The following is a 55,899-nucleotide window of genomic DNA, read 5'->3' on the forward strand; positions in this document are numbered from 1 at the left end:
GCACACCATCACACCACGACATACACCGAACTGGCACGCATAAAGCTCCTCGACCCCGCCCACTAACTTAGCGGTATTGCCCGTCCGGCGAGGACAGTCTTTTCGCTCCGGCAGACCCCACACCGAAACTTTTCGCTCCGGCAGACCCCACACCGAAAGCCACAATGACCCACCACCACAAAGGCCCGGTAAGACGAGCGTCCACCAAGTTGGGCCACCTGTCCCAACCCTCAGCCCACCTGCCCCGCCGCCCCCACGTTTGGCCGCCGAGGCGAGCGGGAATCTCCCGCACCGGAAAGGCGGTGAGACCGATCGCCGAGATCCGAATAGGCACCTCCGGCTGGCGCTACCCCCCATGGCGCGGCGTCTTCTACCCACCCGGCCTGGCCCAGCGGCGCGAACTCGAGTACCTCTCCCGCCGGATGAACGCCGTCGAAATCAACGGCTCCTTCTACTCCCTCCAGCGCCCCGAACGCTTCCGAGCCTGGTTCGACGAAACCCCCGCAGGCTTCCTCTTCGCCGTCAAGGGCGGCCGTTTCATCACCCACATGAAGCAGCTCCGTGACGTCGAGACCGCCCTCGCCAACTTCTACGCCTCCGGTGTCCTGGCCCTGGGCGCAAAGCTCGGCCCCTTCCTCTGGCAACTCCCCCCGAGACTCGCTTTCGACCCCGACCGGCTCGAGAACTTCTTCGCCCTCCTCCCCCGGACCACCACCGAAGCCGCCCGCCTCGCGGCGAAGCACGACGACAAGCTGAAAGGCACACCGCACCTGGAAGCCGGTGGGAGGAGACCGCTCCAGCACGCCCTGGAAGTCCGGCACCCCAGCTTCGCCGAGCCCGCCGCCAAGAAGCTCCTCGAAGAACACGACATCGCCCTGGTCGTCGCCGACACCGCCGGCAAGTGGCCGTTCCTCGAAGACCAGACCGCCGGCTTCACCTACGTCCGGCTGCACGGCGACGAGGAGCTCTACGTCAGCGGCTACTCCGACCGCGCCCTGCGCGCCTGGGCCGAGAAGATCCGGGCCTGGCACGACGGCGGGCGGCGGGACGTGCACGTCTACTTCGACAACGACGTCAAAGTCGAGGCTCCCCGGAACGCCGAATGCCTCGCCGACCTGCTCGGGGTCACCCCGAGCACGAGACAGTGAGTGGACAGTGAGCGCCGTCGGTTTGACTGCACCTGCGGGCCGGACCGGCTTGCGTGCTGCCGCTGGGGGTCGGCACGTGAGCCGTCCGGTTCCGAGGGCCCGGGATGCTCAGGCCCCCACCACGACCAGCGCCGCCAGCTTGGCGCGGACGTCGTCCGCGTCCGGGTGTCCCAGCTCCGTCAGCAGGCGCACCGAGCGGAGCCAGCACTCGCGGGCCTGTGCGGCGTCGCCGTGGCGGAGGTGGATCGTGCCCAGCTGGGCCAGGACGTCCGCCGCCTCGTACTGCTCGCCCATCGCGAAGAACATCTCCACCGAGTCGCGGATGCACGCGATGCCTTCGTCGAACCGGCCGAGGCCGATGAGCGCCAGCCCGCGCGTGTGCTGGGTGAACCGCGTGTCCACCGGACGCCCGTCCGCGCCGAGGATCGCCAGCGCCTCGTCGGCCAGGCGCAGGGCCTGCTGGTGATCGCCCATCGACGTGCAGATGTCACCCAGCGCCCGCAGCACGCTCGCCTCGAAGTGCCCCAGCCCCAGCTCGCGGACGATCTCGAGCGCCTGGATGCCGTGTTCGTACGCCCAGGCGCAGTCTTCGAGGTTGTGCGCCGCCATCGCGAGGTTGTACTGCGCCCGTGCCTCGCCCTCACGCGCCCCGAGCTCGCGCTGGATCGCGAGCACCTGCTCCAGGTACCGCCGGGACTCGGCGTACTGCCGGGCGACGCCGTTGACGACGCCGAGCCCGCTCAGGATCCCCGCCTCCCCGGGCCGGTGGCCGCTCGCCCGCGCGGCTTCGAGCGCCACCGCGAACACCGAGCGCCAGTCGTCGAGCCGCGAGCGCGTCACGAAGTAGCTCTGCAGCAGCCAGGCGAGCTTCCAGCAGACGTCGTCGCGGCCCCGGCGCCGCGCCAGGTGCACCGCGGCGATGAGGTTGCCGTTCTCCTCGCCGAACCAGGCCAGCGCCTCGTGGTACGAACCGAACTCGAGCCCGCCGCCGAGGTCGTCGAGCTCCAGCAGCCGGTAGTAGCGCTCCGGCCGCATCCGCCGTGACGCGTTCAGCGCCGACGCCAGGTACCAGCCCAGTAGCCGGTCCGAAGCGGCGTCGCGCTGCGAAGGCGAATCCACCTGCGAAGCCGCTTCGCCCGCGTACGCCCGGATGAGGTCGTGGAACTGGTAGCGACCCGGCCGCGGCTCCGCGAGCAGGTGCGCGGCGGCCAGGGTGTCGAGCATCGGCCGGGTCTCGGCGACGCCCAGCCCGGCGACCGCGGCCGCCGCCGGTGCGGTGAAGTCGGCGCCGGTGTGCAGCCCGAGCAGCCGCAGCAGCCGGGCCGTCGCGGGCTGCAGTGCCTGGTAGGAGTAGGAGAACACCGACCGGATGTTGGTGCCTTCGCCGTCGGCGAGGTCGAACGAACCGAGCAGGTCGCTGTCGAGGGAATCGACGAACTCGTCGAGCGGCAGGTCGGGGAACTGCGCCGCGCGCACGGCGAGGATGCGGATCGCCAGCGGCAGCCCGCCGCAGTGGCGCACGAACCGCTCGGCCGCCGCCGGGTCGCGGGCGACCCGGTCGAAACCGATCGTGGCGGCCAGCAGCGCGACGGCGTCTTCGTCGCCGAGTTCCTCCAGCGCGATCCGGCGCGCGCCGTGCGTCGCGACCAGCGCGCGCAGCTGCCAGCGGCTGGTGACCACGACCAGGCAGCCGGGTCCGGGCAGCAGCGGGCTCACCTGCTCGGTGCGGTTGGCGTTGTCGAGCAGGACCAGCAGCCGCCGCCCGGCCGTGTGCGTCCGCCAGCTCGCCGCCCGGCCGTCGAGGTCGCCGGGGATCGCCTCGCACGGCACGCCGAGCGCGGTGAGCACGGCCTCCAGCGCCGCCGACGGCTCGATCGGCTCGCCGGGGCCGTAGCCGCGCAGGTTGAGGTACACCTCCCCGCCGGGGAACCGGTCCGCGATCTCGTGCGCGAAGTGCACCGCCAGCGCCGTCTTGCCGATGCCGCCCATGCCTTCGACGGACGCGATCGGCGTCGACGTGCCGTCGTCGACCGCCTCCGGCAGCAGGGCGTGCAGCGCCTTGAGGTCGCACTCGCGCCCGGAGAAGGTCCGCAGGTCGGCGGGCAGCTGGTGCGGCACCTGCGGCTCGACGCCGAGCCGGTAGCGCGCGGCGCCGCCGTCGGCGCCGGTGAGGATCGCCTGGTGCGTGCGCTGCAGCGACGGCCCGGGGTCGAGCCCGAGCTCGTCGGCCAGCACGCCGCTGATCCGGCGGTACACCGCCAGCGCATCGGCCTGGCGACCCGACCGGTACAGCGCGGTCATCAGCTGCTCGTGCAGCCGCTCCCGCAGCGGGTTTTCCCTGGTCAGCCGGGTTAGCTCGGGCACGACGGTGCCGTACTCGCCGACTTCGAGCAGCGCGTCCGCCCACTGTTCGCGCACGCGCAGCCGTTCCTCGGCCAGCTGGCCGGCCTCGTCGCGGTGCAGCGCGTCGGATTCGACGTTCAGCAGCGCCGGGCCGCGCCACTGCGCGAGCGCGTCGGCGAAGTGCGCGGCCGCCCGGCGGTTCTCGCCGCGGTCCATCGCCGCCTTGCCGCGGGCGGCCAGCGCGCGGAAGCGGGTCAGGTCGAGCAGGTCGTCGTCGAGCTCGATCAGGTAGCCGCCGCTTTCGGTGCGGATCGCGACCTGGTCGCCGAGCGCGCGGCGCAGGCGCAGCACGTACGTCTGGAGCGCGCCCTTCGAGCGGCGCCGGTCGTCGTTCCAGAGCCAGCGGCCGAGCTCGTCGACCGGCACGACCCGGTTCGCGCGCAGCAGAAGCCCGGCCAGCACGATCAGCGGCCGGCTGCCCCCGAGCGGTACCGGGCGGCCGTCGGCCGTGACCTCGGCCGGACCCAGCACGCGGAAATCGAGGACCACGGGAGTCATTCTTGCCGGAAACGCGCAGTTCGGCACCTGTTTGTGAAACGCGGGACGGTGGCATGATCGGCCTCGATGAAGGTCTACGCGATTCCCCTGCGCACCCGGTTCCGCGGCATCACCGTCCGTGAGGGCGTGCTGCTGCACGGCCCGGCGGGCTGGGGCGAGTTCTGCCCGTTCGCCGACTACTCCGACACCGAGAGCGTGCCGTGGCTGCGGGCGGCGCTCGAGGCGGCCGAAGCCGGCTGGCCCGCGCCGGTCCGCGACCGCGTCGAGGTGAACACGACGGTGCCGGTGGTCGAGCCGGCGAAAGCGCACGAGCTGGTCCGCGCCTCCGGCTGCCGCACGGCGAAGGTGAAGGTCGCCGACCCGCGCGTCTCCCTGGCCGACGACTGCGCGCGGGTCGAGGCGGTCCGCGACGCGCTGGGCCCCGGCGGCGCGATCCGCGTCGACGCGAACACGGCGTGGGACGTCGACACGGCGGTGCGCGCGATCGAGGACCTCGACAAGGCGGCGGGCGGGCTGGAGTACGTGGAGCAGCCGTGCCCGTCGATCGAGGAGCTGGCCGCGGTCCGGCGCCGGGTGGACGTCCGGATCGCCGCCGACGAGTCGATCCGCCGCGCGGAGGACCCGCTGAAGGTGGCGGTCGCCGGAGCGGCGGACATCGCGGTGCTGAAGGTGGCCCCCCTCGGCGGCGTCCGGCGGGCGCTGGAGGTCGCCGAGGCGTGCGGGCTGCCGTGCGTGGTGTCGTCGGCGGTGGAGACGAGCGTGGGCCTGGCGGCGGGGCTGGCCTTGGCCGGCGCCCTGCCGTCGTTGGAATTCGCTTGTGGACTCGGGACGCTTTCGTTGCTGGAAGGCGACGTCTGCGCTTCGTCACTGTCCCCTGTGGACGGATATCTGCCGGTCCTGCCCGCCGCCCCGGAACCCGGTCCGGCGTACCTGGCGTCGCCCGAAGTCGCGGCTGCTTGGGAAGACCGGCTGAACCGGGTGCGCGCGCTGTCCTGACCCCGAGAGCAAGTTCAGGGTCGGGGTCCGGGCCGTTCCCGATGTGGGCGACCCGCCGCCCGAGACACCATTGAGCCATGACGAACAGCGTGTACACCCCGGAAACCAAGAAGCTCCGCCGCAGCCGGAGCGACAAGATGCTCACCGGTGTCTGCGGTGGGTGGGCCACCTACCTCGGCATCGATGCCAACGTCCTGCGGATCGGCATGGTCGCCGCCGTCTTCCTCTCCGTGGGGATTGCCATCCCCGTCTACGTCGCCGCCGCCATTCTGACGCCCGAAGAGGACTCCTGACGCCGGGCGGGCCCCGCTCGCAGGGGGAGCCGGGGCCCGCCGGAAGCCGGGGGTGCGCTGAAGAACGCTCGCGCCGGGGGCGCGGGTCGAGGGGGCTGCCGCCGTCGGGGGACGCGGCTGATCACCAGGGGAACGGCCCGGACGCCAGGGGACGTCCGGGCCGTTCGGCCGCCGGCGTTGGGCCGGGTGGCCCAAAATCGCGACGCGGATCCCGTTCGAGGGGTTAGGGTTCGCGCTCGTGGATCACGGAAACACCGCACCCAAGGTCGTCATCGGGATCTTGGGCGGGCTGTACCTGATCGCCGGGCTGGGGCTGACCGCCTTCGCCGCCTACGCCGTGCTGTCCTCGGGGGACACCGGTGGTGTCACCGCCGGCAGGACCGTGCTCTACACCGCCGCGGGGCTGGCGATCTGGGTCATGCTCACCGGCATCGGGGCCATCGTCGTCGGGATGGAAGCCGACCGGAAGAGCACCGCCTGGCTCGGGGGCCTCGGCGTGCTCGCCCTCGGCGTCGTCATCGTCGGCGCCTACGCCGTCTGGTTCTTCACGAAGCCGGCATGAGAAAAGCCCGGCCCGCCGAAGCGGACCGGGCTTTCCCGGCAAGAACCGGACTCAGAAGTCCATGCCACCCATGCCACCGGACGGGTCGGCGGGAGCGGCCGAAGCCTTCTCCGGCTTGTCCGCCACGACGGCCTCGGTGGTCAGGAACAGCGCCGCGATGGACGCGGCGTTCTGCAGCGCGGAGCGGGTGACCTTCGTCGGGTCCGGCACGCCGGCGGCGAGCAGGTCCTCGTAGACACCCGTGGCGGCGTTGAGGCCGTGGCCCTGCGGCAGGCCCTTGACCTTCTCCACCACGACGCCGCCCTCGAGGCCGGCGTTGATCGCGATCTGCTTGAGCGGGGCCTCGACGGCCACCTTGACGATGTTGGCACCAGTGGCCTCGTCGCCCTCGAGCTTCAGGCCCGCGAACGCGGCCTCGGCGGCCTGGATCAGGGCCACGCCACCACCGGCGACGATGCCCTCTTCCACGGCGGCCTTCGCGTTGCGCACCGCGTCCTCGATGCGGTGCTTGCGCTCCTTGAGCTCGACCTCGGTCGCGGCGCCGGCCTTGATGACGGCCACGCCGCCGGCCAGCTTCGCGAGCCGCTCCTGCAGCTTCTCGCGGTCGTAGTCCGAGTCCGAGTTCTCGATCTCGGCGCGGATCTGGTTGACGCGACCCTGGATCTGGTCGGCGTCGCCCGCACCCTCGACGATGGTCGTCTCGTCCTTGGTGATGACGGCCTTGCGGGCCTTGCCCAGCAGGGACAGGTCCGCGTTCTCCAGCTTGAGGCCGACGTCCTCGGAGATGACCTGGCCACCGGTCAGGATCGCGATGTCCTGCAGGATCGCCTTGCGGCGGTCACCGAAGCCCGGGGCCTTGACGGCGACGGACTTGAAGGTGCCGCGCATCTTGTTGACGATCAGGGTGGCCAGCGCCTCGCCCTCGACGTCCTCGGCGATGATCAGCAGCGGCTTGCCGGACTGGATGACCTTCTCCAGCAGCGGCAGCACGTCCTTGACGGTGGAGATCTTGGAGCCGAAGAGGAGGATGTACGGGTCCTCGAGCTCGGCTTCCTGACGCTCCGGGTCGGTCACGAAGTAACCGGAGATGTAGCCCTTGTCGAAGCGCATGCCCTCGGTGAGCTCGAGCTCGAGGCCGAAGGTGTTGCTCTCCTCGACGGTGACGACGCCTTCCTTGCCGACCTTGTCCAGCGCCTCGGCGATCAGCTCGCCGATGGTGCGGTCCGCGGCCGAGATCGAGGCGGTAGCAGCGATCTGCTCCTTGGTCTCGATCTGCACGGCGGCCTTGTGCAGCTGCTCGGTGACGGCCTCGACGGCCGCCTCGATGCCACGCTTGAGGGAGATGGGGTCGGCGCCGGCGGCGACGTTGCGCAGCCCCTCGCGGACGAGGGCCTGGGCGAGCACGGTGGCGGTGGTGGTGCCGTCACCCGCGACGTCGTCGGTCTTCTTGGCGACCTCCTTGACGAGCTCGGCCCCGATCTTCTCCCACGGGTCCTCGAGCTCGATCTCCTTGGCGATGGAGACACCGTCGTTGGTGATGGTCGGCGCGCCCCACTTCTTTTCGAGCACGACGTTCCGGCCCCGCGGGCCGAGGGTCACCTTGACGGCTTCGGCGAGGGTGTTCAAGCCGCGCTCGAGACCGCGGCGGGCGTCCTCGTCGAACGCGATCAGTTTGGCCATTGCGGTGTGGTCCTCCGGTATTGGGCGCCACCGCCACGTGTCCACAGCGGCGGCGGCAGGACTCTTTCCTCGGCCAGGCTCGGTGCCCGCGACGGACGACTGCACCCGGGTGGGGGTCAGCCTCACCGTCCCGACCTTTGGCACTCGACGGCGTCGAGTGCCAAGACCGTGTTTAGCACTCTCGGGGGGAGAGTGCAAGAATCCCAGCTCAGCGTCGCTCGATCAGGAGCTCGGCTTGATGCTGATCGACGTCGGGGGCGCGTTCAGCGACGACGTCGGCTTGCTCTGCGAGTCACCCGGACCCACCGGGATGTTCGGCGCGGGCGTCTGGCCGCCACCCCCGCTGCCGCTGTCACTGAAGAGGAAGATCGCGCCGACGACCAAGCCGGCCACCACGACCAGCCCCAGCACGACGAAGATCCACTTCTTGCCGCCGCCGCTCTTCGGCTGCTCGAACGCGCCGGCGCCGCCCGCGGGCATCGGCGGGCGCAGCCGCATCGGGTCCTGGCCGTAGCCCGGCGGGGGCATGCCCGGCTGCTGCGGGTAGCCGTACCCCGGCGGCGGGCCCTGCGGCGGCATGCCCTGCGGCATCCCCGGCGGGCCCTGCGGAGCGCCCTGCTGCGGGTAGCCGTAACCGGGCGGCGGGCCCTGCGGCGGCATCCCCGGCGGCGGCCCCTGCGGGCCACCCGGACCCTGCGGACCACCTGGCCCCTGCGGTCCGGGCCCCTGGCCGAAGCCGGGCTGCTGCTGTCCTCCGTACGGGTGCACGGGGGCCCCCTCTCCCTGCGGTGCGCTGTTCTGGTGCGGCCCCTGTTGTACCTGACCAGGACGCTGCGGCGCGGGGATTCCGCCCGAATGGGACCCGGGCGGGCCGGGTGGGGTGTCCGACGTCGCCAGCGGGCCGAGCGCGCGGCGCGCGGCCGCGACCATCTCGACGCAGCTGGGGTAGCGGTCGGCCGGGTTCTTCGCCATGCCGCGCCGGATCACCTCGTCGATCGACGGCGGCAGCGCGACGACGCGGGAGATCGACGGCGGCTCGCCGTTGAGGTGTCCCTTGATCACCGTCGGGACGTCGCCCTTGAACGGCGGGCTGCCGGTGAGGCAGGCGTAGAGGACGCAGGTCAGCGCGTACTGGTCGGTGCGCCCGTCCAGCGGCTCCCCGCGCAGGTGCTCGGGGGCCGCGTACGTGGGCGAGCCGAGGAAGTCGCCGCCGCGCGTCCGGTGGCCGGTCGCGCCGCGCCGGGTCAGCCCGAAGTCGGCGACGTACACGTGCTCGCGCGAGGTCTCCTTCTTCGTCACCAGCACGTTCGCCGGCTTGACGTCGAGGTGGACCAGACCGCGGTTGTGCAGGGTGTCGAGCGCGTCCGCGACCTGGTCGAGCATCGTCAGGGCGCGCGCGGGCGCGATCGGGCCCCCCGAGATCAACCCGGCGAGATCGCCGCCGTCGACCATCCGCATGGCGATGTAGAGCATGCCGTCGAGCTCGCCGAAGTCGTACAGCGGCACGACGTTGGCGTGGTCGATGGCGGACGTGTTGCGCGCCTCGTCGACGAACCGTTCGCGGAACTCGGCGTCGGCCCCGAGGTGGTCACCGATGACCTTCAGGGCCACCTTGCGGCCGAGCCGCACGTCCGTGGCCTTGTAGGTCACGCTCATGCCGCCTTTGCCGAGCACCCCGTCGATGCGGTAGTTGCCCAGCCGGCGACCGGTGAGGTCCCCCGACACATCGCCTGTCACGCCCGCAGCCTAACGCCCCTGGTTCGGCGCCTGCCGGGGGTTCACCGATCAGCGGAGGAGCGTGTTACGAAACCTTTCGAACGTCGGCTGCCTGGCTTCGGCCGTCCCGACCGGACTGCACTTCGAACTCGACGCGGTCGCCTTCGTCCAGAGTGCGGAATCCTTCGGACTGGATGGCCGAATAGTGGACGAACACGTCCGGCCCCTCCGTGGATTCGATGAACCCGTAGCCCTTTTCCGAGTTGAACCATTTGACGGTGCCGACAGCCACGGCGCCCTCCCTCAGCACAAAGGATCCGCTGGCCCGAGCGGAGGCCAGCGGCGGAAGTGCCAATCACGCTACCGGAATTATTCCCCTCGGCAATGGGCAATTCGTCCGAAGATCACGAACCCGAAAGGCGTCGGTTCCGCGCGTGCACGAGCACGGTCCCCGGACCCGCGAAGTCGAGGGCGAGCCCTTCGCCGGTGCGCAGTGACTGCGGGCCGCCCGGATCGAGGGCCCGCAACCGGCACTGGACGGTGTCGGGGTAGGCCAGCAGGTAGTCGGGCCGGACCGTGACCAGCTCGCCCTGGCCGAGCTCGAACGCGTCCACCGGCCCCGGCGCGGCCAGCACGAGCGGCCCGGTACCGCTGTAGTGCTCGAGAAAACCAGAATCGGCGCCGAAGAGCTGCTGCAGCGGCACCCAGCCGGTGTCGTGCCGGACCGACGAAGGTCGCACCAGCACCGCGTCGCGGTGCACCGACCAGCCCGTGCCGCCGCCCACGTCGAGCGGGTAGACGTCGCCGGGGCGCAGCGGCGCGAAGTCGATCCAGCCGCCGTCGGACGGCGCGGTGTAGACCGCGATCGTGGTCTTGCCGGTCCGGACACCGCCGCGGGTCGCCGGCGCCTCGGTCACGCCGAACCGGCTGGCGAGCAGGGTTTCCGGCGCGGCGCGGACGGCCTCGTTCGGGTCCAGCAGGACGCGGGCGACGCCGAAGGCGGGCGTGTGCCGGGTCTGGACGCGCATCAGCGTGACGGGACGTGGGAGACGATCCAGCTGATCAGCGCGGACGGGTTGCGCGTCTGCGTCATGATCTGGCCGGGGCCGACGAAGTCGAAGACGAGCCCTTCACCGCTCTTCATCGACTGGATGATGCCCTGCGCGACCTTCCGGATCTGGTACTGCACGGTGTCGGCGTACGCGACGACGTGCCCGGTGTCGATGGTCACCATCTCGCCCTGCTGCAGCGTGATGGTCTCGACCGCGCCGTAGCAGGAGACGAGCAGCTGGCCCTGTCCGGTGGCGTGGGTCAGGAAGCCGCCCTCGCCGCCCATCAGGTTCTTCATCCCGCCCCACTTGGTCTCGGTCTGCACCCCGTGCGACGACGCGAGCCAGCAGCCGCGGGTGACGGCCCAGCCGGTGCGGCCGTCGAGGGTGATCACCTGGATGTCGCCGGGCAGGTTGGCGGCGACGTCGACCCAGCCGCCGTTCGGCGGCGCGGTGAAGGTGGAGATGAAGAAGGACTCGCCCGAGAGGAACGCGCGGCCAAGGCCCTTCATGATCCCGCCCTGCGCCTGCGACTGCACCTGCACGCCGTAGCTGGTGGCCATCATCGCGCCGGACTCGACCTGGCACGGCTCGCCGGGCGCCAGCATCAGCCGGGCGACGGCGAACGAAGGCTGTTGACGGATTCCGACCTGCATTGCGTGCTCCCCTGTGGCGTGCGCTTGACGGGGCAGAGTCTTGCACGAGCCCGCGAGGCGGGGAGGATGGTCCGGTGATCTCCGTCGACGACTACCGCGACCGCGTCGCCGCGCTCCTCGGCACGGCCCCCGCGACCACGCTGCCCCTCGCCGCCGCGGCCGGCCTCGTCCTGGCCGAAGACGTGCGCGCCGGCGTCTCGCTGCCGCCCTTCGACAACTCCGCGATGGACGGCTACGCGGTCCGCGCGGCCGACGTCGCCACGGCCCCGGTGCCCCTGCCGGTCGCCGACGACATCCCGGCGGGCCGGGTCGACGTCCGGCCCCTCGAGCCGGGCACCGCGCACCGGATCATGACCGGCGCGCCGCTGCCACCGGGCGCGGACGCCGTGGTGATGGTCGAGGACACCGACGGCGGCACGGAAACGGTGACGATCTCGGCGCCCGCCCGCGAAGGCGCGCACATCCGGCGCAGCGGCGAGGACGTCGTCGAAGGCGACGTCGCCCTGCACGCCGGCACCGTGCTCGGCCACTCCCAGCTCGGCCTGGCGGCCGCGGTCGGGCTCGCCGAGGTGCGCGTGCACCGGCCGCTGCGGGTGCTGGTGGCCTCGACCGGCACCGAGCTGATCGACGCACCCGCCCCGCTGCGCCACGGCCAGATCTACGAGTCCAACAGCGTGATGCTCGCCGCGGCGATCCGCGACCTCGGCTGCGAGGTCGACGTCGTCCGCAGCGTCGTCGACGACGTCGAGGAGTTCCGGAAGGTCATCGAGCCGAAGCTGGCCGGCGCCGACCTGCTGGTCACCTCCGGCGGCGTCAGCGCGGGCGCGTACGAAGTGGTGAAGGACGCGTTGACCGGCCAGGGCGTCGAGTTCGCGAAGATCGCGATGCAGCCGGGCGGGCCGCAGGGCAGCGGGCGCTGGCAGGGCGTGCCCGTGGTGGCGCTGCCCGGCAACCCGGTCAGCGTGCTGGTGTCGTTCGAGGCGTTCCTGCGTCCGGCGCTCCTGGCGGCACTGGGCCACGCCGACGTCTCGCGGCGCCGGGTGCGGGCCCGGCTGACCGAGGCGATGAGCTCGCCCGCCGGGCGCCGCCAGTACCGCCGGGGCGTCTTCACGCCGTCGGACCGGGAGGTCACCGGGATCGTCGGACCGCGCGGCGGGCCCGGCTCCCACCTGCTGGCCGCGTTCACCCAGGCCAACTGCCTGATCGTGCTCCCGGAGGACGTCACATCGGCTGCGGTTGGGCAAGAGGTGGACGTCCTGCTGCTCTGACCGGGAAGGCCCGCAGCTTCCGGTAGGGCGCCAGCAACGGCAGCGCGAGGATCGAAATCCCCGCGGCCATCCAGAGCGTCTCGCGGATGCCGATCGTCTCGCCCAGCACGCCGCCGAGGATCCCGGCCAGCGGGATCGACCCGTAGTTGACGATCGACATGCTCGAGTTGACCCGGCTGAACAGCTCGGGCGGGCAGTACTGCTGCCGGAACGTCGTGACCAGCACGTTGCCGGCGACGACTCCGGCGCACACGCCGAACAGCGCGAGCCCGTACGGCACCAGTCCCCAGCCGGGCCCGCTCAGCGGACCGAGCAGCAGCATCGGTGCCGCGAAGGCCTCGCACAGCAGCCACGCGCGCACGGCGCCGAGGCGCGCGGCGAGCCGGCCGGCCACGGCCGCGCCGAGCACCCCGCCGGACGCACCCAGCGCCAGCACCAGCCCCACCAGCCCGGGCGCGGCGCCGAGCGTCCGGGACAGGAACACGACCTGGATGGCGCTGTAGCCGGTGAGCGCGAGGTTCGAGACGGCGCCGAAGGTGATCAGCGACCGCAGGTACCGGTCGCCGACGACGAACCGGAGTCCCTCGGCGATCTGGCTGCCCAGCGGCGAGCGCTCGGCGGGGACGACGGTCTCGCGCGCCCGGATGGCCCGCACGCAGAGCACCGAGACGCCGAAGCTGACCGCGTCCGCGAGGATGCCGCTGACCGGCCCGAACGCCTGGGCCAGCAGCCCGGCCAGGCCCGGGCCGGCGACCTGGGTCGCCGACTCGCTGCCCTGCAGCTTCGCGTTGCCTTCGAGCAGTTCGCCGTCACTGACGAGCACCGGCAGGTAAGCGCGGTAGGCGAGGGTGAAGAACACCTTGGCCACCCCGCCGAGCAGGGCGGCGGCCAGCAGGTAGGGCATGGTCAGCAGGCCGGAGGCGGCGATGAGCGGGACGCTGCCGAACACGGCCATCGACCCGGTGTTGCAGACCAGCATCACCGGCCGCTTCGGCAGCCGGTCGACCCAGGCCCCGGCCGGCAGGCCGATCACCAGCCACGGCAGCCAGGCGACCGCGGTGAGCAACGCCACCTCGAAGGTGCTCGCCCGCAGCGTGAGCACCGCGACCAGCGGCAACGCCGTGGTCGCCACCATGCTGCCGAGCATGCTCGTGGTCTCGCCGGTCCAGAGCAGCCGGAAGTCCCTGTTCCCCCAGAGCCCCTTCACGGCTTGCCCAGCGACGCTCGCGCGGCGAAGAAGACCGGCCGGCGCTCGACGCCGTCGCCGGGTTCGGTGCGGTTCTCGAACTCGCTGATCAGCAGGAAGATCCGCTCGTTGAGCTCGTCGAGCTCATCCGTGGACAGCCGGACCCAGGTGTCGATGCTGAACGGCGCCCCGCGCCACTCCTCGGGATAGGTCTCGCGGCTGGCGATCCACTCGCGGGCGACCGCTGTCTGGTGGTCCAGGACGAGTACCTCGGCGGCTTCGGCGACCGGGTCGCCGGGGAAGTCGGCCGAGGCCCACCGCAGCGTTCTCGCACTGCGCTTCCACCAGCGTTCCCGCTGGTCGCGGGCCAGTTCAGGGGCCTCCTCGACGAGCTTCGCCGCGGCCAGCACCTTCATGTGGTGGCTGACGTTGCCGACCGCCTGATCGGTCTTCGCGGCCAGCACCGACGCCGTCGCCGGGCCGTCGAGGTGGAGCAGTTCCAGTAGCCGGCGGCGCAGCTGGTGCGACATGGCGGCCAGCACCTTCGAATCCCGGATTTCCCGGATGTCGTCGCTCATGCGCACAAGAGTAGTTGTACAAGAGTTCTTGTGCAATGACCCTTGTACAACCGCTCACGTAAGCTTTCGCCATGGGTTTCGTCGCATGGGTGATCTTCGGCGCGATCGTCGGCTGGGTCGCGAACCTGGTCGTCGGCGGCCGGGCGCGGCAGCGGCTCGGTTGCCTGGTCAGCGTGCTCGTCGGGGTCGTCGGCGCGGCGTTGGGCGGGCTGCTCTACCGGCTCGCGACCGGCCAGGCGAGGACGTTCGACTTCGACTTCCCCAGCTTCGGCGTGGCCATCCTCGGCGCGGTCGTGCTGCTGGCGATCCTGCGGCTCGCGAACGGCCTGACCCGGCGTTCGCATGACCGTTGGTAACTTTCGCCGAACGAACGGTGATCAACGGGCCGCCGGCCGCTAAACTGCTTCCTCACGCGCATCTCCCGGTGGCCGGGTGCGTGCGCCGTCGGGGGGCGGATGCACCCGGCCCCTCTTTTTCGCCTTCATGGCTTCGATGACGACGTCCACCGCGCGCACAGGGTCGACGAGCGACGGCGCGGGCACCTCGTCGATCTCCTGACGCCACGCACCCAGGAGCTCGCGAAGCCGGGCTTCGGCGGGATCGCGGCGGTCGGTCATCGGTCCTCACAGGTCAGGCGGGGCAGCGCGGGGCAGCGCCCCGAACGGCGGCAACTACTCAGTGTCATCGGTGAAATCGACCTTGCGTTACGACGAGGCGATCATTCCCACCCACCGCGGTGACCCCCTCCTGGAGGAGCCCGGCAGGGGCGCTCGGACACGCTCACCTGGGGCAGCGGTACCGTGGGCCCGCCGTACGCGGCCGCCGGACGCCGGCGCCCACCCGTTCTTCCGACACGAAACCAGGGGACCCGACCATGAGCGGCACCCGGCCGGAGCCCGCCGGCAACCCAGTCGCGCACGCCCTCCGGCTCGCCCGCGAAACCGTGCCCCCGATGCACCCCGCCGGCCGCCCGTTCGTCGCCGGCGGCGTCGCCGTGACGTTGCTCGCGCGAAAGTTCTCCAAGCGACTCGGGCTCGCCGGTGCGCTGGCGACCGTCGCGACGGCGGCGTTCTTCCGCGAGCCGAAGCGGGTCCCGCCGCCGCGTGACGGCGTCGCGCTCGCCTCGGCCGACGGTCTCGTCTCACTGATCGAGGAAGCCGTGCCGCCCGCCGAGCTGGGCCTGCCCGCCGAGCCGCGGATGCGCGTGTCGGTGTTCCTCTCGGTGTTCGACGTGCACGTCCAGCGCGTGCCGGCGAACGGCGTGATCGAGCGGGTCGCCTACCGGCCGGGCAAGTTCCTGTCCGCGGACCTGGACAAGGCGAGCGACGACAACGAACGCAACTCCGTGCTGATGCGCACCGAAGACGGCCACGAGCTCGTCGTCGTGCAGATCGCCGGCCTGGTCGCGCGCCGCATCCTCTGCGAGATCCGCGAGGGCGACAAGGTCGAGGCCGCTTCGACGTACGGCATCATCCGGTTCGGCTCGCGGGTCGACCTCTACCTCCCGCCGGGTTCGCGCGTGCTCGTGGCCAAGGGCCAGCGCACGGTCGGCGGCGAGACCGTGATCGCCGAACTCCCCGCGCTCCCGAAGGGCTGATCGATGGTCCGCGTGACCACCCCGGGCGTCCGGCTGCTGCCGAACGCCATCACCGTGCTGGCGCTGTGCGCGGGCCTGTCGGCCGTGCAGTTCGCGCTGACCAAGAACTACGCGATGGCGATCGCTTCGATCGGCATCGCGGCGGTGCTCGACAGCCTGGACGGCCGGATCGCGCGGCTCCTGGACGCGACGTCGAAGATGGGCGCGGAGCTGGACTCGCTGTCCGACGGCATCTCGTTCGGCGTCGCGCCGGCGCTGGTGATCTACGTCTGGCAGACCGGCGCGGACCGGATCGGCTGGGTGGCGTCGCTGATCTTCGCCGTCTGCATGATCCTGCGGCTGGCCCGGTTCAACACGTTGCTCGACGACACCGAGCAGCCGCCGTACGCGAGCGAGTTCTTCGTCGGCGTCCCGGCGCCCGCGGGCGGCCTGCTGGGGATGCTGCCGCTGGTGGCGTACCTGCAGTGGGGCGAGGGCTGGTGGTCTTCGCAGTACGTCGTGTGGGCGTGGACGGTCGCCATCGCGGCGCTGCTGATCAGCCGCATCCCGACGCTGTCGCTGAAGACGGTCAAGGCGCCGGCCAAGGCGATCGCGCCCCTGCTGCTGGGGGTGGCGTTGCTGGCCGCGGCGATCATCCAGTTCCCGCTGGTCGCGCTGCTCGCGGCGATGGTGCTGTACCTGGCGCACATCCCGTACTCGATCCACCGCCACCGCTGGCTGGCGGCGCACCCGGAGGCCTGGACGGTCCCGCCGCGCGAGCGCCGCGCGATCCGCCGCGCCCGCTCCACCCGCCGCCTCGGCCTGCGTCCCCCGCTGCGCCGCCGGGTCGCCGGCGCGGCGATGCGCGCGGTCCGCCTCCCCCGCGAAACGGTCCGCACCCCCCGCACCACCTCGGAGAACGGCCAGCGCCGCCGCTCCTGGCGCCAGATCGGCCTCCGCCGCAAGTAGTGTCGCCCCGCCAATCACGCATGATGCCCCGCCAATCACGCGAGATCGCTCCCCAATCACGCGAGTTCCGCCTCCATACACGCGAGATCCGGCCCGGCTCACGCCAGATCGGGCCCGGCTCACGCGAGATCCGGGCCCAGCTCACGCCGACCGACCCTCCAGGTACACGAGCCGACCGGCTGGGTACGCGAGTTCGCCGGTCCGGTACGGCGATCACCCGTGATCCGATGGGCATCTCGCGTGATCCGGGAGGCATCACTCGTGATTGGAGGGGCATCTCGCGTGATTGGGGGGACGACACGGGGCTCTCCGGGGCCGGTGGATCGCTAGGGTGAACGGCGTGAGCCACCCCCAGATCACGCTGACCGTCCGGCACACGCCGTCGGCGCTGGACACGCGCCGCGGCGTCGTCCGGCTGCATCCCGAAGTCCTCGACGCTCTGGGCCTGCGGGCCTGGGACGCCGTCCACCTCACCGGGGCGCGGGTCAGTGCCGCGCTCGCCGCGCCCGCCGACGAGGCCGGGGTGCCCGGGGTGGTGCTCACCGACGACGTCACCATGTCGAACCTGGGCGTCACCGAAGGCGCCGAGGTCGTCGTCGCGCCGGCCGACGTCGCGGCCGCCAAGACGGTGACCGTCGCCGGGTCGCGGCTGGCCAGCGTCTCGGTCAGCCCGCACATGCTGCGGCTCGCCCTGATCGGCAAGGTGCTCACCGTCGGTGACGCCGTTTCGCTGCTGCCGCAGGACCTCGCGCCGTCGCCCGGCTCGGACCCGGCCGGGTTGCGCGGCCAGCTGTCGCGGGCGATCGGCGCGACCTGGACGAACGAGCTGCTCACCGTCACCGCCACCGAGCCGGCCGGCACCGTGGCCGTCGGACCGTCCACAGTGGTCACCTGGCGCGACGGCGCCCGGCCGGGAGCCGCCGAACCGGCCGCGCCCCGGACGGCGACCGCGCTGGTCCGCTCCTCCGCCGTCACCGCGGCCGAGGAGTGGATCGAAGCCGAGATCGTCGAGGACGAGGTCGTGGCCGAAGAGGAGCCCGCCGTCCCGCTGGCCGACCTGGTCGGCGCCGAGGCCGCCGCGCGCAAGCTCGCTGAGTGGTTCGACCTCGCCTTCCACCGGCCCGAGCTGCTGGCCCGCCTCGGCGCGCCCGCCCACCTGGGCGTCCTGCTGTCCGGCCCGGAAGGCGTCGGCAAGGCGACGCTCGTGCGGTCGGTGGCCCACGACGCCGGCATCAAGGTCGTCCCGCTGGCCGCGCCGAACCTCGCGGTGCTCGACCCGAACGTCGCCGTCGCGCGCCTGCGCGAGGCCATCCGCACCACCGATGGCCCGTCGGTCCTCCTGCTCTCCGACGTCGACGCGCTGCTGCCCGCGACGACGCCGCCGCCGGTGGCCACGGTCGTGCTGGAGGAGCTGAGGACCGCCCTCAAACGCGAGCGCTTCGCCGTCGTCGCGACGACGGCCCGTGCCGAGTCCGCCGACCCGCGGCTGCGCGCCGCCGACCTGCTGGACCGCGAGCTCGGCCTGGCCCTCCCGGACGCGAAGACCCGCCGCGAGCTGCTGAACGTCCTGCTCCGCGACGTCCCGCTCGACGCCGGCATCGACTGCGGTGTCCTCGCCGAGCGGACGCCGGGATTCGTCGCGGCCGACCTGATCGCGCTGCGCCGGGACGCCGCGCTGCGGGCGGCGCTGCGCCAGCGCGACACCGACGAGCCCCGCGTCTCGCAGCAGGACCTGCTGGACGCGCTGGCCACCGTCCGGCCGGTCTCGCTGTCCACTTCGGACAACCTGGCCACCGGCGGGCTGACCCTGGACGACGTCGGCAACATGGTCGACGTCAAGCAGTCCCTCACCGAGACCGTGCTCTGGCCGTTGCGGTACCCGGACTCGTTCGCCCGGCTCGGCGTCGAACCGCCGCGCGGGGTGCTGCTGTACGGGCCGCCCGGCGGCGGCAAGACTTTCCTCGTGCGGGCGCTGGCCGGCACCGGCGCGCTGAACGTCTTCGCGGTCAAGGGCGCCGAGCTGATGGACAAGTGGGTCGGCGAATCCGAACGCGCGGTGCGGGAGCTGTTCCGCCGGGCCGCGGAGGCCGCGCCCGCGCTGATCTTCCTGGACGAGATCGACGCGCTGGCCCCGCGCCGCGGCCAGTCGTCCGACTCCGGGGTCGCCGATCGCGTGGTCGCCGCCCTGCTCACCGAGCTCGACGGCGTCGAGCCGATGCGCGAAGTCGTCGTGCTGGGTGCGACGAACCGGCCGGAGCTGGTCGACCCGGCGTTGCTGCGGCCCGGACGGCTCGAGCGCCGCGTCTACGTGCCGCCGCCGGACGCCGAAGCCCGCGCGGCCATCCTGGCGGCCAGCTCGAAGAACACGCCGCTGGCCGAGGACGTCGACCTCGAAGCGGTGGCGTCCACTCTGGACGGTTACTCGGCCGCCGACTGCGCGGCGCTGATCCGCGAAGCGGCGTTGACGGCGATGCGCGAGTCACTGGAGGCCCGCGAAGTCACCGCGGCGCACCTGGAGACGGCGAGGAAGACGGTCCGGCCGAGTCTCGACCCGGCCCAGCTGGCCGCTCTGGAGGCGTACGCGAAGACCCAGTCCGGTGATTAGAGGGGCATCACGCGTGATTGAAGAGGCATGACACGTGATTGGGCGGGCATCAGCGCGATGCCCGCCCAATCACGCGTGTCGGCGTTCGGATCACGCGAGTTGCGGCTCAGCTGCCCTTGTGACCCGACTCGTATTCCTTCGTCACGATGACGATCACCCCGGGGGTCGCGGCCTGGATGCCTTCGAAGCGCGGCTCGGCCTTGATGCCGAACTCCTGCGCGAGCTGCTTGGCCGCGGCTTCCTCGTCGGTGCCCGGACGGTAGTACGCCGTCGTCGTCGGGATGATGCCCTGCGAGTAGTTGCCGACCTCGTTGACGTTCCAGCCGCTGCCGCGGAAGTCCTCCGCCGCCCGGTCCGCCAGGCCCTTGATCGTCGAGTTGTTCAGCACCCGGACGGTCACCCACTTGTTGGACGCCTGCTGGTCGCCACCCGGCCGGCCGGGCTGCCCGGGGCCGGCCGACGTCGGCTGGCCGGCCGCCGGCGAGCTCGTCGACGGCGGCGTGGGTGACGACGGACTCGCCGAGGACGAAGACGCCGACGAAGGAGACGCCGATGACGAGGTCGACGGCGGCACCGAGGACGAGCCCGGCGACGTCGGCGTGCCGCTCGGCCCGGCCTCGTTCGACCCCTCACCCCCGCCCAGGGCGGTGACTCCGCCGATGACGGCGGCGATGATGGCCACGCCGATCAACGCGACGCCCGCGGCCTTCATCGGCCGGGACATTCCGGAAAACACACTCATTTCAGCTCGATCCCCAGTCGCCGGGCGCCTCGCTTGCGCTGGCGGGCGGCGCGGGTCTTGCGCAGCCGCTTCACCAGCATCGGGTCGGCTTCGATCGCCTCCGGCTTCTCCAGCAGCTTGTTGAGCAGCTGGTAGTAGCGCGTGGCAGACAAGTCGAAGCGTTCGCGGATGGCGTTCTCCTTCGCCCCGGCGTGTCGCCACCACTGGCGCTCGAAGGCGAGGATCTCGACCTCGCGTTCGGTCAGGCCGGGCACGGGCTTCGGCGGCGACGGCTGCGGCTCAGCCATCGACTCCGCGGCGTCCATCCGAGTCCCTCTCAATCGGGCGTCATGGCGAATCAGACCTAGCTCTTCCGCGGGCGCCATTCAACCACGGAAGCCGCCGCCGACGTGGGCATCGACGTCGGCGCGTCACGGTCTGATGCAGGTCTACCAGAGGGGTCCGACTAAACTGCGTGGTCGTGACCATCCACCGCATCGTTATCGCCGGCGAACCCGTGCTGCACCAGCCGACTCGGGAGATCACCGAGTTCGACGAGAAGCTGCGCACGCTCGTGGACGACATGTTCGAGACGATGTACGCCGCCGAGGGCGTCGGCCTCGCGGCCAACCAGATCGGCCTCGACCAGCGGGTGTTCGTGTACGACTGCCCGGACGACGAAGGCGTGCGGCACAAGGGCGTCGTCGTCAACCCGAAGCTCGAGACGTCGGAGATCCCGGAGACCATGCCGGACCCGGACGACGACTGGGAGGGCTGCCTCTCGGCGCCCGGCGAGTCGTACCCGACGGGCCGCGCGAAGTGGGCGAAGGTGACCGGCGCCGACCTGGACGGCAACCCGATCGAGGTCGAGGGCACCGGCTACTTCGCGCGCTGCCTGCAGCACGAGACCGATCACCTGGACGGGTACATCTACCTGGACCGCCTGGTCGGACGGCACGCGCGCGCGGCGAAAAAGATGCTGAAGCACAACAAGTGGGGCGTCCCCGGCAACTCGTGGCTGCCGCCCAGGACCCCCGAGGACGACGGCGCCGTCATCTGAAACCCACGAAGGGCCCCTCGCGCACGAGGGGCCCTTCGGCGTTTCAGCAGCCGAGGAAGTGGCAGCGGACGACGCGAGGCGTCTCCAGCACCGAACCGGCCTTGACGTCCCAGGCGAGCCGGACGTACTGGGCGTGCGTCCAGGCCAGCGGGGTCGCCGACGTCGTCGGCGTGCCGGCCGGGAAGCCGGTCTGCCCGGACGGCGGGTTCTCGTCCCACACCTGCTCCGGCATGGTCTCCGCCGAGCTGCTCACCCGGCCGAGGTCACGCAGCCGCCGCGCGGCCGACGACGGGTCGCCGAGCGCCAGTTCGTACTCGCCGCGTTCGCCGGCGAGCAGCGGCCAGAGCCTGCCGAACGTGGTGCGGCTCTCCGCCGGGAACGTGTAGTCCCACGGCGAGCCGTCGGCCTGCTCGCCGTAGCCGTCCTTCGTGTAGCGGTGCCAGAACTGCCCGGTCGGCGTGGTGAAGGCGATGTCGGAGTCGGTCACCCGGACGCTGTTGCGGATCACCGGGTCGTCGGCGCGGTAGACGCCGAGCCGGACCAGGTCGAGGAAGCCCGCGTCGGTGACCGCGCGCTGGTCCATCGTCACGCTCGAGTTGCCGAGGTTGTACGTCGTCCCGTTGTTCGCGTTGGCGTCCTTCGTGAGCCGGACGAAGTACGGGTCCTTCGACAGCGGCCCGTTCGTGGTGATCGTCTGCTTCGGCAGGTCGGCCTTCATCTTGTCGGCCGCGGCGAGGTACCGGGCGGCGTCGGCAGCGGCGCCGTTGTGCGACGCGATGTCCGCGGCGCAGACGAGCCCGGCGATCACCGAGGCGATGGTCGACGGGGACCAGCCGTCCTGCTCCTCCCAGCGTTCCTGCTGCGTGTACGGCGACTCCTGCCCGTTGGGACCGCGGTAGCCCAGGATGAAGTCGGCGGCCTTGCGGACGCCGGGCCACAGGTCGGTCCGGCCGAGCTGCTGGGCGAGCACGATCGGGAACGCGGTCTCGTCGAGCTGGATCGACGTCCAGTACGGCACGCCGTCGACCCGGCTGTTCTGCGGCAGGTGCCCGTCGGGCTGCTGCTGCGTGCCGAACATGTAGGTCACCGCCCGGTTCGCCGCGGCCGTGTCGCCGCCGGCGGCCAGCCCGGTCGCGATCTGGTAGAGGTCACGCGGCCAGACCAGGTGGTAGGTGCCGGACGGCGACCACTCCGGGTCGTTGTTCCCGAACCGCCACGGCATGCTCGGCGACGCGATGAAGGCGCCGGGGTGGTGCTTGTCCTCGCTCGCGGCGAGCGTGAGCATCGACGCCTTGTAGAGGTCCCGCTCGGCGTCGGTCTTCAGCGACGACGGCGGCTTGCTCACCCCGCGGAGGTACTGCTGCCAGCCGCGGTCGTACGCGCGGGTGATGTCGCGGACGCCGCGCCGCTGCGACGCCTGCGCGCTCTTCAGCGCGTCGGCGGCCTTCGCGCCCATGCCGAGGGCGAGGGTGACGTGCCGGTTCCGGACGCCGTCGGCGGCCGTCTGCCCGGTCAGCACGACGTTGCCCTTCCCGGCGGTGTCGTACTGCGCCAGCTTGAAGGTCTTGGCGAGCTGCGTGTTCCCGTCGGACGCGCCCGCGTAGCCGACGCTCGTCTTCGTGAACGCGGGCGCCGCGGTGAGCGCGGCGGCGTTCGAGGCGTCCTGCGCGGTGACGGCGTCCTGCGCTCGGGCGGCCGAGTCGTCGGAGCCGTCGTTGGTCAGGTCCGGGTCGGCCACCGCGTAGAGCTGGTAGGGCCGGCCGGTGAGCGACTGGAAGTCGACGTCCACCAGCACCGTCGTGGCGGCCGGGTCGGTGACGTAGGTCTTGCGGAGGCGCCAGCGGTGCTGGTCGTCGGTGATCGTCTGCTCGTAGGTCAGGCTGTCGTCGCCGGTCCGCCGCACCTGCTGCGACTTCGCCGAGTAGTCGGTGACGGCGAAGCTGCGGCCGTCCGTGACGACGAAGTTCAGCGAGCGGACGCTGGGCGTCGAGAGGTCCGGGTAGTAGACCTCGGACAGCTGCCCGCCTTGGAGGGTGAACCAGACGTTGCTGGACCGGTCGTGGGCGGTCCCGAAGCCGGTCTTGTTCGCGGGCAGCCAGCTGGGATGGGCACCCGGGGCGCCGGGAGCCTCGCCCTGAGCCGCCGCGGTCCCCGGGATCAGGCCGGTGACCAGCAGCCCGGCGAGGGCGCCGAACATGAGTTTGCGCATATCAACCCCACAGAAGATCGCTTCTGCACCGTTACAGAAGCGACTTGGGAGTCTGCCGCCGATCCTTCACCGCCGCATGGTCCGATCCGGTGAACCACTGACCGTCACTGGTCCGGTGAACCGGTTCACGGACAGCGAACGGACTTCGCTCGGAACCGAGCGCACACTTGTAGTACCTGCAACGGTGTAATCGAGGTGCGCATGGACGACGCGATGGACGCCTATTCGCGCGCGGTCAGCACGGTCGCCAAGACGGTCACCCCACACGTCGCCGGGGTGCAGCTGGCGCGGGGCGGCGGCTCGGCCGTCGTCTTCGCCGAGGACGGTCACCTGCTCACCAACGCCCACGTGGTCAGCGACCACCGGCGCGGGGTCGCGACCTTCGCGGACGGCAGCGAAGTGCCGTTCGACGTCGTCGGCGCCGATCCGCTGTCCGATCTCGCCGTGCTGCGCGCGCGGGGCGAGACCCCGGCCGCCGCGGTGCTCGGGGACGCCGACCGGCTCGTCGTCGGGCAGCTCGTCGTCGCCGTCGGGAACCCGCTCGGGTTCTCCGGGACGGTCACCGCCGGGGTCGTCAGCGCGCTCGGGCGGGCACTGCCGGTCCGGCAGGGGCGCACCGCGCGCGTGATCGAGGACGTCATCCAGACCGACGCCGCCCTCAACCCCGGCAACTCCGGCGGGGCGCTCGCCGACTCCGCCGGCCGGGTCGTCGGCGTCAACACCGCGGTCGCCGGCGTCGGGCTCGGGCTCGCCGTGCCGATCAACGCGACCACGCGGCGGATCATCGACACGCTCGTCGTCGAAGGCCGGGTGCGGCGGGCGTACCTCGGCGTCGTCGGCGTGCCGGCGCCGCTGCCGGACGACGTCGCCGAGCGCACCGGGCAGGCCGCCGGGCTCCGGGTGCACGAAGTCGTCGCCGGCGGCCCCGCCGACCGGGCCGGGCTGCGCGCCGGGGACCTCGTGCTGACCGTCGGCCGCACGCGTGTTTCGGACGCGCAAGGCATCCAGCGGCAGCTGTTCGCGGAAGTGATCGGCACCGCACTGCCGATCACCGTGCTGCGCAACGGCGCCATGGTCGACGTCTACGCCACACCGGCAGAGTTGGTCGGGTGACTTGAGTATCGCGCGTCGGCGTGGCATGGTCGGGGCACAACCAAAACACCGCGGGAGCTCGCGCCATGGCGGGCTGAGAGGGTGACTTGCGTTTCGCAGGCGTCACCGACCGCATGAACCTGACCGGGTAATGCCGGCGTAGGGAGTGACCGTCGTTGACGACGCTTGAGAACAATGCTGCCGTAAAGGTGACCACCGGGCCGATCACCGGCTCGCACAAGGCTTACCACCAGACGGAATCCGGGCTCCGCGTCCCCGTCCGGCGGATCGACCTCTCCAACGGTGAACACTTCGACGTCTACGACACTTCCGGCCCGTACACGGATCCGGACGTGTCGATCGACGTCCACAGTGGACTGCACCGGCTGCGCGCCGGCTGGGCCGACGGGCGTGAGCACAACACGCAGCTCGGCTGGGCCAAGCAGGGCGTCATCACCCGCGAAATGGAGTACATCGCCGCGCGCGAACGGGTTTCCGCGGAGTTCGTGCGCGACGAGGTGGCCCGCGGCCGCGCGGTGATCCCGGTCAACCGGAAGCACCCCGAGTCCGAGCCGATGATCATCGGCAAGAACTTCCTGGTGAAGATCAACGCCAACATGGGCAACTCGGCCGTCTGGTCGTCGGTCGAGGAAGAGGTCGACAAGATGGTGTGGGCGACCCGATGGGGCGCCGACACGATCATGGACCTTTCGACGGGCAAGCGGATCCACGAGACGCGGGAGTGGATCATCCGCAACTCGCCGGTCCCGGTCGGCACCGTGCCGATCTACCAGGCGCTGGAGAAGGTCAACGGCGAGCCGGAAAAGCTGTCGTGGGAGGTCTACCGCGACACGATCGTCGAGCAGTGCGAACAGGGTGTCGACTACGTCACCGTGCACGCCGGCGTGCTGCTGCGGTACATCCCGCTGACCGCCCGGCGCGTCACCGGGATCGTCAGCCGCGGCGGCTCGATCATGGCCGCGTGGTGCCTGGCCCACCACCAAGAGTCCTTTTTGTACACCCACTTCGAGGAACTCTGCGAGATCCTGCGCCAGTACGACGTCACGTTCTCCCTCGGCGACGGCCTGCGCCCCGGCTCGATCGCGGACGCCAACGACCGCGCCCAGTTCGCCGAGCTGGAAACCCTGGGTGAGCTGACGCACATCGCGCGCTCGCACGACGTCCAGGTGATGATCGAGGGCCCCGGCCACGTGCCGATGCACAAGATCAAGGAGAACGTCGAACTCGAGGAGAAGCTCTGCGGCGAGGCGCCGTTCTACACCCTCGGTCCACTCGCGACGGACATCGCGCCGGCGTACGACCACATCACCTCGGCCATCGGCGCGGCGCAGATCGGCTGGTACGGCACGGCGATGCTGTGTTACGTCACGCCGAAGGAGCACCTCGGCCTGCCCAACCGCGACGACGTCAAGACCGGCGTGATCACGTACAAGATCGCCGCGCACGCCGCGGACCTGGCCAAGGGGCACAAGTACGCGCAGGAGTGGGACGACGAGCTGTCGAAGGCGCGGTTCGAGTTCCGCTGGAACGACCAGTTCAACCTGTCGCTGGACCCGGACACCGCACGTTCGTTCCACGACGAGACGCTGCCCGCCGAGCCGGCCAAGACCGCGCACTTCTGCTCGATGTGCGGCCCGAAGTTCTGCTCGATGCGGATCACGCAGGACGTCCGCAAGTACGCGGAGGAGCACGGGCTGTCCACTGTGGAGGCCATCGAGGCCGGCATGGCGTCGAAGTCGGCGGAGTTCACCGAGTCCGGCGGCCAGGTCTACCTGCCGGTGGTCCAGCCGTGACACCCAGGACCGCCCTCACCATCGCCGGATCGGACTCCGGCGGTGGTGCGGGCATCCAGGCGGACCTGCGGACGTTCTTCGCGCACGGGGTCCACGGCCTGGTTGCGCTGACGGCGGTCACCGTGCAGAACTCCCTTGGCGTGCAGGGTTTCACGGAGATCCCGGCCGACGTCGTCACCGCGCAGATCAAGGCGGTGGCGTCGGACATGGGCGTGAACGCGGCCAAGACGGGCATGCTGGCGACCGCGGAGATCATCCGCGCGGTGGCCAAGACGCTGGACGAGGTCGAGGTCGGCCCGTTCGTGGTCGACCCGGTGGCGGCCTCGATGACGGGTGACCCGCTGCTGCGCGAGGACGCCCTGGAGGCGATCCGCACGGAGCTGTTCCCCCGGGCGACGCTGATCACCCCGAACCTGGACGAAGTCCGCCTGCTGACGGGCATTTCCGTCGTCGACGCCCCTTCCCAGCGCGAGGCAGCCGAGGCGCTGCTGGCCTTCGGCTCCCGCTGGGTCCTGGTCAAGGGTGGCCACATGCAGGGCACGACCGAGTGCGTGGACCTGCTGTCGGACGGCCGCGAGCAGATCGAGCTGAGCGGCCCGAGGTACCCCACGGAGAACACCCACGGCGGCGGCGACACCTTGGCGTCGGCGATCACGGCTTCCCTGGCGAAGGGCGCCTCGGTGCCGGACGCCGTCGCCGCGGGGAAGAAGTTCATCGAACGGTGCGTGGCGGAGGCCTACCCGCTGGGTGCGGGTGTCGGCCCGGTCTCGCCGTTCTGGGTGCTCGACAAGGGCTAACGGACCGGCTGCAGCTCCCGGCCGTCGTACTCCTCGCGGGCCGAGCGGATCCGGCCGAAGTTCGCCTGTGACCAGTTGCTCAGCGCGATCAGGTGCGCGCCCACCTCGGCGCCCATCTCCGTCAGCGCGTACTCGACTGTCGGCGGCGTTGTCGGGTACACCGTGCGCGTGACGAAGCCGTCGCGCTCCAGCTGGCGGAGGTTCTGGGTCAGCATCTTCTGGCTGATGCCGTCCACCGCGCGGCGCAGCTCGCCGAAGCGGTGCGGGCCGCGGGCCAGCGCCCCCAAGACCAGGGCCGTCCACTTGTTGGCCAGCAGGTCCAGGACGTCGCGGCACGGGCAGTTGCGGAGGTACACATCCCAGGGTCCGCCCTGGTCGCAGGTGGTATCCATCAGGTACCTACTGTACCAACTAGTGCCTTCTGGCGAAAAGTGACCAAGGACCCGAGGATGGAGGCTCCCCCGAACAGAAGGAGAGAAACCGATGCGCATCGTGACCCAGCAGGCCCTCGGCGGGCCGGAGGTGCTCCGCGTCACCGAGGCACCGCGCCCCGAACCCGGGCCGACGGAGGTCCTGGTGCGGGTGCAGGCCGCCGGGATCAACCCGGTCGACTGGAAGGTGCGGCGCGGTGGCGGGTTCCTCGGCGAGCCGCCGTTCACCGTCGGCTGGGACGTCGCCGGGGTGGTCGAGGAAACCGGCTTCGGCGCGACCGGCGTCCAGGAGGGCGACGAAGTGCTCGGCATGCCGTGGTTCCCGCGGCCGGCCAACGCCTACGCCGAGTACGTCACCGCGCCCTCGCGGCACTTCGTGCGCAAGCCGGCCGGGCTGTCGTTCGCCGAGGCCGCCGCGCTGCCGCTGGCCGGGCTGACCGCCTGGCAGGGCCTGGTCGAGCTGGCCGGCGTCCACAAGGGACAGCGCGTGTTCGTCGACGCCGCCGCGGGCGGGGTCGGCCACCTCGCCGTGCAGATCGCCAAGGCGCGCGGCGCGCACGTCATCGGCACCGCCAGCGCGAAGAAGCACGACTTCCTGCGCGAACTCGGTGTCGACGAACCGATCGACTACCACGATCCGGCCGCGACGACGTCCGATGTGGACATCTACTTCGGACTCGTGGGCGAGGAGAGCGACCTGCGCTGGCTGCCCGCCATCAAGCCCGGCGGCCTCTTGATCAGCGTGCCCAGCGCCGTCACGGACCGAGTGGCGCAGGAAGCCGCGGAACGCGATGTCCGGACCGGCAGGATCCTCGTCGAACCCGACCGCGGCGGGCTGACCGGCCTCGTCGAACTGGTCGAGGCCGGTCAGCTGAAGGTCCACGTCGAGCAGACGTTCCCGTTGGAGGACGTCGCCAGGGCGCACGAGCTGGGCGAATCCGGCCGAGTGTCCGGCAAGCTCGTGCTGACCGTCTAACCGCGGGCGAGCACCTGGGGCAGCACCGTCGTGAGCCCGGTCCAGTCCGCGGTGACCACCGACGCGTGCTGCTTCGCCAGGTCGGCGACGCGCTGGTTGGCCTGGTCGACCGTCGGGTTGTGGCCGTCGATGGCCGGCGCGACGTTCTGCGCGTCGGTCATCACGACGTAGTAGTGGTTGGCGTCGTACCACCACGGGCCGGTCTGGGTCACCCACGCGTTCGCGTCGCCGTCGAACACCACGAACCACGGCTTGAGGTCGGCGGTGTACTTGTCCCGCGGGTCACCGCCGGCCGCGCCGTGCACGGTCGGGAAGATGTTCGCGTCGCCGAGCTTGCCCGCGTTCTTCAGGCCGACCAGGTAGCGCGCGTACTCGACGTCGGTCTTCAGCGTGTCCGTCGGGTTCTGCTCCTCGACCGTGCCCGGGATGACCTCGGTGATCACGCGGCCCCGCAGGGCGTCCACCGACGGCCAGTTGTCCGCCTTGGCCGCGTCGTCCAGCGTCGCGTAGCCGCCGAGCAGCTCGGCCGGGCGGAAGGCCACGCTGCCGAGGTGCGCCCGGAAGGTGGCGTCCAGCTCGTCCGGGCCCATGCCGGTGTTGTCCGAGAAGCCGGTCTTCATCTCCAGCTTGAGCGTGATCGGGGTGTGCCCCGGATGGGCGGCCAGCCAGATCCGGATGTCGTCGAGGCAGTACTCCAGGTTCTTGTTCTTCCCGCCGCTGTACAGCTGCGACGCCGAAGTCGCCGCGACGCAGTTGTTGTTGTTCCCCAGCGGGTTCGAGTGGCTGACCTTCCACTCGTGGGTGAAGAAGTCCGGCCAGACGTCCAGTTCGATCAGCGACGAGCCGGCGTCGAGCGCCTGGGCGAGGTACCCGTAGGCCGCCGTGTCGTACGTGTTGTGCACGCCGACCGTCGTGACGTGGGAAAGCTTGGGACTGTCGGCGTTGGCCGCGGTCGCTCCGGAGAGTGTGAGCGCCGCCGTGAGGATTGCCACCGAGAAGAGCTTCATCCGGGCTCCTTCGAACGTGAGTAACGTTCACAATGTCTCATCGTGGTTGACTGTTGATGAAGCAAAAGAGGCTGATTGGCCTAGACCAGAAGTCGGGAAAGAGCATGATTCCTTCGGCGTTGACCATCGCGGGGTCGGACTCCGGCGGTGCTGCCGGCCTGCAGGCGGACCTGCGCACCTTCCTGACCTGTGGCGTGCACGGCCTGGTCGCGGTCACCGCCGTCACCGTGCAGAACACCCTGGGCGTGCACGACCGCGCCGACCTGCCGCCGCACATCGTGGCCGGGCAGATCGAGGCGGTGGCGGCGGACATGGGCGTCGGCGCGGCGAAGACCGGCATGCTGGCCTCGGCCGAGATCATCCACGCCGTCGCGGCCGCGTGCGACAACGCCGAAATCGGCCGCGACGCGAAGATCCCGTTCGTGGTCGACCCGGTCGCGGCGTCGATGCACGGCCACCCGCTGTTCGACGACGCCGGGCTGGTCGCCCTACGCGACGAGCTGCTCCCGCGCGCGACGGTGCTGACCCCGAACCTCGACGAGGTCCGCCTGCTGACCGGGATGACCGTGAAAGACCGCGAGGGCATGCACACCGCGGCCGTCGTGCTGCACCGGATGGGCCCCCGGTACGTCCTGGTCAAGAGCGGCCACCTGCAGGCCGACCCGGAGTGCGTGGACCTGCTGTTCGACGGCTCGACGTTCGTGGAGCTCCCCGGACAGCGCTACCCGACGCCGCACACGCACGGCGCGGGCGACACGATGGCGTCGGCGCTGACGGCGGGCCTGGCGAAGGGCATGTCCGTGGTCGAAGCCGCGCGCTACGGCAAGTGGTTCGTCTCGCACGCGGTCGAGCACGCGTACCCGATGGGCGCGAAGGTCGGCCCGGTCTCCGCCTTCTGGCGGCTGGCTCCCGAGGAGCGCTGAGCAACCGCCCGGCTACCATCCCTGCGTTTACTGTTCCTTGACCGAAACCGGGGGCGGCCTTGACCGGGCGCGAGCGGGTGGCGAAGGTCCTCGAGGGCCGCCGCTTCCAGAACTTCATCATCGCGGTGATCGTCTTCAACGCCGTCACCCTCGGCATGGAGACGTCCACGTCGATCATGGACGGCTACGGCGGCCTGCTGCACGCCCTCGACCACGTCGCGCTGGGCATCTTCGTCGCCGAGCTGCTGGCCAAGTTCTACGCCTACCGCGGAAGCTTCTTCCGCGACAACTGGAACGTCTTCGACCTGCTGGTGGTCGGCATCGCGGTGATCCCGGCGACCGGGCCGTTCGCCGTCCTGCGGTCGCTGCGCGTGCTGCGGGTCCTGCGGCTGATCTCGGTCGTGCCGTCGATGCGGAAGGTCGTCTCCGGCCTGCTCGCCGCGATCCCCGGGATGGCCTCGATCGCCGCGCTGCTCGCGCTGATCATCTTCGTGGCCGGCGTGATGGCGACGAAGCTGTTCGGCACCATCGACCCGGGCGACTTCGGCGACCTCGGCACGTCGCTGTTCACCCTGTTCCAGGTGATGACCGGCGAAGCGTGGCCGGACATCGCGAAGACGATCATGGAACAGGCGCCGATGGCCTGGATCTTCTTCGTCGTCTACATCCTGGTGTCCAGCTTCGCGGTGCTGAACCTCTTCATCGCCGTCGTGGTCAGCGGCATGGAAGACGAGCTGCGCCAGGACATCCGCGAGGAAGAGGCGAAGCAGGCCGAAGCGCAGGCCGCCGCCAACCAGGAGATCCTCGACGAGCTCCGCGCCCTGCGCGCGGAGCTGGCCGAACTGCGGCGGGAGAAGGCGGCTTAGTGAGGCTCATCCAGCCGTCGGCCGCCGCATGATCTTGCCCTGATCAGCGGTAGGCGGGCGGGGCGCGGCGGCCTAACCCGAAATAGGCCTCAGTCGTCCGCGATCAGGGCTTCGAGCGCCGGCAGGGCCGCCAGCAGCGCCTCCCGGTGGTCCGGCGCGAGCCGATCGAGGCGGCGGTTGAGCTCCTGCACCCGCGTCGACCGGACGCCGGACACGAGCCGCTCGCCCTCTTCGGTCGCCTTCGCCAGCCACGCGCGCCGGTCGACCGGGTCGGACTCACGGCTGACGTAGCCGGCCTCGACCAGGGACGCGATGATCCGCGACATCGTCGCCGCGGCCACCCCCTCCTTGGCCGCGAGGTCGCCGAGCCGCAGCTGGCCGGCGTGCACCAGCGTCGCCAGCGCCGAGATGGCGCCGTGGCCCGGCCCCGGCACGCCCGCCTGCCGCAGTGACCGGGACAGCCTGCCCACGGCGAGGTACAACCTGCCCGAGACGTCCTGGACCGATGTGCTCGTCACGGCTGGCTCCTTCTGCCCTCGCCCCGCCGCGGGTGCGCCGGAAATTGCCGTCCACCTTACGGGCTCGAAGTCACGGTCCGCGTTAAGGCGCAGTGTCATACCGGGGCTCCGCCCCGGGGCCGGGGGCTCCGCCACCCGGAACCCCCGAAAGAACAGCAGTTCACCGAGGTGGACTGGAAGCCTGAGCCCAGAAGCGCTGCGGCACCCGCCCGGCCTCGCGGGCCAGCCGTCCGGCGACGACACCGGCGCGCATCGCCGCGGCCATCCGTTCCGGATCGGCCGCCCGGGTGACGGCCGTCGAGAGCAGCACGGCGTCGCAGCCGAGCTCCATCGCCAGCGTCGCGTCCGAGGCCGTGCCGATTCCGGCGTCCAGGATGACCGGGACGTTCGCCCGCGACACGATCAGCTCGATGTTGTGCGGATTCCGGATGCCGAGGCCGGTGCCGATCGGCGCGCCCAGCGGCATCACCGCGGCGCAGCCTGCCTCCTCCAGGCGCAGCGCGAGCACCGGGTCGTCGTTCGTGTAGACGAACACGGTGAACCCGTCGGCGACCAGGCGTTCGGCGGCGTCGAGGGTCTCGATCGGGTCCGGCAGCAGGGTCCGGTCGTCGGCGTGCACCTCGAGCTTGACCAGGTCGGTTCCCAGTGCCTCGCGCGCGAGCTGGGCGGTGAGCACGGCTTCGGCGGCCGTCCGGCAGCCCGCCGTGTTCGGCAGCAGCTCGATGCCGAGCCGCTTGAGCAGCTCGAGGACGCCGGAGCCGCCCTCGGCGTCGGCGCGGCGCATGGCGACCGTGGTCAGCTCGGTGCCGGACGCCACCAGCGCGCGTTCCAGCACGGCGAGGTTGGCCGCGCCGCCGGTGCCGATGATCAGCCGGGACGTCAGCTTGGCCGGGCCGATGACCAGGGGTTCCGCCTCCACTTCAGCCTCCCTGGACCGCGGTGAGCACGTCGAGGACCGCCCCCTTGGGCACGGCGGTGGCGGCCCAGTCGGCGCGGCGGACGACGACGCCGTCGACCGCGACGGCGATGCCCGGCCGTTGCCCGCCGGTGGCGTCGAGGACGTCGGCGACGGTGGCGCCGTCCGGGAACGCCGCCCACTCGCCGTTGAGCTTGATCTCCATCACACGTGCTCCTTCTGGTGCAGGCGGGCGGGCGAGGCCGCCGCGACGCCTTCGGGCGGCTCGTCACCCTCGAGCCAGGCGACCACGGCGTCCGCGGTCACCGGGGCCATCAGCAGGCCGTTGCGGTGGTGCCCGGTCGCGGCGAACACGCCGCCGCCCAAGTCACCGAGGTACGGGAGCGCGTCCCGGCTGCCGGCCCGCAGGCCCGCGGCGGTCTCGGTCAGCTCGTACTCGGTGATCGCGGGGAAGACGCGCTCGGCGCCTTCCAGCAGCTCGCGCACACCGCGGGCGGTGACGGCCTGGTCGAAGCCGGCTTCGTACTGGGTGGCACCGAGGACCAGCTCCTGGTCACCGCGCGGGACGAGGTAGATCGGGCGGCCCTCGACGACGGCCCGGACGGTGTGCGCGGGCGGCGGCAGGCAGCCGCGGCGGGGCCTGAGCCGGAGGATTTCGCCCTTCAGGGGACGGACGGCGCCGGCGAGCAGCGGGTGCAGCCGCCCGGTCCAGGCACCGGCGGCGAGCACGACGGCTTCGGCGTCCGGGAGCTCGCCGACGCGCTCGCGGACGAACCGGACTCGGCGGCCGACGCAGGCCGCGTACAGCGCGTCGAGCAGTTTGCGGTTGTCCACCGCCAGGTCACCCGGGACGTGGAGTCCACTTCGGACGGAACCGACGCCGGGTTCGAGCCGCTTGACCTCCCGGCCGGTGAGGCGCTCGGCCGCACGGCCGAGGCCACGCAGGTGCCCGGCCAGGATGTCCAGGTAGCCGGCGTCGGCGCTGTCGAAGGCGACGACGAGCGTCCCGTGCCCGGCCAAGCCCGGATCCAGGCCCTCTTCTTGCAGGTCACGCGCGAAATCAGGCCAGCGCTTCAGCGACTCTTCGCCGAGGCGGAGGACGTCCTCCTCGCCCGGCCAGGCCTCGGTGACCGGCGCGAGCATGCCGCCGGCCAGCCAGGACGCACCGCCACGGCCGGGTTCGGGGTCGTAGAGGGTGACGCTTCGGCCGGTGCACGCGGCACGCCACGCCGCGGACAGGCCGATCACGCCGCCGCCCACCACTGCCAGGTTCGTCATGGAATCACGCTCCCTGCGCCGGCATGACCCGGATCAGGTTCCACGGTCGGAGCGGCAGCTCCCTCTCAGCCCGTGCCTCGGGCTCCCGTGCGGACAACCCCACACTAACGCGTGAGCTACGGTCGCCGCTATGCCCGCCCTTTCCGGTGACAAGATCCGCGCCCGCCTCGACGCCGCGCGCCTGTACCTGTGCACGGACGCCCGCACGGACCGCGGCGACCTGGCCGCCTTCGCCGACGCGGCCCTCGCGGGCGGCGTCGACATCATCCAGCTGCGCGACAAGACCGGCGCCTTGGAGGCGGCCGGTGAGATCGCGGCGCTGGAGGTGCTGGCGGAGGCGTGCGCCCGGCACGGCGCGCTGCTGTCGGTGAACGACCGGGCCGACGTCGCGCTGGCCGTCGGTGCCGACGTGCTGCACCTGGGCCAGGACGACATCCCGGTGCCGCTGGCCCGCCGCATCCTCGGCGACGACGTGGTGATCGGCCGCTCGACGCACTCGCTCGACCAAGCCCTCGCCGCGGCCGCGGAGCCCGGCGTCGACTACTTCTGCACCGGCCCGTGCTGGCCGACACCGACGAAGCCAGGCCGCCCGGCCCCGGGCCTGGACCTGGTCCGCGACACGGCCGCCTGGACCCCGGACCGGCCGTGGTTCGCCATCGGCGGCATCGACGGCGACCGGCTGCCGTCGGTGCTGGAGGCGGGCGCGTCGCGGATCGTGGTGGTCCGGGCGATCACCGAAGCCGAGGATCCCGAGGCGGCCGCCCGCGAGCTGCGGGCGCGCCTGGCCTGAGTCACGGCGTCGGCGTCGGCGCCGCTGCGCCCTTGCTGGTCGGCGGGGTCGCCGTCGTCGCCGGGGCCGAGGTCGACGGCTGCTCGGTCGTTGTGCTCGGGGTGGTCGTCGGGGTCTCCGACGACGTCGTCGTCGGCGGGGTCGAGGTCTCCGTCGGTGTCGTCTCCGTCGGGGACACCTGCGTGTCGTTCGTGCTGGTCGGCGGGGTGGTCGACGGCCTCTTGTCCTCGTGGCCGCCGGTGCCGCCGAGGATCCTGCCGATGCTCGAGCCCGTTCCGCCGCCGATCTGGGTGCCCGTGGCCGACTCGAAGCCGACGATCGACAGGATCGCCACCGCGAACGCCGCCAGGCTCGTGCCGATGACCAACGGCCAGCGCAGCTTGCGCAGCCGCGCGGACAGCCGCGACGGCTCCGGCTTCGCCAGCTGGACGGTCGGCTGGTCGGTGATCGGCACCTCCGGGGGCGCCTCCGCGGGCCCGCGCCGCCGGATGCCCGACGTCGCCAGCTGCCGCGCGCGAAGCGCCGCTTCGCGGGTGCGCTCCAGAGAGCGCAGGTACAGCTCGCTGCCGACCGTCGACACCACGCTCGCCACGCCGGCCCCGATCACCGTGCCCGCGACACCCAGCGTCGAACCGAGCAGCGCCGCGGTCACCGCCGCCAGCGCCGCCGCCAGCACCTGCGCGAGCCGCAGGCCCTTCTTCTCTTCCTTCTCCTCGGAAGCCGCTTCTTTCTCCTTGGTCATGATCCCGATTCAGGTAGTCCGTGTTCTCCCCTGTCCAACGCATAAGGCGCGTGAGGCACTCCCCTCGTTGCCACGGCGTGAGGAGGACCACTCCGTCTGTCCATAATAGACACTCCAGACCGAACGTTTTCTTGACATACTCGGCACATGGAACTGGTGACGATCTCTGACATCGAGGCCGCCGCGAAGCGCGTCGAAGATGTCGCCGTGCGCACGCCCCTGCTGCTCCAGACCTGGGATCCCCGCGGAACCCTGTGGCTCAAACCCGAAAACCTGCAACCGGTCGGGGCGTTCAAGGTGCGCGGCGCGTTCAACGCCATCGCGGGCCTCGACGAGGCGGCCCGCGCCCGCGGCGTCATCGCCTACTCGAGCGGCAACCACGCGCAGGCAGTCGCGTACGCCGCGCAGCGGTACGGCGTGCCCGCGGTGATCGTCGTGCCGGACGTCGCCCCGCGGATCAAGGTCGAGGCCACCCGCTCGTACGGCGCCGAAGTGATTGAAGTGCCGATCGGCGAGCACGAGGGCAAAGCGCGCGAACTGGCCGCCGAACGCGGGCTGACCCTCGTGCCGCCGTTCGACGACGCGGCCATCATCGCCGGGCAGGGCACCGCGGGCCTGGAGATCGCCGAAGACCTGCCGGACGTCGACGTCGTGCTCGTGCCGATCAGCGGCGGCGGGCTGGCGGCCGGCGTCGGCACCGCGATCAGGGCGCGCTGCCCGCGGGCGCGCGTGATCGGCGTCGAGCCCGCGGTGGCCGCCGACGTCGCCGACAGCCTCCAGCGCGGCGAGCTGGTCCGGTGGCCGCAGGCCGACCGCGCCCGCACGATCGCCGACGGCCTGCGCTCGCAGCCGTCGGAGCTGACCTTCGCCCACCTGCGGGAAGTCGTGGACCAGATGGTCACGGTCTCCGAGGACGAGATCCGCGAGGCCGTCCGCGTCCTCGCCCGCAAGGCCCGGCTGGTGGCCGAGCCCAGCGGCGCGGTGACGACGGCGGCGTACCTGTTCCACGCCGAGGAGCTGCCGTCCGGGAAGACGGTCGCGCTCGTCTCGGGCGGCAACGCCGACCCGGCGCTGTTCGCCGAGATCCTCGCGGGCTGACGAACACCCCGCCTCGAGCGCCCCAAGGCGGCCTTGGGGCGCTCGAGGCTAGGAGCCGGCGACGGAGGAGCCTCGGCGGATGTGCGTCGGCGGGCCCTCGACGCCGCAGTGGTAGCACTCGCCGAGGTGCGGGCACTCGTCGTCCGGCTTGGCGTCCGAAGCCGACGACGGTGGCGCGAGGACGCCGTTGTGGATGCCCAGCGCGATCAGCCCGCCGGCGATCGCCAGCGCCGCGCAGATGACCAGCGCCGTCCGCCAGCCCGCCGTCAGCGCGACCGGGTCGGCGTACGCCTCGCCGGTCAGCCCGGCCGCGGCGGGCAGCACCGCCACCGCCAGCAGGCCGCCCGAGCGGGCGATGGCGTTGTTGACGCCGGAGGCCACGCCGGCGTAGCGGTCCGGGGCCGCGGCGAGCACCGTCGCGGTCACCGGGGCCACCACGGTCGCCAGGCCGAGCCCGAACACCGCCACCGCGGGCAGCACCGTGCCGAGGTAGGACGCGCCGGGCGCGATGCGCAGCATCAGCAGCATCCCGATGCCGACGACGATCGGCCCGACCACCAGCTGCGTGCGCGGGCCGATGCGCTGGGCGAGCGCGCCGGAGCGGCCGGAGAGCAGCAGCATGATCACCGTCAGCGGCAGCCCGGCCAGCCCCGATGCGGTCGGCGAATAGCCGAGCGAGACCTGCAGCTGCATGACCAGCAGCATCATCACCCCGCCGAGGGCGGCGTAGACGACGAAGGTCAGCGCGTTCGAGAGGGTGAACGTGCGGTCGTGGAACAGCGAAGGCGGCACGAGCGGCTCACGCGAGCGGTGCTGGACGAAGACGAACGCGGCCAGCCCCGCGATGCCAAGCAGGCCCGCGCCCAGCACGAGCGGGTCGCCGACGCCGCGGGCCGGCGCCTCCACCAGAGCGCCGGTGACGCCAGCCAGGCCGAGGGCGCCGAGCGCGGCGGCCCCGAAGTCCGGGTGCCCGGTGGCGTCCGGGTCGCGGGACTCGGGGACGAACTTCCGGGCCATCAGCACCACGGCGACCGCGATCGGCACGTTGATCAGGAACGCCAGCCGCCACGACCACACCTGCACCAGGAAGCCGCCGAGCAGCGGCCCGGCCGCGGCCGCGATGCCGCCGAGCCCGGACCAGGCGCCGATCGCGCGGGCCCGGACGTCGTGCGCGAAGGACGCCTGGAGGATCGCGAGCGAGCCGGGGGTCAGCAGGGCCCCGCCGATGCCCTGCAGGATCCGCGTGGCGACGAGCATCTCGGTGGACGACGCGGCGGCGCACAACCCCGAGGCGACGCCGAACCAGACGACGCCGACGAGGTACATCCGCCGCCTGCCGTACCGGTCGCCGAGCGACCCGGCGACCAGGATGAGCGCCGCGAGCGCCAGCATGTAGCCGTCGAGGATCCACTGGAGCCCCGCCACGGACGCGTTCAGCTCGGCACCGATGCGGGGCAGGGCGACGTTGACGATGGTGCCGTCGAGCATCGCCATGCCGGAACCGAGGATCGTGGTGGCCAGCAGGCCGCGGGCGGCACCGGTGCCCCACCGGATCCCGGTGTCTTCAGCAGAGTTCACCGGCCAACTCCACCGCGCTCGGCGCACCCCCGTCAACCGCGGGGGTGCTCCGGGTCCGGGGTCACGGCAGCAGCGTCGTCACGAACTTGTAGCGGTCGCCGCGGTAGACCGAGCGGGCGAACTCGACCGGCTTGCCGTCGGTGGCGAACGAGTGCCGGGTCAGCATCAGCACCGGCATGCCGACGTCCGCGCCGAGCATCTCCGCTTCCTGCGGGCCCGCGAGCGAGGTCTCGATCGTTTCTTCCGCGCGTTCCAGTTCGACGCCGTAGTGCTCGCGTAGAACGGCGTACAACGAACCGCCGGCCGAGACGTGCTTGCGCAGCCCGCGGAAACGGCCGAGCGGCAGGTGCGTCGTCTCCAGCGCCATCGGCTGCGAGTCCGCCAGTCGAAGTCGTCGAAGGCGAAGGATTTTCGCGCCGGTCCGGATTCCGAGCAGCTTCGCGAGGTCGCCCTCGACCGGCAGTTCCTCGACTTCCAACAGTTTCGACGACGGCTTCAGGCCCTGCTTGCGCATGTCCTCGGTGTAGGAGGACAGCTGGAGCCGCTGCGCGAGCTTCGGCTCGGCCGCGAAGGTGCCCTTGCCCTGCACCCGGTGCAGCCTGCCCTCGGCGGTCAGGTCGGCCAGCGCCTGGCGCACCGTGGTGCGGGAGACCGTGAACTCCCCGGCGAGCGCGCGTTCGGTCGGGATGGGTGACCCCGGCGGCAGCACGTCCAGGAGGTCGAGGAGGTGCTGTTTCAGCGCCCAGTATTTGGGCTCGCGCTGCCCGCGCATCCCGGCGACGGCGGCCGCCTCGCCCGTGGTGGTGGTCTCCAACATGCCCGGCTCCCTATGTCTTCCCTCATCGCACGCCACGTCCCCGTAAGAAACGTACCCTTTTCCCCAAACGCGCCGCCCCTATAACATTGGTCTAGACCTGACCGACGCCGCCTGAGTCCGGTACATAATGCCGGAGGTGGAGAGGAAAATGATGACCGAACAACGGCCCGGCGCGCACATGGCCGCGGAGATCGCCCAGCAGCCGGACGTCCTGGCCGGACTGGTGGCGCGTCAGGCGGAAATCGCCGAAGTGGCGGAAAAGATCTCACAACGCCCTCCGCGGTTCGCTTTGCTCGCCGCGCGTGGATCGAGCGACCACGCAGCGTTGTACGCGAAGTACCTGATCGAGGTACTCCTCGGCCTTCCGGCCGGTTTGGTTTCGCCGTCCACGGCGACGCTGTACGGCGCTCGGCCCGATCTGCGGGACGTGCTCTTCGTCACGGTCAGCCAGAGCGGCGGCTCGCCCGACCTGATCGAGGTCACCGAAACGGCGCGGCGCCAGGGCGCGCTGACGGTGTCGGTCACCAACACGCCGGACTCGCCGCTGCGGGCGGCGTCCGAGCTCGGCGTCGACATCGGCGCGGGCGTCGAGAAGGCCGTCGCGGCCACCAAGACCTACTCCGCGACGCTGATGGCGCTGTACCTGCTGATCGACGCGGTGCGCGGTGGCAAGGCGGCCGACGCCGAGAAGATCGGCGAGCTGGCGCAGCAGGCGCTCGACGGCGCCACCGAAGGCGTGCAGCGCGCGGTCGACCGGTACCGCTTCGTGAACCGGGTCCTCACCACGGCCCGGGGCTACTCGTACGCGACCGCGCTGGAGGCGTCGCTCAAGCTCGCCGAGACGAGCTACCTCGCGGCCCGCGCGTACAGCGGCGCCGACCTCCTGCACGGCCCGGTCGCGGCCGTCGACGACCAGACCGCGGTCCTCGCGGTGACCAGCGCCGGGCACGGCGCCGACGCGATGCGCGAGGTCATCGACGCGGTCGGCAAGCGCGGCGCGGACGTCGTCGCGGTCGGCTCGGCGTCGGCCGAGACCCCGGCGGCGCTGCGCATCGACGTGCCGCAGACGGTCGAGGAGCTGGCGCCGATCCTGGAGATCCTGCCGATCCAGCGGATCGCGCTCGGTCTCTCGCTGGCCCGCGGCGGCGACCCGGACAGCCCGCGCGGCCTGCTGAAGGTGACCAAGACGCGGTGAGCTTCGCGATCGGCGTCGACGCCGGCGGGACGTCGACCAGGGCCGCCCTGGTCGACGCCGCCGGCGTGGTGCTGGGCACCGGGCGCGGCGAAGGGGCCAACCCGAACGCGCACGCGCCGGAGGTCGCCGCGGACCGGATCGCCGGCGCGATCACCGCGGCGCTCGGCACCCACGACCCCGGCGCCGTGCGGGCGTGCGTCGTCGGCATGGCCGGGGTCAGCAAGCTGAGCGACCGGAGCGTGGCGGCGGTCTTCGACGCGGCGTGGACGCGAATCGGTCTCACGTGTGCCGTGCGGACGGTCGCCGACGCCGAAGTGGCGTACGCGTCGGCGACCTCGGCTCCGGACGGGACGGTGGTCGTCGCCGGAACCGGTTCGATCGTGGGCCGGATCCGCAAGCGGCGGCTGGCGGGCACGACCGGCGGCTACGGCTGGCTGCTCGGCGACGAAGGGTCGGCGTTCTGGCTCGGCCGCGAAGCCGTCCGTTCCACTTTGGAGGCACTGGGGCGCGGGCGGCCGCTCGACGGGCTGCCCTCGGCGGTGCTGGCCGCCGCGCTCGGACTGTCCGCTTTGGACGTCCGTGACGACGCCGGGCGGCTGGCCGCCTCCCGGGCGTTGATCACGGCGGCGAACGCGGAGGCGCCCGTCCGGCTCGCCCGGTTCGCCCCGCTGGTGAGCGCGGCGCACGACGCGGGCGAGCCGGCGGCACGGGAGATCGTCGCCCGCGCGGCCGGGCACCTCGCCGAGCACGCCCTCGCGGCGCGCGAGCCCGGCGAGTCGACGCCGGTCGTGCTCGTCGGCTCGGTGCTCACCGGAGCGAGCCCGGTCGGCGGCCTCGTGCGCCGCCGATTGGCCGGTCTCGAGGTGCTGACCAGCTCCGATGGCGTGCTCGGGGCGGCGTGGCTGGCCGCCGTGGACGCCTTCGGCGAGGGCGTGCCGCGGCCCCTCGCGTAAGGATCTCGAGCAAAACGCGGCGCAAAGACGCGAAAACGTCGACTGAACCCGGGTAGTCCGGGTACCGTAGGCAGTGGCCCCCGGACCCTCCCCCCTCGCCGGGGGCCGCCTTATGCCCCGGGTACGTCGTCCGAGCGGGTTTCCGGCGCCAGGCGCAGGCCCGGGTGCTCCGGCGGCAACGCCCGGTAGAGCACCCAGCCACTGACCGCGACGGTGAGCGCGACGAGCGGCCACGAGAGCACCGTGCGGGCCACGCCGAGCGCGAGGACCTGGCCGGCCCACCACAGCAGGCCGTAGACGACCACGCGCAGCGTGTACTGGAGCACCCACACCCAGCTGGCCCGTGAGTAGGCCTTGAGCAGCACGGCGTCGCGGCGCCAGCGCGTCTTCTGGCCCAGCAGCAGGCCCACGACCACGCCGAGCAGCGGCCAGCGCACGACGATGCTGGCCGCCCACAGCAGTGCGCTGGCCACATTGGACATCAGCTGCAGCAGGAAGAAGTCCTGGGCCCGGCCGGTGTGCAGGGCGATCAGCGCGGCCGCGACGACGGCGGCCAGGCTGACGACCAGCGCGCGGACCTTGCCACCGCCGGCGATCCGGACGATCCCGACCACGATGGCGACCCCGACGGCGGCACCGGCACCCCAGGCGACGGACTGGCCGGCGGCGAGCCAGCCGGCGACGAAGCCCACGGGCGGGATGCTGGCGTCGAGCGCGCCCCGGCGGCCACCGAGGATCTGCGCGAGCGATTCACGGGGTTCTCCGGACACGCGTCCAGCCTGCCGGATCGCGTCCGGAACGCCCCGGGCAGGGAGATTTTCGCCACATCGGGTGCCGGGTTTGCCTCCCGGTGTGCTGTTTCACGGCATGCCGAAGGTGAAGACTGCGTAATACAGAGGCGCAGAAGGCCGACAAGATAAGACACTGTTACCGCAGGCTGAACGCCCGGGGGTGGAGCGGGTTTGCGGCCGATGGTTAGTTGAGGTGTACAACTACATGTCGGGGTGTGTCGGTCGCAGGATGGGAAGGGGACCCACGTGTACGGATTCGACAGCTACGTAGCCCTTGGTGACAGCTTCACCGAGGGTCTCAACGACGACCTTCCGGACGGCTCCTTCCGGGGGTGGGCCGACCGGCTCGCGGAGGTGCTGGCGGCCGGGCGCAGCGACTTCCGCTACGCCAACCTGGCCCTGCGCGGCAAGATGCTCGACGAGATCCTGGACGAGCAGCTGCCGATCGCGCTGGAGCTGAAGCCCGACCTGGTCACGCTCTGTGCCGGCGGCAACGACATCATCGTGCCGGGCGCGGACGTCGACGCGGTGACCGAGCGCCTGGAGGAGGGCGTCGCGAAGCTGCGCGAAGCGGGCATCCCGGTGCTGATGTTCAACGGCCCGGACACGAAGGTCCTGTCGGTGATGTCGGTGCTGCGCGGCAAGGTGGCGATCTACAACACGAACCTGTGGGCGATCGCGGAGCGCCACGGAGCCCGCATGGTCGACCTGTGGACGATGGGCCCCCTCCACGACCGCCGAGCCTGGAGCGACGACCGCCTGCACTTCTCCCCGGAGGCCCACCGGCGCATCGCCCTGAAGGCGGCGGAGGTACTGGGGATCCCGATCGAGGCGGACTGGCGCGAGCCGTGGCCACTGGAGGAGACCCCGAACCGGTGGATCGACTCACGGCGGTCGGACCTGACGTGGACGAAGGTCCACCTGCTGCCCTGGATCAGACGGCAGCTGCGCGGCGAGTCGATGGGCGACGGACTGTCGCCGAAACGGCCGAAGCTGGTGCCCCTGGTGCCGTTGGAAGTGCTCGAGGTGCCGGAGAACGCGCGGCAGCAGGCGAGCTGACCCTCGTTCTAGAGGAGCTTTCGGCTCCTTGGGGTGAAATGGGCTTTCGGCGCAACTGAGGGGTCGGGTGCGCCGAAGGCCCCTTTGCGCGCTTGTGGCGCTTGTGCGCGGAGCTTGGCGCACCCACCCTCCCGAGGAAGGGCGCAAGCAAAGACGAAGCGCCGCTCCCAGCTGCCTCGCAGCGGCCCGAACGGCACGCGGACACCCAAACCCGCACCCACCCAGCCCCCTCCCAGCACCCCGATCCGAAGCCCCAACACGGCCGGCAGCACCGGGTCAAGGCACGCTTTCCCGCCTTGACGCGGTGCTGCCGGCCGTAGTCACAATCGGGCATCGGGGTGGTGGGCACAGACCAAGGCGACCTAGCACCCCCTACGCCAGCCGCGCTGTAGAGCGAAGGCCTCCCAGTCGAGGCGACCTGCCCCACCCAGGCCGGCCACACCCCCAAGCCAAGGCCCGCCAGCCAAGCCGACCCGCCCCACCCAAGCCGGCCACACCTTCAGACCCAGACCGGCCACACCTTCAGCCCCAGGCCGACCACACCCCGAGCCGCCCCACCCCGCGGGGGCGCCCCCCGTCTCCAGCCTATCGCCCACCCCCGACACAAAGTGCCCAACCAATCACGATCCCCCAAGTTGTCCACATGTCGACTTACCTGGGGACAACTTGTGGAGTACCACCCGGATTCAGGTCGCCAACCCGTGGCACCCGGCTTAGAGTCCCCTTATGCGTCGGCGCTGGATCCTCGTGGTCCCGGTTGCGGTGCTGGTCACAGCGCTGCTCGCGGGGGTCGCCACCTGGGCCCAGTCCGGGAGCATGGAGCGCGACCTGACGTCCCGGGCCCAAGCCGCGCTCTTCCAAGCCGGCCTGCCCACCGGGGATGTCCGGTTCGACGGGCGGGATGCCACCCTCAGCGGGTTCCCGCCCGGGCAGGCCCTGCGGGCGCTCGAAGTCGTGCAGAACGTCGACGGCGTCCGGGCCGCCAAGGTCAACGGCGACGTCACGCCCGTCGCGCCGAGCACCACCACGAGTCCCCCGAGCGCGACCACCAGCACCCCGAGCCCGCCGCCGACCACCAGCACCACCGCGCCGCCGCCCACCGACAAGGCCGGCGTGCAGGCCGAGATCGACCGGATGCTCACCGAGGCGCCCATCGCCTTCGAGCCCGACACCGCCCGGCTCACCCCCGAAGGCGAACAGGCCGCGCGCAGCGTCGCGGTCGCCCTCGCCAAGGCGCCCGCCGGCTTCCGGTACCGCGTCACCGGGCACGTCGCGCGGGGGCCCGGCGGGGAGAACGCCGCCCTCAAGCTCTCCCGGGACCGGGCGCGGGCCGTCGCGCGGATCCTCACCTCCAGCGGGTTGACGGCCAACCGCGTGACCTACCGGGGGCTGGGCGACACCCGGCCCGCCACCGGCGGCGAAGAAGACCGGCGTGTCGAGATCACGGTCGTTTGAGGGGTGATGAGCTGATGTTCTGGCTGTTCGGGCAGATCTGGCTGTGGCTGATCGTCGCCTTCGCCCTCGGTGCGCTGACCTCGTGGCTCGCGCTCCGCGCCGCCCAGCGCCCCCGGCCCGCACCCGAGCCCGCGCCGGAACCCGAAGACGAACCGCGGTACGAGCCGCCGCCACCGCTGTCGACCGAGCAAACGCAGTTCATCCCGGCCGCCTGGGCCCAGCACGCCCCCGAACCGCGCGCCGACGTGCACGACGACGACGAAGCCGATCCCGTCGGCCACCGCGAAGGGCACCTGCCGCTGCCGCCGCAGCGCGGGGCCGAAGCCGAGGACTGGCCCAGCGAGGACGAACCCGCGTGGCCGGAGTCCGAAGAAGCCACCCCGCAGTGGCCGCAGCAGCCTGGGCGCGGTGGCTGACACCCATCCTGGTAAGTTCGGCTACGCACTGTGAGCGAGGGCTGAGGAGGGGTGTGTGGCGCTCCCCCACTGGACGTCGCAGCAGGTCCTGCCGCCGGGACGGCACGCGGGCGACCTCGCCGACGTCTACGAACGCCTGGTGTTCGACGCCCCGCACCAGAACGAGCGCGAGATCCTGTTCAGCGCGCTCAACAGCTACCTCGGCGTCGCCCGGCGGATCATGCCGTCCGGTCGCGCCTGGATCGGCGGCGAGCTCATCACCCGGACCGCCCACCCGCCGCGCGGCCTCGACGTCGTCCTCATCCCGGACGAGTGGGGCGCGCTCAAGCGGCTCGACGACGCCGGGCGGTCCGCGCTGTACGGCCTGCTCACGCTGCGCGGCGTGATCGTCGGGCAGCCGGCGATGTACCTGGACCAGGTGCAGCCGGTCGGCGGCATGCTGGACGGCTTCCTGTGCCGCCCCGGCGACGAAGACGTGTGGGCCGAGGTCTGGGCCGAAGGCGGCAGGGGCTACCCGGAGATGATCTGGTGAGGAACGAGTTCCGGCGGATCGCCGACGAGATCCCCGGCGGGACGTGGCTCGACGACCTGGCCCGCGCCTCGGCGATGGCGGCCAACGCCAAGTTCGAGCGGACGTCCCGCTCGCCGCTGCTGCACGTCTCGGTGATCGGCGAGCAGACCATCGACGCCTACACGTTCTCCGACATCAGCCGCGCCCTGCAGGACGCGACGGCGAAGATCGGGCACATCATCCGGAACCCGTCCGGCGAGGTCACCCAGGTCCAGCAGACCGATCGCGACAAGGCGCCGCTGATCCAGCGCGGCCAGGCGGGCAACGCGATCTTCTTCGGCTTCCCGGAGCCGCTGGCCGACGACGCCCTGATCGTCGACGGCATCGAGACGTTGTCCGAGCGGGCGGTCAAGGAGCTGTGCGACTTCCTGCCGGCGAACGGCTCGGACGACGGCGCGCTCGACGCCGTGCTGCTCCAGCGCGACACGGTCCGCAACGCCGTCAGCGACATCGTCAACGCCGTCGCGAAGAACGCCGGCATCGGGATGGCGCTGACCCCGACCGCGGGCGAGCAGGTCACCCGCAGCATGACCACCGAGCAGGCGCGGATCCTGCAGGGCAGCCTCCGCGAATCCCGCGAAGCGGTCGGCTACGAGACCGTCCGCGGGCGGCTCGACGGCGTCCGCACCCGGCGGCGCATCTTCTACCTCGACCGGGAGTCCGGCGGCACGATCCAGGGCGCGGTGGCGCCGGACCTGCTCGACCAGATCAAGGAGAACCTCGACCGCCCGGTGACGGCGCGGCTACGGGTCGTGCGCACGACGACGATCGACGGCCGCCGCGGACGGCCCGTTTTCGAGCTGCTCGAAATCACCCCGGAAGTGAGCCTTTTCGACTGAGAAGTCCGGTATGCCACCTTCGTCTTGAACGCCGTACCCAACGGTCGTCGTAGGCCTCACGGTGGTGCCCGGATGTCGGTCCGGTATTTACGATACCCGCTGCGAGGTCGGCAAAGACCGCGTCGAACAGTGGGAACTCCGACATTCTTCCCATTGATCATCGGGCCACGTCATGCCCGCGATGTCAGGAAATATCGATACCTGACCCCAAATGGTGGGACAATGACTTTTTCCAGAATGTAACAATTTCGTTCTGGGCCACACTTATGGGTTAACGTCGTCGCACTCCCACCCGAAGGGGTTCGCATGATGACCGACCCGCAGTACCCGCAGGCCGCCGCACGCCACGGGCGGCCCGCGCCGCCGGTGACGGCCACGGAGCGTCGTCAAGCCAATGCGAAGCCGGGGCGGAACCTCCTGGCGATCGCCGGCCTGGTGCTCGGCGTGGCCGCGCTGGTCGTCACGTTCGTGCCGGACATCGAGTTCGTCGCGTGGCCGCTGGGCGGGATCGGGCTCGTCCTGGCGATCACCGGGCTGGTCCAGGCCAAGAAGGGCACCGTCGGCGACCGCGGGGTGGCGGTCACCGCCACCGTCGTCACGGCCGCCGCGCTGCTCACCACGGGCGGGATGCTGCTGTACTCGACCTTCTTCGGCGGCGGTGAGTCCGGGCTGCACCTGCCCGCGGTCGCGGGCGACAAGCACTCGGTGACCTTCGAGGTCACCTCCGCCGGCGGCGCGACCGTGCGGTACGGCAGCCTCAACGACCAGCGCACCGAAATCGCGCCCGCCAGCACTGACGCGTGGCAGGGGCAGGCGTCCTACAACAATGGCTCCTACCTGTTGACGGTCACCGCGGACACCCGCAATGCGACGGTCAGCAACGAAATCAAGTGCGCCATTCTCGTCGACGGCAAGAAGGTCGCCGAAAACAGCGGGGCGACGATCGCGCTCTGCACCGCGAACGTCGGCTGAGCGGACCCCCGGCACCGCCTGGCGACCGGCCGGCCTACCCCCACGTCGGCCGGCCGGGCCGCCACGAGCCGCTCCTGGCGGCTCCGGGCCCCGCCACGGTTTCCCGCGCGGGGCCTGGCACCGGCGTCTCCGCCTGCCCCTCCCCTAGGGCTCTGCCGGCACCGCCGAACCTACGCGGACAGCGCCCGCGCCCACTAAGAATCCACTAAGGATTGAGCGCGCGGGCGGGGTCGTGACCCATTCGCAACGAAATTTCCCAACCGGGAATGCGCCGGAAAGGCTTCACTGCAGATCCGCGAGTTCGGCGCGCACCTCGCCGACGAGCTTCGGGTGCACGCGCTCGTAAATGCGCACGGACAACGCCAGTTGTTCACGCGCGCCGTCGATGTCGCCGCGTGCCCGCAGCACCCGGCCCAGAGTCAGCCGCAGCGCCCCTTCCCGCGCGACGAACTCGCGGCTGATCGCCAGGTCGATCGCCTCCCAGGCGTACCGCTCCGCGGCCTCGTGGTCCCCGGCCCGCAGGCTCAGCTCGGCCAGCTTGTCCAGCGAGCCGACGACCCGGTCGTCGTCGCCGAGTTCGCGGTCGATCCGCAGGCCGGCCCGCTGGTGGGCGATCGCGTCAGGCAGCCGGCCCGCCCGCTTCTCCGCCTGCGCGCAGCTGCTGAGCGCCTGCCCGCGCAGGGTCGTGTCCGGGGCGTTCGCGACGGCCTCGGCCAGCCGCTCGATGGCCTTTTCGTGTTCGCCGAGCCGGCTCAGCGCGCGCCCGAGGTGCAGGTCCACCGAGGTGCGCAGCCGCTCGTCGGCCGAGGCGGCGGACAGCTCCGCCGCCCGCTCGGCGTCGGCGAGCCCGAACCCCGGCAGCTCGAAGGTCAGCGCGATCTCGCACCGGGCGAGGCGCAGCCAGCACTGCCCTTCGACGTCGCCCGCGGCGTCTGCGGCGGCGACGCCGAGGTCGGCCATCCGCGTCCACTCGTCCAGCAGCGGGCACGCGACGCGGTAGGTGTGGGCCAGCCGGGCCAGCCGCCACACGTCGTCGTGGCGGCCCGCGGCGTAGGCGGCGTCGAGAACCGCCAGCAGGTTCGGCCACTCGGCCGCGAACCAGTCGTGCGCCTCGGTGAAGCCGGGCAGCGGCGGCACGGCGTCGTCGGCGAGCAGCCCGGCGAAGTCGAGCGGGTCGGCGACCCGGCCCAGCCGGCGCCGCGCCCGATCGGCCACCGCCTGGTAGTAGCGGATCGTCCAGCCGAGCGCTTCGTCGCGCTCCTTGTCGCCGAGCTCCTGCTCCGCGAGCTCCCGCAGGTACAGCCAGACGAGGTCGTGCGGCACGAAGACGTCGCGCTCGGTCTCGGCGATGAGGTTGTGGGCGGCCAGCGCGCGCAACCGCCGCCGGGCCTCGGCCACCGGGATCTGGCCGACGGCGGCCATCACGTGCGGCCCGACCAGCACACCGGGCACCGCGCCCAGCTGCAGGAACGTCTCGGCGACTTCGCCGGGCAGGCCGCGGAAGGAGACGTCGAACGCCGCCCGGACGCTGTCGTCGGCGCCGTCGACCTGCAGGCCGGCGAGCCGGGTGCGTTCGTTGCCGAGCTCGTCGACGAGCTCCTCCGCGGTCCGCTGGGCGCCCGCCGAGAGCCGCGCGCCCGCGATCCGCAGCGCCAGCGGGAGGTAGCCGCAGAGCCGCGCGAGGGCGTGGTTGAGGCTCGCCGGGCCGGCGAGCTCCTCGATGAGCGCCACGGCGTCGTCGGGCGCGAGCGTGCCGAGCACGCGCTGCCTGGCCGCGTTCGACACGGCGAGCCCGTCGAGGCGCGACCGGCTGGTCACCACCGTCATCGTCCGCGCGCTCGGCGGCAGCAGCGGGCGCACCTGTTCGGCGGTGCGGGCGTCGTCGAGCAGCACCAGCATCCGCCGTCCGGCGATCAGCGACCGGTAGAGCGCGACGCGCTCGTGCAGCAGCTCCGGGATCTTCGCGGTTTCGACGCCGAGGCCGAGCAGGAACTGGGTGAGCAGCTCGGCCGGCTCCAGCGGCGGGTGGTGCGGGTCGAAGCCGCGCAGCGACGCGAACAGGACGCCGTCCGGGAACCGCCGGGCGACCCGGTGCGCCCACCAGACCACGAGCGTGCTCTTGCCGACCCCGGCGGTGCCGCTGACCACGGCGATCGTGGTCTGGCCCGCCTCGGCCCTGGTCACCAGGCCGTCGAGCCAGTCGAGCTCCTCGTCGCGCCCGGCCAGGCGCGGCACCGCCGCGGGCAGCTGCGAAATCGCTTTCGCCGGCTCCGCGCCGGCGGCCGGGGCGACGACGTCCCGCGCCGGGAGGTCGTCGTTGAGGACGCGCTCGTGCAGCCAGCGCAGCTCGGCACCGGGCTCGACGCCGAGGGTGCGCAGCGTCGCACGGGAAACGGTCCGGTACAGCTCGAGCGCGTCCCCGCGGCGGCCCGCGTGGTACAGCGCCCGCATCAGCTGCCCCGCGGTCCGCTCGGCCAGCGGATCGGCCCGGACGATCGGGCTGAGCTCGACGATCAGTTCCGCGTGCCGGCCGAGTTCGAGGTCGGCGTCGACGCGGGCGCCGTGCACGGCGAGGCGGAGGTCTTCCAGCTCCGGGGCCCGCAGGGAGTCGGGCACCCCGCCCAGCGCGGGGCCCTGCCAGAGCGCGAGGGCCTCGGCGAGCAGCGCGGCGGCGGCCTCCGGGGTGGCCAGCGACGCGCGGTCCAGCAGCGTGCGCGCCCGGTGGACGTCGATCCGGTCGGGCTCGACGTCCAGGCGGTAGCCCGGCGGCGTGGTGAGGATGCGGGGGCCGTCGAGGTCGCGCAGGACCCGCCGCAGGTGCGAGACGTTGCCGTGCACGATGGTCCGCGCGGTCGCCGGCGGGTCGTGGCCCCACAGGGCGTCGATGATCTCGTCGAGCCCGACGACCTTGCCGGGCTTGAGCGCCAGCAGCGCGAGCAGGCCGCGGACGCCGGGGCCGCCGATCGGGACCGGGTCGTCACCGTGGAAGAGCTGCACGGGCCCGAGCAGCTGGAGCCGGGTCTGGGCCATGCTCGCGCCCACCTCCCCGGGGTCCACGGTGTCCCGGCGTCGCCCTCGCCGGAAAAATCAACCTACCGTGACGGCCGAGCGGCGAATACCGCCCCACCGGGCCGGGACCAGGACATTTCGTGACCCTGCGGATTCCGCAGCCGGGGTGGGACGGGACTGCGGTTGGCGCCGAAACGACAGGACCCCGCACCACCGGTCCCGATCCGGTGGTGCGGGGTCACTGCTGAAACTCCCGGCCGGGCCGCCAGGGTGCCGGTCCGCCCGTCCGCCACCGAAGGCAACCGGGCAGGTGAGCTCACCCCGAGCGAAGCACCCGCCGCCGATCGTCCGCGAAGACGTGTTGCGCGAGCCACACACCCGCGCGGTGGCGACACGGTAACAGGGCGCATCGAACCGGTCACCGGCGGGTCTGGTTCACCTCGTGACGGGTGTCGAATCCCGGCCCGCGATGAAGGCCGGCCGCGGCGCGCCGGCCGCGAACGGCTCCTGCAGGGCGTTCTCCACGCTGTTGAACACCAGGAAGATGTTCGAGCGCGGGTACGGCGTGATGTTGTTGCCGGAGCCGTGCATGATGTTCGAATCGAACCACAGCGCCGAGCCCGCCTGGCCGGTGAACTGGTCGATGCCGTGCTCGGCCGCCATCTTGGTGATGTCGTCCTCGCTCGGCACGCCCACCCGCTGGTCCTTGAGCGAGCTCTTGTAGTTGTCGTCCGGCGTCTCACCCGCGCACTGGACGAACGTCCGGTGCGAGCCCGGCATGATCATCAGCCCGCCGTTGAACGGGTAGTTGTCGGTCAGCGCGATGGAGCAGCTGACCGCGCGCGGGGCCGGCATGCCGTCCTCCGCGTGCCAGGTTTCGAAGTCCGAGTGCCAGTAGAACCCGGTGCCCTTGAAGCCGGGCATGTAGTTGACCCGGCTCTGGTGGACGTACACCTCGGAACCGAGCAGCTGCCGCGCCCGGTCCAGCACGCGCGGGTCGCGCACCAGCTCGGCGATCAGGCCGGAGATCTCGTGGACGTCGAAGATCGACCGGACCTCACCGGTCTTCGCCTCGGTGATCACCCGCTCGTCCTGGGCGAGCTCCCGGTCGGACGACAGCCGCACCAGTTCCTGCCAGTACGTCTGCACCTCCCCGACCGAGAGCATGTCCTCGACGACCGTGTAGCCGCGTGCCTCGTGGTTCGCCAGCGTGGCGGCGTCGATCGGGCCGTCGGCTTCGGTACCCCAGACCGTGGGGTGCACGCGCGGCAGATGCGCCGGCGTACCGGTGATCCGGGTCGGGTAACCGTCGTCGACCCGGGTGTCCGTCAGCGTCACGGGCTTCGCCTCCTGTTTCCTGGCTTACGATTCCTCGGTGATCAGCGGGTACACGCCGTTTTCGTCGTGCACCTCGCGGCCGGTCACCGGCGGGTTGAACACGCACACGCACTTGATCTCGGTCTTCGGCCGGACCTGGTGCTTGTCGTGGTCGTTGAGCAGGTAGAGGGTGCCGGGCTTGAGCTCGTACACCTTGCCGGTGGCCAGATCCTCGATCTCGCCTTCGCCGGAGGTGATGAACACCGCCTCGATGTGGTTGGCGTACCAGAAGTCGTTGACCGTCCCCGCGTACAGCGTGGTCTCGTGCACCGAGAAGCCGACGCCCTCCTTGGCGAGGATGATCCGCTTGCTGCGCCAGTTCTCGGTCTTGATGTCGGCGTCGGTGTCGGTGATCTCGTCGAGTGTGCGCACGAGCACAGGCGAACTCCCTTACTTCTTGAGGACGGCCTTCACGGACTCGTCGATGATCGACAGGCCCTGCGTCAGTTCGTCGTCGGTCAGCGTCAGCGGCGGCAGCAGCTTCATCACTTCGCCGTCGGGACCGGAGGTTTCCATCAGCAGGCCGCGCGCAAACGCTTCCGCGCAGACCCGGCCGGCCAGGTCGCCGTCCGCGAACTCGATGCCGCGGGCCAGGCCGCGGCCCTTGGCGAGCAGGTTCGCCTCCGGGTAGGCCTCGACGATGCCGCTGAACGCGCTCGCGATGCGCTCGCCCTTCGCCTTCGTCGACTTCTCGAGCTCGTCGTCGCTCCAGTAGACGTCGATCGCTTCCTTGGCGGTGACGAACGCCGGGCTGATCCCGCGGAAGGTGCCGTTGTGCTCGCCCGGCTCCCAGACGTCGAGCTCCGGCTTGATGAGCGTCAGCGCCATCGGGATGCCGTAGCCGCTGATGGACTTCGACAGGCAGACGATGTCCGGCGTGATCCCGGCGTCCTCGAAGGAGAAGAACGGGCCGGTGCGGCCGCAGCCCATCTGGACGTCGTCGAGGATCAGCAGGATGTTGTGACGCTTGCAGAGGTCGTCGAGGCCCTTCAGCCACTCCAGGCGCGCGGCGTTGATGCCGCCTTCGCCCTGCACGCCTTCGACGATCACCGCGGCCGGCTCGTTGAGCCCGCTGCCGGAGTCCTCGAGCAGCTTCTCGAAGTACAGGAAGTCCGGCATCGCGCCGTCGAAGTACTTGTCGTACGGCATCGGGGTGGCGTGCACCAGCGGGACGCCGGCGCCGCCGCGCTTCATCGAGTTGCCGGTGACCGACAGCGCGCCGAGCGTCATGCCGTGGAAGGCGTTGGTGAAGTTGATGACCGACTCGCGGCCGGTCACCTTGCGCGCCAGCTTCAGCGCGGCCTCGACGGCGTTCGCGCCACCCGGACCGGGGAACACGACCTTGTAGTTCAGGCCGCGCGGATCGAGGATCTTGTCGCGGAAGGTCTGCAGGAAGTCGCGCTTGGCCACGGTGAACATGTCCAGGGCGTGGGTGACGCCGTCGCGCTGGATGTAGTCGATCAGGGCCTGCTTGAGCCGCGGGTTGTTGTGCCCGTAGTTCAGCGCGCCGGCCCCGGCGAAGAAGTCCAGATAGGGTTTTCCGCTTTCGTCGTACAGGTGGCTGCCCTGCGCGCGGTCGAACACGACCGGCCAGCCGCGGCTGTAGCTGCGTACTTCGGATTCGAGCTCTTCGAAGATGCTCATGTGTTTCTTTCTCTCCTAATCGCCCGGATTCGACGGCGCCTTCAGCGGACCTATGCGGTAAAGCTCTTCCGGCAGGTGCCCGGCCTCGGGGAAATCCTCCCCGCCGAACAGCACACTGGTTTCCACCGCGGCGTTCCACCGCTTCGCGAAGGAAGTGAACAGCCGGATGGACGCTTCGTTGTCCGGGGTGATCGTGGTCTCGAGGTAACGCACCCCCTCGCCGACCAGACGCGTGTACAGCGCGTCGAGCAGGGCCCCGGCCAGGCCTTTTCCGCGCTGGGACGCGTCGACCGCAACCTGCCAGACGAGCGCCGCCTCCGGCTCGTCCGGTCTGCGGTAGGCGATGACGAAACCGACCGCCCTGCCATCCTCACGCGCGACCACCGAAGACCCGGCGAAATCGCGGCACCACAGCATGTATGCGTACGGCGAGTTGAGATCGAGCTTGGCGGAATCACGCGCGATTCGCCACAGCTCCGCGCCGTCCGCCTTGGTCGGGGTTTCGATCAAGTGCGTTACGGACATACTCAGGAAACGTAACAGAGAATTTTCCGCCTGCCAGCGACCCAGCTCACGACCCCTGCGATGACCTGCGGCGACGCGATGTACCCGGTGAGCAGTCACACAAACATGTTTGAAGTGGACGATCTCTGGGCACACGCGCGCCTGGGGCGCGGGCGCAGGGCCCGCGACCTATTCGCACGATGAACCTTCGCGCCCGTGATCGCAAGGCGACGGGCCGGAAACGCCGGTCGCGGGTCGCTCAGCGTGAGGGTTCGGCGACGGCTTCCGGGGTCTTCGCCGGCACGCTGCCGTCGACCTGGAGCGCCACGGTCTTGGCCGTCCGGGACCGCGCGCGGCGGTGGCCGAGGCGGCGGCCGATCGCGCTGAGCGGCATCACCACCGCGGGCAGGATCAGCAGCCCGGACACCACCAGCCACCACACCGCGCCTTCGCCGCGGCGCCAGCCGGCCACGACGTCACCCAGCCAGCCGAAGAACGGCCGGGCGAGCGGCGGCACGAACGCGGCCAGCAGCAGCGCCGCCACGACCAGCGCCCCCAGCGCCGTGCCCAGCCGGCGGACCTTGTGGCCGGTGGTGAGCAGCGCCGTCGCCAGGTAGACGGCCGCGCCCGCGAGCACCGGGAGGCCGACCCACTGCAGGACCGCGCCACCGTTGTTGCCGATCACCAGCCCGGCCAGCAGCGCCAGCACACCGGCCACCAGTGAGCCCGCCGTGCCGAGCCGGGACGCACCCTGCGAGACCCTCGCCGTGCTCCTGGCGACCGTGCGCAGGATGTTCGCGACGGTCCGCGGCCAGCCGCCGGGCAGCCGGAACGCGACCGTCCCGGCGTTCACCGTGGCGGCGCCGAGCGCGACCAGCGTCCGGGTGAGCCGTGCGGTGCCCTGCTCCCCGGCGAGCTTCTCGGCCGAGACGCGGCAGGCCTGGAACTGCGCCTGCGCGGCGGCCACGTCGACCCGCGGCAGCTCCGCTTCCAGCGCCTTGTTGATGCCCGGCCGGTCCTCCGCGTCGAACCGCGCCGCCAGGTTCACGACCGGGAGTTCCTCCGCGGCGATCTCCGCCTGCCGCGCCCGGGCCAGCACCATGGCCGTCACCGGCATGCTGATCGGCCGATCGGGGCCGAACGCTTCCAGCCGGCCGAGGTCGGCGTCCAGACCGAGGAACGCGAGCTCGGCCGTCAGCTGCTTCCGCAGCTCGGCCGCCTCGTCCGGGCCGCACCGGTCCTGGGCGTCCGGCACGCGCCAGGAACCGAACGCCGTGATGAGCTCTTCGCGCAGCTGCTCCCGCCCGACGATCGTCTGCAACGTCTGCAGGCGCTTCGGGTCGAGCAGGCACTGGACCAGCCAGCCGGCGCCGTCGATCCGGCCCCACATCCAGTCGCCGGCCCGCCAGGACGCCTTGTAGAAGGCGCCGAAGTAGCTCGCCTGCATGCCGGTCAGCTTGTCCCACGACCGGCGTCGCGTCATGTCCAGCAGCGTCCGCGAATCGGCGCTGACCTGCACGAGGTCCACCCGCTGGTCGACCGACGGCGCCTGCGCGAGCAGCCCGCGCGTCGCCACGTGCAGGGTGAGCAGCCGTGCCTGGACGACGTCGTCGCTTCCCGCGGCGTCCGGGCCCAGCGCCAGCCAGTCCAGCAGGGTCGTCACGGACTCCGCCTTCTCCGGTGCCGCTCCGGCCAGCGCCCGCAGCGCCGGTGCCGCGGACCGCAGCCCCTCGACCAGCATCGGCCACGCCGCCGCGACCCCGGCCGTCTTGCCCGGCTCGACCCACTCCCGGGCGAGGTCGCCGATCCACGTTTCCAGCGACCGGGCGCCGGGGCCCGCGTGCGCGGTCACCCACTGTCCCAGCCGCACACCGCGGCCCGCGATCCGGCGCGCCTCGTGCAGCTTCGCGCGTGCGGCGTTGAGCTGCGCGGCGGGCTCGGCGTCCGCCAGCAAGCGGAACCCGGCGTTGATCAGCTGCAGGCCGATCGCGACGGCGTCGTCGAGGGCGGTCGTCCGGTAGGCGAGCAAGCCGTCCACCGCGACGCTCGCGGCCGGCGGCGTGGCCGGGATGTCGCCCTCGAGCCCCGCCACCGCGATGTCCCGCAGCTGCTGCGACATCCCGGACGCCCAGGAGGTGCCGGGTTCGGCCAGCGCGTACCGCCGCGCGGCGACCCGCACCAGCTCGGCGGCGTCCTCGGCGGTCCGGCGCTCGCGGTACGCGGTGGCGATCCGGGCGTCGACCAGGCACCCGGGGCCGCCGCGCAGCCCCATCGCGGCCAGCGAGACGCGGGTGTCCC

General features: G+C 71.7%; 54 protein-coding genes and 2 riboswitches (1 of these 56 only partly in view). Of the genes, 26 read left to right on the forward strand and 28 right to left on the reverse strand.

Translation table 11 applies throughout. The annotated features are described in order from the left end of the window. The first annotated feature begins 302 nt into the window (after positions 1-302). Positions 303-1,148 (forward strand): DUF72 domain-containing protein, encoded by an 846-nt coding sequence (locus ACWEGE_RS17400; RefSeq protein WP_449661474.1) that lies wholly within the window; start codon positions 303-305, stop codon positions 1,146-1,148. 108 nt (positions 1,149-1,256) lie between these two features. On the opposite strand, the gene ACWEGE_RS17405 is transcribed toward ACWEGE_RS17400, so the two are convergent. Next, positions 1,257-4,040 carry an AfsR/SARP family transcriptional regulator gene (locus ACWEGE_RS17405; RefSeq protein ID WP_449661475.1) on the reverse strand — a complete coding sequence of 928 codons (2,784 nt, stop codon included), beginning with the start codon at positions 4,038-4,040 and terminating at the stop codon, positions 1,257-1,259. Positions 4,041-4,115: 75 nt separating this feature from the next. On the opposite strand from ACWEGE_RS17405, the gene ACWEGE_RS17410 reads away from it, so the two are divergent. From ACWEGE_RS17410 to ACWEGE_RS17420, 3 genes are all read left to right on the forward strand, one after another. Then, entirely contained in the window at positions 4,116-5,045 is a 930-nt protein-coding gene (locus tag ACWEGE_RS17410; protein WP_449661476.1) for an o-succinylbenzoate synthase, read from the forward strand. Between the two features lie 77 nt (positions 5,046-5,122). Continuing rightward, positions 5,123-5,338 carry a PspC domain-containing protein gene (locus ACWEGE_RS17415; protein WP_449661477.1) on the forward strand — a complete coding sequence of 72 codons (216 nt, stop codon included), beginning with the start codon at positions 5,123-5,125 and terminating at the stop codon, positions 5,336-5,338. Between the two features lie 238 nt (positions 5,339-5,576). Continuing rightward, positions 5,577-5,900: a hypothetical protein gene (locus ACWEGE_RS17420; protein WP_449661478.1), complete on the forward strand. Its 324-nt coding sequence runs from the start codon at positions 5,577-5,579 to the stop codon at positions 5,898-5,900. A 51-nt stretch (positions 5,901-5,951) separates the two neighbouring features. On the opposite strand, the gene groL is transcribed toward ACWEGE_RS17420, so the two are convergent. The 5 genes from groL to ACWEGE_RS17445 all read right to left on the reverse strand — a co-directional run bounded on the left by groL (position 5,952) and on the right by ACWEGE_RS17445 (position 11,001). Next, positions 5,952-7,580 (reverse strand): chaperonin GroEL, encoded by a 1,629-nt coding sequence (groL, locus tag ACWEGE_RS17425; protein WP_086857657.1) that lies wholly within the window; start codon positions 7,578-7,580, stop codon positions 5,952-5,954. A gap of 222 nt (positions 7,581-7,802) precedes the next feature. Beyond that, positions 7,803-9,317: a serine/threonine-protein kinase gene (locus tag ACWEGE_RS17430; RefSeq protein ID WP_449661479.1), complete on the reverse strand. Its 1,515-nt coding sequence runs from the start codon at positions 9,315-9,317 to the stop codon at positions 7,803-7,805. Positions 9,318-9,381: 64 nt separating this feature from the next. After that, entirely contained in the window at positions 9,382-9,588 is a 207-nt protein-coding gene (locus ACWEGE_RS17435) for a cold-shock protein (RefSeq protein ID WP_003085446.1), read from the reverse strand. Positions 9,589-9,700: 112 nt separating this feature from the next. After that, a complete protein-coding gene (locus ACWEGE_RS17440; protein ID WP_449661480.1) occupies positions 9,701-10,324 on the reverse strand; it encodes an AIM24 family protein in 624 nt (207 codons plus the stop codon). Further along, complete coding sequence (locus ACWEGE_RS17445) at positions 10,324-11,001, reverse strand: TIGR00266 family protein (RefSeq protein WP_449661481.1); 678 nt, start codon at positions 10,999-11,001, stop codon at positions 10,324-10,326. Before ACWEGE_RS17445 ends, ACWEGE_RS17440 begins: the two co-directional genes overlap by 1 nt. Before the next feature lie 74 nt (positions 11,002-11,075). Here ACWEGE_RS17445 and moeA point away from each other — a divergent pair, with 74 nt between their 5' ends. After that, positions 11,076-12,269 carry a molybdopterin molybdotransferase MoeA gene (gene moeA / locus ACWEGE_RS17450; RefSeq protein WP_449661482.1) on the forward strand — a complete coding sequence of 398 codons (1,194 nt, stop codon included), beginning with the start codon at positions 11,076-11,078 and terminating at the stop codon, positions 12,267-12,269. Here moeA and ACWEGE_RS17455 read toward each other — a convergent pair. Then, on the reverse strand, positions 12,223-13,476 hold the full coding sequence (locus ACWEGE_RS17455; RefSeq protein ID WP_449661483.1) for an MFS transporter: 1,254 nt from the start codon (positions 13,474-13,476) through the stop codon (positions 12,223-12,225). The genes moeA and ACWEGE_RS17455 overlap by 47 nt on opposite strands. Beyond that, positions 13,473-14,033, reverse strand: coding sequence for an ArsR/SmtB family transcription factor (locus tag ACWEGE_RS17460; protein ID WP_449661484.1), 561 nt, complete (start codon positions 14,031-14,033; stop codon positions 13,473-13,475). The genes ACWEGE_RS17455 and ACWEGE_RS17460 overlap by 4 nt, the downstream gene beginning before the upstream one ends. Positions 14,034-14,104: 71 nt before the next feature. Between ACWEGE_RS17460 and ACWEGE_RS17465 the strand changes: the two genes are divergently transcribed. Then, on the forward strand, positions 14,105-14,389 hold the full coding sequence (locus tag ACWEGE_RS17465; protein ID WP_449661485.1) for a GlsB/YeaQ/YmgE family stress response membrane protein: 285 nt from the start codon (positions 14,105-14,107) through the stop codon (positions 14,387-14,389). A 39-nt stretch (positions 14,390-14,428) separates the two neighbouring features. Here ACWEGE_RS17465 and ACWEGE_RS17470 read toward each other — a convergent pair whose 3' ends face one another. Next, positions 14,429-14,650: a hypothetical protein gene (locus tag ACWEGE_RS17470; RefSeq protein ID WP_449661486.1), complete on the reverse strand. Its 222-nt coding sequence runs from the start codon at positions 14,648-14,650 to the stop codon at positions 14,429-14,431. Positions 14,651-14,907: 257 nt separating this feature from the next. On the opposite strand from ACWEGE_RS17470, the gene ACWEGE_RS17475 reads away from it, so the two are divergent. The 3 genes from ACWEGE_RS17475 to ACWEGE_RS17485 all read left to right on the forward strand — a co-directional run bounded on the left by ACWEGE_RS17475 (position 14,908) and on the right by ACWEGE_RS17485 (position 19,183). Then, positions 14,908-15,630 carry a phosphatidylserine decarboxylase gene (locus ACWEGE_RS17475; RefSeq protein WP_449661487.1) on the forward strand — a complete coding sequence of 241 codons (723 nt, stop codon included), beginning with the start codon at positions 14,908-14,910 and terminating at the stop codon, positions 15,628-15,630. A gap of 3 nt (positions 15,631-15,633) precedes the next feature. Then, complete coding sequence (gene pssA, locus ACWEGE_RS17480; protein ID WP_449661488.1) at positions 15,634-16,578, forward strand: CDP-diacylglycerol--serine O-phosphatidyltransferase; 945 nt, start codon at positions 15,634-15,636, stop codon at positions 16,576-16,578. A gap of 340 nt (positions 16,579-16,918) precedes the next feature. Then, positions 16,919-19,183, forward strand: coding sequence for an AAA family ATPase (locus ACWEGE_RS17485; protein WP_449661489.1), 2,265 nt, complete (start codon positions 16,919-16,921; stop codon positions 19,181-19,183). A 106-nt stretch (positions 19,184-19,289) separates the two neighbouring features. Here ACWEGE_RS17485 and ACWEGE_RS17490 read toward each other — a convergent pair whose 3' ends face one another. Continuing rightward, entirely contained in the window at positions 19,290-19,925 is a 636-nt protein-coding gene (locus ACWEGE_RS17490; RefSeq protein WP_449661490.1) for a LytR C-terminal domain-containing protein, read from the reverse strand. Continuing rightward, positions 19,922-20,230 (reverse strand): DUF3263 domain-containing protein, encoded by a 309-nt coding sequence (locus tag ACWEGE_RS17495; protein WP_003101701.1) that lies wholly within the window; start codon positions 20,228-20,230, stop codon positions 19,922-19,924. The genes ACWEGE_RS17490 and ACWEGE_RS17495 overlap by 4 nt, the downstream gene beginning before the upstream one ends. 155 nt (positions 20,231-20,385) lie before the next feature. Between ACWEGE_RS17495 and ACWEGE_RS17500 the strand changes: the two genes are divergently transcribed. Beyond that, entirely contained in the window at positions 20,386-20,964 is a 579-nt protein-coding gene (locus tag ACWEGE_RS17500) for a peptide deformylase (RefSeq protein ID WP_449661491.1), read from the forward strand. Positions 20,965-21,007: 43 nt separating this feature from the next. Here the strand turns inward: ACWEGE_RS17500 and ACWEGE_RS17505 are convergent, their stop codons facing one another. Next, entirely contained in the window at positions 21,008-23,173 is a 2,166-nt protein-coding gene (locus tag ACWEGE_RS17505) for a glycoside hydrolase family 15 protein (protein WP_449661492.1), read from the reverse strand. 201 nt (positions 23,174-23,374) lie between these two features. Here ACWEGE_RS17505 and ACWEGE_RS17510 point away from each other — a divergent pair, with 201 nt between their 5' ends. From ACWEGE_RS17510 to thiD (ACWEGE_RS17520), 3 genes are all read left to right on the forward strand, one after another. Then, positions 23,375-24,286 carry a S1C family serine protease gene (locus tag ACWEGE_RS17510; RefSeq protein WP_449661493.1) on the forward strand — a complete coding sequence of 304 codons (912 nt, stop codon included), beginning with the start codon at positions 23,375-23,377 and terminating at the stop codon, positions 24,284-24,286. 40 nt (positions 24,287-24,326) lie between these two features. Continuing rightward, positions 24,327-24,447, forward strand: a riboswitch (TPP riboswitch). Beyond that, positions 24,442-26,079 (forward strand): phosphomethylpyrimidine synthase ThiC, encoded by a 1,638-nt coding sequence (thiC, locus tag ACWEGE_RS17515; RefSeq protein ID WP_449661494.1) that lies wholly within the window; start codon positions 24,442-24,444, stop codon positions 26,077-26,079. Its footprint overlaps the riboswitch before it by 6 nt. Beyond that, positions 26,076-26,876 carry a bifunctional hydroxymethylpyrimidine kinase/phosphomethylpyrimidine kinase gene (gene thiD, locus ACWEGE_RS17520; protein WP_449661495.1) on the forward strand — a complete coding sequence of 267 codons (801 nt, stop codon included), beginning with the start codon at positions 26,076-26,078 and terminating at the stop codon, positions 26,874-26,876. Before thiC ends, thiD (ACWEGE_RS17520) begins: the two co-directional genes overlap by 4 nt. Here the strand turns inward: thiD (ACWEGE_RS17520) and ACWEGE_RS17525 are convergent. Beyond that, positions 26,873-27,268: a winged helix-turn-helix transcriptional regulator gene (locus ACWEGE_RS17525; RefSeq protein ID WP_176174510.1), complete on the reverse strand. Its 396-nt coding sequence runs from the start codon at positions 27,266-27,268 to the stop codon at positions 26,873-26,875. The genes thiD (ACWEGE_RS17520) and ACWEGE_RS17525 overlap by 4 nt on opposite strands. A 91-nt stretch (positions 27,269-27,359) precedes the next feature. On the opposite strand from ACWEGE_RS17525, the gene ACWEGE_RS17530 reads away from it, so the two are divergent. After that, the gene (locus ACWEGE_RS17530; RefSeq protein ID WP_449661496.1) at positions 27,360-28,283 is read left to right on the forward strand and encodes an NADP-dependent oxidoreductase; all 924 of its coding nucleotides are present in this window, start codon (positions 27,360-27,362) and stop codon (positions 28,281-28,283) included. On the opposite strand, the gene ACWEGE_RS17535 is transcribed toward ACWEGE_RS17530, so the two are convergent. Next, a complete protein-coding gene (locus ACWEGE_RS17535) occupies positions 28,280-29,290 on the reverse strand; it encodes a phosphatidylinositol-specific phospholipase C domain-containing protein (protein ID WP_449661497.1) in 1,011 nt (336 codons plus the stop codon). The genes ACWEGE_RS17530 and ACWEGE_RS17535 overlap by 4 nt on opposite strands. A gap of 104 nt (positions 29,291-29,394) precedes the next feature. Between ACWEGE_RS17535 and thiD (ACWEGE_RS17540) the strand changes: the two genes are divergently transcribed. Further along, positions 29,395-30,213, forward strand: a complete 819-nt coding sequence (gene thiD / locus ACWEGE_RS17540; protein WP_449661498.1) for a bifunctional hydroxymethylpyrimidine kinase/phosphomethylpyrimidine kinase — start codon at positions 29,395-29,397, stop codon at positions 30,211-30,213. A 59-nt stretch (positions 30,214-30,272) separates the two neighbouring features. After that, positions 30,273-31,079 (forward strand): ion transporter, encoded by an 807-nt coding sequence (locus ACWEGE_RS17545; protein WP_449661499.1) that lies wholly within the window; start codon positions 30,273-30,275, stop codon positions 31,077-31,079. 89 nt (positions 31,080-31,168) lie between these two features. On the opposite strand, the gene ACWEGE_RS17550 is transcribed toward ACWEGE_RS17545, so the two are convergent. The 4 genes from ACWEGE_RS17550 to thiO form a co-directional block, all read right to left on the reverse strand. Further along, positions 31,169-31,597 (reverse strand): MarR family winged helix-turn-helix transcriptional regulator, encoded by a 429-nt coding sequence (locus tag ACWEGE_RS17550; RefSeq protein ID WP_449661500.1) that lies wholly within the window; start codon positions 31,595-31,597, stop codon positions 31,169-31,171. A 160-nt stretch (positions 31,598-31,757) separates the two neighbouring features. Continuing rightward, positions 31,758-32,516 carry a thiazole synthase gene (gene thiG / locus ACWEGE_RS17555; RefSeq protein WP_449661501.1) on the reverse strand — a complete coding sequence of 253 codons (759 nt, stop codon included), beginning with the start codon at positions 32,514-32,516 and terminating at the stop codon, positions 31,758-31,760. A 1-nt stretch (position 32,517) separates the two neighbouring features. Then, complete coding sequence (gene thiS / locus ACWEGE_RS17560) at positions 32,518-32,718, reverse strand: sulfur carrier protein ThiS (protein WP_449661502.1); 201 nt, start codon at positions 32,716-32,718, stop codon at positions 32,518-32,520. Further along, complete coding sequence (thiO, locus tag ACWEGE_RS17565) at positions 32,718-33,791, reverse strand: glycine oxidase ThiO (RefSeq protein WP_449661503.1); 1,074 nt, start codon at positions 33,789-33,791, stop codon at positions 32,718-32,720. Before thiO ends, thiS begins: the two co-directional genes overlap by 1 nt. Then, a riboswitch (TPP riboswitch) is annotated at positions 33,785-33,890 on the reverse strand. It overlaps the preceding gene by 7 nt. Before the next feature lie 31 nt (positions 33,891-33,921). On the opposite strand from thiO, the gene thiE reads away from it, so the two are divergent. Next, entirely contained in the window at positions 33,922-34,581 is a 660-nt protein-coding gene (thiE, locus tag ACWEGE_RS17570; protein ID WP_449661504.1) for a thiamine phosphate synthase, read from the forward strand. A 1-nt stretch (position 34,582) separates the two neighbouring features. Here the strand turns inward: thiE and ACWEGE_RS17575 are convergent, their stop codons facing one another. Then, positions 34,583-35,323, reverse strand: a complete 741-nt coding sequence (locus ACWEGE_RS17575) for a hypothetical protein (protein ID WP_449661505.1) — start codon at positions 35,321-35,323, stop codon at positions 34,583-34,585. A 147-nt stretch (positions 35,324-35,470) separates the two neighbouring features. Here ACWEGE_RS17575 and ACWEGE_RS17580 point away from each other — a divergent pair, with 147 nt between their 5' ends. Next, entirely contained in the window at positions 35,471-36,421 is a 951-nt protein-coding gene (locus tag ACWEGE_RS17580; protein WP_449661506.1) for a threonine ammonia-lyase, read from the forward strand. Positions 36,422-36,469: 48 nt separating this feature from the next. On the opposite strand, the gene ACWEGE_RS17585 is transcribed toward ACWEGE_RS17580, so the two are convergent. Next, a complete protein-coding gene (locus ACWEGE_RS17585) occupies positions 36,470-37,999 on the reverse strand; it encodes an MFS transporter (RefSeq protein WP_449661507.1) in 1,530 nt (509 codons plus the stop codon). A gap of 61 nt (positions 38,000-38,060) precedes the next feature. Beyond that, positions 38,061-38,816 (reverse strand): GntR family transcriptional regulator, encoded by a 756-nt coding sequence (locus ACWEGE_RS17590; RefSeq protein ID WP_449661508.1) that lies wholly within the window; start codon positions 38,814-38,816, stop codon positions 38,061-38,063. A 148-nt stretch (positions 38,817-38,964) separates the two neighbouring features. On the opposite strand from ACWEGE_RS17590, the gene ACWEGE_RS17595 reads away from it, so the two are divergent. Continuing rightward, positions 38,965-40,011 carry an SIS domain-containing protein gene (locus ACWEGE_RS17595; RefSeq protein ID WP_449661509.1) on the forward strand — a complete coding sequence of 349 codons (1,047 nt, stop codon included), beginning with the start codon at positions 38,965-38,967 and terminating at the stop codon, positions 40,009-40,011. Further along, positions 40,008-40,964: an N-acetylglucosamine kinase gene (locus ACWEGE_RS17600; RefSeq protein ID WP_449661510.1), complete on the forward strand. Its 957-nt coding sequence runs from the start codon at positions 40,008-40,010 to the stop codon at positions 40,962-40,964. The genes ACWEGE_RS17595 and ACWEGE_RS17600 overlap by 4 nt, the downstream gene beginning before the upstream one ends. A gap of 110 nt (positions 40,965-41,074) precedes the next feature. On the opposite strand, the gene ACWEGE_RS17605 is transcribed toward ACWEGE_RS17600, so the two are convergent. Continuing rightward, positions 41,075-41,734, reverse strand: a complete 660-nt coding sequence (locus ACWEGE_RS17605; RefSeq protein WP_449661511.1) for a DUF3159 domain-containing protein — start codon at positions 41,732-41,734, stop codon at positions 41,075-41,077. 267 nt (positions 41,735-42,001) lie between these two features. Between ACWEGE_RS17605 and ACWEGE_RS17610 the strand changes: the two genes are divergently transcribed. The 6 genes from ACWEGE_RS17610 (at position 42,002) to ACWEGE_RS17635 (ending at position 47,067) form a co-directional block, all read left to right on the forward strand. After that, positions 42,002-42,814, forward strand: a complete 813-nt coding sequence (locus tag ACWEGE_RS17610; protein ID WP_449661512.1) for an SGNH/GDSL hydrolase family protein — start codon at positions 42,002-42,004, stop codon at positions 42,812-42,814. A gap of 726 nt (positions 42,815-43,540) precedes the next feature. Then, positions 43,541-44,269, forward strand: coding sequence for an OmpA family protein (locus tag ACWEGE_RS17615; RefSeq protein WP_449661513.1), 729 nt, complete (start codon positions 43,541-43,543; stop codon positions 44,267-44,269). Between the two features lie 14 nt (positions 44,270-44,283). Then, positions 44,284-44,685, forward strand: coding sequence for a hypothetical protein (locus ACWEGE_RS17620; protein ID WP_449661514.1), 402 nt, complete (start codon positions 44,284-44,286; stop codon positions 44,683-44,685). 55 nt (positions 44,686-44,740) lie between these two features. Beyond that, the gene (locus tag ACWEGE_RS17625) at positions 44,741-45,217 is read left to right on the forward strand and encodes a DUF6932 family protein (RefSeq protein ID WP_449661515.1); all 477 of its coding nucleotides are present in this window, start codon (positions 44,741-44,743) and stop codon (positions 45,215-45,217) included. Further along, positions 45,214-46,095, forward strand: a complete 882-nt coding sequence (locus ACWEGE_RS17630; RefSeq protein ID WP_449661516.1) for a hypothetical protein — start codon at positions 45,214-45,216, stop codon at positions 46,093-46,095. The genes ACWEGE_RS17625 and ACWEGE_RS17630 overlap by 4 nt, the downstream gene beginning before the upstream one ends. Positions 46,096-46,401: 306 nt before the next feature. Then, positions 46,402-47,067, forward strand: a complete 666-nt coding sequence (locus ACWEGE_RS17635) for a DUF4190 domain-containing protein (protein ID WP_449661517.1) — start codon at positions 46,402-46,404, stop codon at positions 47,065-47,067. A 282-nt stretch (positions 47,068-47,349) separates the two neighbouring features. On the opposite strand, the gene ACWEGE_RS17640 is transcribed toward ACWEGE_RS17635, so the two are convergent. From ACWEGE_RS17640 to ACWEGE_RS17665, 6 genes are all read right to left on the reverse strand, one after another. Continuing rightward, complete coding sequence (locus ACWEGE_RS17640; protein ID WP_449661518.1) at positions 47,350-50,097, reverse strand: BTAD domain-containing putative transcriptional regulator; 2,748 nt, start codon at positions 50,095-50,097, stop codon at positions 47,350-47,352. A 414-nt stretch (positions 50,098-50,511) separates the two neighbouring features. Further along, positions 50,512-51,414: an ectoine hydroxylase gene (thpD, locus tag ACWEGE_RS17645; RefSeq protein ID WP_449661519.1), complete on the reverse strand. Its 903-nt coding sequence runs from the start codon at positions 51,412-51,414 to the stop codon at positions 50,512-50,514. Between the two features lie 24 nt (positions 51,415-51,438). Further along, complete coding sequence (locus ACWEGE_RS17650; RefSeq protein ID WP_091318623.1) at positions 51,439-51,831, reverse strand: ectoine synthase; 393 nt, start codon at positions 51,829-51,831, stop codon at positions 51,439-51,441. A gap of 12 nt (positions 51,832-51,843) precedes the next feature. Beyond that, the gene (ectB, locus tag ACWEGE_RS17655; RefSeq protein WP_449661520.1) at positions 51,844-53,097 is read right to left on the reverse strand and encodes a diaminobutyrate--2-oxoglutarate transaminase; all 1,254 of its coding nucleotides are present in this window, start codon (positions 53,095-53,097) and stop codon (positions 51,844-51,846) included. Between the two features lie 15 nt (positions 53,098-53,112). Beyond that, positions 53,113-53,622, reverse strand: coding sequence for a diaminobutyrate acetyltransferase (gene ectA / locus ACWEGE_RS17660; protein WP_449661521.1), 510 nt, complete (start codon positions 53,620-53,622; stop codon positions 53,113-53,115). Positions 53,623-53,860: 238 nt separating this feature from the next. Further along, positions 53,861-55,899: the 3' portion of a patatin-like protein gene (locus tag ACWEGE_RS17665; RefSeq protein WP_449661522.1), read on the reverse strand. The gene runs 991 nt beyond the window's last position; the window shows 2,039 of its 3,030 coding nt (coding positions 992-3,030); its start codon lies beyond the right edge, outside the window — the gene reads right to left on this strand; its stop codon occupies positions 53,861-53,863.

Source organism: Amycolatopsis sp. NPDC004747, from assembly GCF_053601335.1.

What these genes read in the sequence shown, in the direction of transcription:
- ACWEGE_RS17410 (WP_449661476.1), top strand. Translation starts at nt 4,116, where the DNA reads ATGAAGGTCTACGCGATTCCCCTGCGCACCCGGTTCCGCGGCATCACC.
- ACWEGE_RS17415 (WP_449661477.1), top strand. Translation starts at nt 5,123, where the DNA reads ATGACGAACAGCGTGTACACCCCGGAAACCAAGAAGCTCCGCCGCAGC.
- groL (WP_086857657.1), bottom strand. Translation starts at nt 7,580, where the DNA reads ATGGCCAAACTGATCGCGTTCGACGAGGACGCCCGCCGCGGTCTCGAG.
- ACWEGE_RS17440 (WP_449661480.1), bottom strand. Translation starts at nt 10,324, where the DNA reads ATGCGCGTCCAGACCCGGCACACGCCCGCCTTCGGCGTCGCCCGCGTC.
- ACWEGE_RS17445 (WP_449661481.1), bottom strand. Translation starts at nt 11,001, where the DNA reads ATGCAGGTCGGAATCCGTCAACAGCCTTCGTTCGCCGTCGCCCGGCTG.
- ACWEGE_RS17460 (WP_449661484.1), bottom strand. Translation starts at nt 14,033, where the DNA reads ATGAGCGACGACATCCGGGAAATCCGGGATTCGAAGGTGCTGGCCGCC.
- ACWEGE_RS17465 (WP_449661485.1), top strand. Translation starts at nt 14,105, where the DNA reads ATGGGTTTCGTCGCATGGGTGATCTTCGGCGCGATCGTCGGCTGGGTC.
- ACWEGE_RS17470 (WP_449661486.1), bottom strand. Translation starts at nt 14,650, where the DNA reads ATGACCGACCGCCGCGATCCCGCCGAAGCCCGGCTTCGCGAGCTCCTG.
- ACWEGE_RS17475 (WP_449661487.1), top strand. Translation starts at nt 14,908, where the DNA reads ATGAGCGGCACCCGGCCGGAGCCCGCCGGCAACCCAGTCGCGCACGCC.
- pssA (WP_449661488.1), top strand. Translation starts at nt 15,634, where the DNA reads ATGGTCCGCGTGACCACCCCGGGCGTCCGGCTGCTGCCGAACGCCATC.
- ACWEGE_RS17490 (WP_449661490.1), bottom strand. Translation starts at nt 19,925, where the DNA reads ATGAGTGTGTTTTCCGGAATGTCCCGGCCGATGAAGGCCGCGGGCGTC.
- ACWEGE_RS17495 (WP_003101701.1), bottom strand. Translation starts at nt 20,230, where the DNA reads ATGGACGCCGCGGAGTCGATGGCTGAGCCGCAGCCGTCGCCGCCGAAG.
- ACWEGE_RS17505 (WP_449661492.1), bottom strand. Translation starts at nt 23,173, where the DNA reads ATGCGCAAACTCATGTTCGGCGCCCTCGCCGGGCTGCTGGTCACCGGC.
- ACWEGE_RS17510 (WP_449661493.1), top strand. Translation starts at nt 23,375, where the DNA reads ATGGACGACGCGATGGACGCCTATTCGCGCGCGGTCAGCACGGTCGCC.
- ACWEGE_RS17525 (WP_176174510.1), bottom strand. Translation starts at nt 27,268, where the DNA reads ATGGATACCACCTGCGACCAGGGCGGACCCTGGGATGTGTACCTCCGC.
- ACWEGE_RS17530 (WP_449661496.1), top strand. Translation starts at nt 27,360, where the DNA reads ATGCGCATCGTGACCCAGCAGGCCCTCGGCGGGCCGGAGGTGCTCCGC.
- ACWEGE_RS17535 (WP_449661497.1), bottom strand. Translation starts at nt 29,290, where the DNA reads ATGAAGCTCTTCTCGGTGGCAATCCTCACGGCGGCGCTCACACTCTCC.
- thiD (WP_449661498.1), top strand. Translation starts at nt 29,395, where the DNA reads ATGATTCCTTCGGCGTTGACCATCGCGGGGTCGGACTCCGGCGGTGCT.
- thiS (WP_449661502.1), bottom strand. Translation starts at nt 32,718, where the DNA reads ATGGAGATCAAGCTCAACGGCGAGTGGGCGGCGTTCCCGGACGGCGCC.
- thiO (WP_449661503.1), bottom strand. Translation starts at nt 33,791, where the DNA reads ATGACGAACCTGGCAGTGGTGGGCGGCGGCGTGATCGGCCTGTCCGCG.
- thiE (WP_449661504.1), top strand. Translation starts at nt 33,922, where the DNA reads ATGCCCGCCCTTTCCGGTGACAAGATCCGCGCCCGCCTCGACGCCGCG.
- ACWEGE_RS17575 (WP_449661505.1), bottom strand. Translation starts at nt 35,323, where the DNA reads ATGACCAAGGAGAAAGAAGCGGCTTCCGAGGAGAAGGAAGAGAAGAAG.
- ACWEGE_RS17580 (WP_449661506.1), top strand. Translation starts at nt 35,471, where the DNA reads ATGGAACTGGTGACGATCTCTGACATCGAGGCCGCCGCGAAGCGCGTC.
- ACWEGE_RS17590 (WP_449661508.1), bottom strand. Translation starts at nt 38,816, where the DNA reads ATGTTGGAGACCACCACCACGGGCGAGGCGGCCGCCGTCGCCGGGATG.
- ACWEGE_RS17595 (WP_449661509.1), top strand. Translation starts at nt 38,965, where the DNA reads ATGATGACCGAACAACGGCCCGGCGCGCACATGGCCGCGGAGATCGCC.
- ACWEGE_RS17615 (WP_449661513.1), top strand. Translation starts at nt 43,541, where the DNA reads ATGCGTCGGCGCTGGATCCTCGTGGTCCCGGTTGCGGTGCTGGTCACA.
- ACWEGE_RS17620 (WP_449661514.1), top strand. Translation starts at nt 44,284, where the DNA reads ATGTTCTGGCTGTTCGGGCAGATCTGGCTGTGGCTGATCGTCGCCTTC.
- ACWEGE_RS17635 (WP_449661517.1), top strand. Translation starts at nt 46,402, where the DNA reads ATGATGACCGACCCGCAGTACCCGCAGGCCGCCGCACGCCACGGGCGG.
- ACWEGE_RS17640 (WP_449661518.1), bottom strand. Translation starts at nt 50,097, where the DNA reads ATGGCCCAGACCCGGCTCCAGCTGCTCGGGCCCGTGCAGCTCTTCCAC.
- ectB (WP_449661520.1), bottom strand. Translation starts at nt 53,097, where the DNA reads ATGAGCATCTTCGAAGAGCTCGAATCCGAAGTACGCAGCTACAGCCGC.
- ectA (WP_449661521.1), bottom strand. Translation starts at nt 53,622, where the DNA reads ATGTCCGTAACGCACTTGATCGAAACCCCGACCAAGGCGGACGGCGCG.